Source organism: Plesiomonas shigelloides (assembly GCF_900087055.1).
In the GTDB taxonomy this organism is placed as follows: Bacteria; Pseudomonadota; Gammaproteobacteria; order Enterobacterales; family CAMTGL01; genus Plesiomonas; species Plesiomonas shigelloides.
The window spans coordinates 2,130,095-2,187,765 of record NZ_LT575468.1 but is presented as its reverse complement, the minus strand read 5'-3'; the positions used below and the strand labels follow the sequence as shown (position 1 = coordinate 2,187,765).

Genomic DNA, 57,671 nt, shown 5'->3' with positions numbered 1-57,671 from the left:
CCCAATAATCCAACCGGTACGTTTTTAAGCGCTGAAGCGTTAGATGCCTTCTTACAGCAAGTGCCAGCGCATGTCATGGTGGTGCTGGATGAAGCCTATACCGAGTATGTTGAGCCGAGCCTGCGCTCGCCCTCATTTGCGTGGGTGAACCGTTTCCCGAATCTGGTCGTTTGCCGCACCTTCTCTAAAGCGTATGGTTTGGCTGGGTTGCGCGTTGGGTACTCGGTATCCGATCCGCGGGTGGCTGGTTTAATGAATCGCCTGCGTCAGCCGTTTAACTGCAATACCTTAGCCTTGTTGGCGGCACAAACGGTATTGGATGATGCCGAGTATCTGGTTGCTGCCGTTGAGACTAATCGCCGAGGTATGGCGCAGCTAACGGAGTACTGTCAGGCGCGAGGCTTGGCGTACATTCCGTCTTCCGGTAACTTCCTCACCATTGATATGGGGCGTCCGGCTGGGCTGGTATACCAGCAATTGCTAGCACGCGGCGTGATTGTCCGTCCAATTGCTGGTTACGGTATGCCTGATCACCTGCGGGTCAGCATCGGTCTGGCGCAGGAAAACCAGCGTTTTATGGATGCCTTAGACGAAGTCTTATTTCGCTAATTTTTATGTATTCGGCCCATTATATATTCGGCCTACTATGTATTAGGCCTATGTAGCCAGAAAAATAACCGCAGGAGAGCAGAGTAATTGCTATGGAATCGCTGACGTTACAACCGATTCAACGCGTAAGCGGCACGGTCAATTTGCCCGGTTCAAAAAGTGTATCTAATCGCGCTTTATTACTGGCCGCACTGGCTCGCGGCACCACCCGATTGACCAATTTGCTCGACAGCGATGATGTGCGGCATATGCTCAATGCCCTCAGCGCGCTGGGTGTTTCTTATCGTCTTTCTGCTGATCGCACAGTGTGTGAGGTGGACGGATTAGGGCAGGTGTTTACTGTTCCAACATCGCCAGACAACAGCCCACTGACACTGTTTTTGGGTAACGCAGGCACCGCCATGCGCCCGTTGACCGCAGCCCTGTGCGCTGGGCGCGGTGAAGTGATCCTAACCGGTGAGCCGCGCATGAAAGAGCGCCCTATTGGCCATCTGGTGGATGCGCTGCGCCAAGCTGGCGCTAACATCACTTATCTGGAGCAAGAGCACTATCCACCGCTACTGATCCAAGGCAATACCTTGCAAGGTGGACGCGTAGAGATTGATGGCTCGGTCTCTAGTCAGTTCCTGACCGCTTTTTTAATGGCTGCGCCACTTTTTAGCGGCGATACCGAACTGCATATTCGCGGTGAGCTGGTGTCTAAGCCGTATATCGATATCACGCTGCATATCATGGCGGTTTTCGGTGTGCAGGTGCACCACGAAAATTATCAAGTGTTCCATATCCGTGGACAGCAGCAGTATGAATCGCCAGGGGATTATCTGGTCGAAGGCGATGCCTCGTCGGCCTCCTATTTTCTGGCGGCGGCAGCCATTCGCGGCGGCACTGTGCGGGTGACCGGTATTGGCCGACGCAGCGTGCAAGGTGATGTGCGTTTTGCCGATGTGCTGGAAAAAATGGGCGCACATATTCGCTGGGCCGATGATTATGTCGAGTGTGAGCGTGGCAGCTTAAACGGCGTGGATCTGGATTTGAACCATATTCCGGATGCGGCGATGACTATTGCTACCGCGGCGCTGTTTGCCGATGGGGAAACCTGTATCCGTAATGTTTACAACTGGCGGGTAAAAGAAACCGATCGACTGGCTGCAATGGCCGCAGAGCTGCGTAAAGTGGGGGCCGAAGTGGAAGAGGGGCACGATTACATTCGTATTGTTCCTCCGGCGCATTTGCAACATGCCGAGATTGCAACTTATAACGATCACCGCATGGCGATGTGTTTTTCGCTGGTGGCGTTGTCGGATACACCGGTCACGATTTTAGACCCAGGTTGTACCTCGAAAACCTTCCCTGACTACTTCACTCGGCTACAAACGTTGGTGCAAGCGGATTAATTGCATTTCGCCAGTGGCTTATTCAGCGCTGTAACATCACGAGCCTACCACTGACCGCGCTGGTGCTTGCCTGCTGACTTAGGCAGCGCACCGACGCGGTTTTCTTTTTTCTGTGGTCGTTAGTATGGTGTGATGTTTTGTTGCCATAGGGGCAACCGCGTCCTGTAATGTGGCATGGCGTGTTATTTACATTCGGTACAGAGAAAGCATTCGGTTGACGGCGCTTTTCCCGTATAATTGAGCGCAGAGTCAGACAGGGCAGAACTTCCTGCTCTGTGCTACCCCACTTATACTTAACGGAGGATGCTATGTCAGACACAACCCCGGTGATCACAGTCGACGGGCCAAGCGGTGCAGGTAAAGGCACGCTGTGTAAGGCACTGGCTGAGCAACTGGGCTGGCATCTGCTCGATTCCGGTGCAATTTATCGCGTGTTGGCGATGGCCGCGCTGCATCATCATGTGGATATCGAGTCTGAAGAGGCGCTAGTTCCATTGGCGGCGCACTTAGATGTGCAGTTCAAATCGGTTGATGGCCAGATCCGCGTGATCTTAGAAGGTGAGGATGTCTCGAACGATATCCGCACTGAAACTGTGGGTAATACCGCCTCCCGTGCCGCGGCCTTTCCACGTGTGCGCGAAGCGTTACTGCGCCGCCAGCGTGCGTTTCGCGCCGCACCAGGCCTGATTGCCGATGGTCGTGACATGGGAACCGTGGTCTTCCCAGATGCGCCGGTGAAAATATTTCTTGACGCCAGTGCTGAAGAGCGTGCCAACCGCCGTATGTTGCAGTTGCAGGGCAAAGGGTTTGATGTTAACTTTGAACACCTTTTGGCCGAGATCCGCGAACGTGACTATCGCGATCGCAACCGCGCTGTCGCACCGCTGAAAGCGGCACCAGACGCACTGGTACTGGATTCGACTGAAATGCCAATTGAGCAAGTGATTGCCGCCGCGATGCACCATATCAAAGAAACCTTGCACTTTTAAGGCAGAATCTTTGGCATCGCGCCGCATTTTTTTGTTATTATTGGCTAGATACAGAAGCAAACTGCATGGATGCGGCGAGCTATTTTGAAGCAACCCCATTTAGCCGGATGCTAGATGGTAGTTATCTTTCATTAGTGAAGATTAATAAACATGACTGAATCTTTTGCTCAACTCTTTGAAGAGTCCCTGAAAGAACTGGAAACTCGTCCAGGTTCTATCGTTCGTGGTACTGTTATCGCTATTCAGAACGGCATCGTTCTGGTTGATGCTGGCCTGAAGTCAGAATCTGCTATTCCAGCAGAACAGTTCAAGAACGCCCAGGGTGAGCTGGAAATCAACGTCGGTGACGAAGTTGACGTAGCACTGGACGCAGTAGAAGACGGCTTCGGTGAAACTCAGCTGTCTCGTGAGAAAGCTAAGCGCCACGAAGCTTGGCTGATGCTGGAAAAAGCATACGAAGAAGCTGCTACCGTTATCGGTGTGATCAACGGCAAGGTGAAAGGTGGTTTCACTGTAGAACTGAACGGTATCCGTGCGTTCCTGCCAGGTTCTCTGGTAGACGTTCGTCCAGTTCGTGACACTACTCACCTGGAATACAAAGAGCTTGAGTTCAAAGTAATCAAGCTGGACCAGAAGCGTAACAACGTTGTTGTTTCTCGCCGTGCCGTTATCGAATCTGAAAACAGCCAAGAGCGCGATCAGCTGCTGGAAAACCTGCAAGAAGGCATGGAAGTTAAGGGTATCGTTAAGAACCTGACTGACTACGGTGCATTCGTTGATCTGGGCGGTGTTGACGGCCTGCTGCACATCACTGATATGGCGTGGAAGCGCGTTAAGCATCCAAGCGAAATCGTGAACGTTGGCGACGAAATCACTGTTAAAGTGCTGAAGTTCGACCGCGAGCGTACTCGTGTTTCTCTGGGCCTGAAGCAGCTGGGTGAAGATCCATGGGTAGCTATTGCTAAGCGTTACCCAGAAGGTACTCGCCTGACTGGTCGTGTGACCAACCTGACTGATTACGGCTGCTTCGTAGAAATCGAAGAAGGCGTTGAAGGTCTGGTACACGTATCCGAAATGGATTGGACCAACAAGAACATCCACCCATCTAAAGTTGTTAACGTGGGTGATGTTGTTGAAGTTATGGTTCTGGACATCGACGAAGAGCGTCGTCGTATCTCCCTGGGTCTGAAGCAGTGCAAATCTAACCCATGGCAGCTGTTCGCAGAAACCCACGCTAAGGGCGATCGCGTAGAAGGTAAGATCAAGTCAATCACTGACTTCGGTATCTTCATCGGTCTGGAAGGCGGCATCGACGGCCTGGTTCACCTGTCTGACATCTCCTGGAACGTAGCAGGCGAAGAAGCAGTTCGTGAATTCAAGAAAGGCGACGAAATCGCAGCCGTAGTTCTGCAAGTTGATGCAGAGCGCGAGCGTATCTCTCTGGGCGTTAAGCAACTGGAAGAAGATCCGTTCAACAACTTCATGTCTGTTTACAAGAAAGGTGCTATCGTTACTGGTAAAGTAACTGCAGTTGATGCAAAAGGCGCTACTGTTGAACTGACTGACGGCGTTGAAGGCTACCTGCGTGCTTCTGAAGCATCTCGTGACCGCGTAGAAGACGCTACTCTGGTTCTGAGCGTTGGCGACGAAGTTGAAGCGAAGTTCACCGGTGTTGACCGTAAGAACCGCGTTGTAAACCTGTCTGTTCGCGCTAAAGACCAGGCTGAAGAAAGCGAAGCAATGGCTACTCTGAACAAGCAAGATGATGCTGCGTTCGGTAACGCTATGGCTGAAGCATTCAAAGCAGCTAAAGGCGAATAATTAACCGTACTCAGGCGGTCAGCTGACCGCCTGATGGTAAAGCGAATAAGCCACCCTCGGAGGGCCTATGACGAAGTCTGAATTAATTGAAAGACTTACTACTCAGCAATCTCATCTTTCTGCCAAAGTGGTTGAGGATGCGATCAAAGAGATGTTGGATCATATGGGTGATACACTCGCTAACGGCGAACGTATCGAAATCCGTGGCTTTGGCAGTTTCTCGCTGCACTATCGCGCGCCGCGTGTCGGGCGTAACCCGAAAACCGGAGAGAAAGTTGAACTCGAAGGTAAACAGGTTCCGCACTTTAAACCCGGCAAAGAATTACGTGAGCGGGTTAATATTTACGCTCAGTAAGGCGCAATACGGATAAATAATAAACGGCATCCTTCGGGATGCCGTTTTCTTTTGTGCGAAAGGTGTATTTTTGAGATCATGCGCGATATCGCGCAGTGGCTGTGATACCCTATTTTTTGGCATAATTCACATGAATTTGTGACCGCACAGAGGATACTGATGTGAAATATCTCTTAGGTTTTTTAGCTGCGCTGGTTGTCTTCATCATAGGGGTCACACTGGGTGCCCAAAATGAAGAACTGGTGACTTTTAACTATTTATTGGCTGAAGGACAGTTCCGCCTTTCTTCCTTATTGGCTATGCTATTTGGCACCGGTTTTGTTCTGGGCTGGATCATTTGCGGCCTGTTTTATATCCGTGTACGTTTTAACCTCAGCCGTGCTCATCGTCAGATTAAACGTCAGCAACAACAGTTGGATCAGCAAGCTGCTTCCACCACTGTGGCGACGACCGAGCCAGAACATAAGGACAAGTAATGCTTGAGCTGTTGTTTCTGTTGCTGCCAATAGCCGCTGCCTATGGCTGGTATATGGGGCGCAGAAGTGCTCGGCAAGATGAACAACAGGAAGTTAACCGTCTTTCGCGCGAGTATGTTGCCGGCGTTAACTTCCTGCTTTCCAATCAGCAGGATAAAGCCGTTGATCTGTTTCTTGATATGCTCAAGGAAGACAGTGGTACGGTAGAAGCACACCTCACACTCGGTAATCTGTTTCGCTCGCGCGGTGAAGTTGACCGAGCTATTCGTATTCACCAAGCCTTGGTGGAAAATGCCACGTTGACTTTCGACCAACGTTTGCTGGCGATGCAGCAGTTGGGTAAGGACTATCTGGCGGCTGGCTTATATGACCGCGCTGAAGATATGTTCAGTCAGTTGGTGGACGAACCGGATTTTCGTGAGTCAGCGCTGCAGCAGCTGCTGACTATCTATCAGGCTACCCGTGAATGGGCGAAAGCCATTACCGTAGCCGAAAAACTGATTAAGCTGGGTAAAACGCGCCTTAATACCGATATTGCCCATTTTTATTGTGAGCTGACGCTGCAGGCGATGGCCGACAATGATTGCGATAAAGCCTTTGCGCTGCTGAAAAAAGCCGGCCAAGCCGATCGTAATTGTGCCCGCGTCTCTTTGATGCTGGGGCGGTTGTGGATGTCGAGCGAGCAATGGCAAAAAGCAGCCAATGAGCTAGAGCGCATTTTGGAGCAGGATATCGATTTTATCCCCGAAGCGCTGCCCATGCTGAAAGAGTGTTATCAGGCCATTGACCGACCAGATCTGCTGCAAAGTTTCTTAATGCGCTGTACTGATGCCAATGCCGGTGCGATGGCCGAGTTGATGTTGGCCGACATGCTAGAGCAAAAAGAAGGCCTTGAGGTTGCTCAAACCTATATCAACCGTGAGTTGATGCGCCATCCAACGATGCGTTTATTCCATCGTCTGATGCAGTATCACTTGGCTGAGGCTGAAGATGGCCGAGCTAAAGAGAGCTTGTCGTCGTTGCAGCGGATGGTGGCCGAACAAATTAGCACTAAACCGCGCTACCGTTGCCGTAAGTGTGGTTTTACCTCGCATGCACTGTATTGGCACTGTCCATCTTGTCGCAGTTGGGCGACTGTGAAACCAATCCGAGGGTTGGATGGTGAGTAAGTGCGTTCACGCTTATCGCATGTCCGGTCATATGCTGGCCGGTCGTTATTTTTATTTACAGCAGCCTGTATGGGCTGCTGTTTTTTTATCTGCGTCTACTGAGCACGGTATACGCAGGGCTTGCTAGTGTGATTGATGGGAAAAAGGATAAGACATGCTCTCCGATGTGACTGAAAAAAACATTATTGTGGCTCTGGATTATGCGGATCAAAATGCAGCGTTGGCATTTGTCGACCGTATCGATCCGAACGATTGCCGCCTGAAAGTCGGTAAAGAGATGTTTACCTTGTTTGGTCCGGACTTCGTGCGTGCGCTGCAGCAGCGTGGCTTTGATGTGTTCTTGGACCTGAAGTTTCATGACATTCCGAACACCTGTGCACATGCCGTTGCCGCGGCAGCAGAGCTGGGGGTGTGGATGGTCAATGTGCACGCCAGTGGTGGCGAGCGCATGATGGTGGCGGCGCGCGAAGCGTTGCAGCCTTATGGCAAAGATGCGCCACTGCTGATTGCTGTCACGGTATTGACGAGCATGGAAGCCTCGGATCTGGCGGGTATTGGGATTTCAGTGTCGCCTGCAGAGCACGTGCAGCGTTTGGCACAATTGACGGCGCGCGCCGGTCTTGATGGGGTGGTGTGCTCGGCACATGAAGCCAGTCTGCTTAAAGCCACATGTGGCCAAGAGTTTAAACTGATCACCCCAGGGATCCGCCCGGAAGGCAGTGACGTTGGCGATCAGCGCCGGATCATGACTCCGAAACAGGCGGTGGCTGCTGGCGTAGATTATATGGTGATTGGTCGTCCGGTTACTCAATCTGCAGATCCGGCACAGACATTGCGGAATATCCGTCTGTCTCTGGCATAATAGCGCTTTGTTTTTGCTATCCGGACAGGAGCAACTGAAGTATGAATGATAATTCTCGTCTGGTGTATTCGACCGAAACGGGGCGAATTAAAGAAGAGGCTCCCGTGGTTAGCCGCCCGAAAGGGGATGGGGTGGTACGTATTCAGCGCCAAACCAGTGGCCGTAAAGGTAAAGGCGTATGCGTGATTACGGGAGTTGATTTGCCGGATGCCGAGCTGTCCAAACTGGTTGCTGAGTTAAAGAAAAAGTGCGGCTGTGGCGGTACGTTGAAAGACGGAGTGATTGAAATCCAAGGCGATAAGCGGGATCTGATCAAACAGCTGCTGGAAGCCAAAGGCATGAAGGTGAAATTGGCCGGTGGCTGATGCTTAACCGCATGCCATTGTGATGCAGCGATAAGAGGCTGAAACGCGATTTCAGTGTGTATTGCAGTAATAAGAGTAAAGCCCGCCAATCGGCGGGCTTTGTTTTAGGTTTTTAGCGTATGTCGACTGGTATTGTGCGCAGAGTGTATTGCAGCCCTCCGCCATTTCCCTACCTTATGATTTCTTTTTCGGCATCATGAGCAGTAAGGCATTATCTTTGATGATGTAATGATGATAGAGCGCAGCCGTAGCATGCAGCGCGATGAGTGCATAGCCAATATTGGCCAATGTTTCATGCCATTCCTTGAGCAATGATTTTGTGGCCGGATCAGGCGTGACCCACGGCGTAATCGGAAAGCCGAGGAAAGACCAGCTCTTATCCCCATAGGCCATCAGCAATACACCAAGGACCGGCAGGGCGATAAACCATAGGTAAAGGGCCAGATACATCAACTTCGCAGCCAGATGTTGCCAGCGTGGTGGGGTGGGGATGATAGCAGGATCGGGCAGTAAATGGCGCAATACGACGCGTACTAGCATTAGCGCCCAGACTAGCACGCCGCAGTTATAGTGGATTTCGCGCATCAGTAAATAGGCCGGTGAGTTTTTTACAAACACCCCACGAAACTCAATTGAGAGATAAGCAAGTAAGATCAGCAGTAAGGTCAGCCAGTGCAGCGCAATTTGAGATTTACTAAAACGAGTCATAATGGCAGTTCGGTGTTATCCAAGATATTTTTGAGATTAACATATCGTAACCTAGCGGCTGATATGAATTAAGACTATGAATGCTGCTGTTTATACTCTGCGCATTTTCTGCTGCATGCTTGGTGCGAAAAAAAGACCAGCCCAAAGGCTGGCGGAGTAAAGGAAGAGTAAATACAACAGAAATGTCGATAGCTCTAAGACTATAGCGGAAGAGCAGGGCGTTACTCACTAAGCAATGTAATGATTTACCCCGCTAGATTGTAAATAAATGTGATGCTCCGTGATGGTGAGATGAGCTGAAATTATCCCAACATCAACTTATTTAGGCTGACTCAATAATAAATCAGCATAATAATAAATACGGCATGGAATTCGGCGCTGAGCAGTAATTGTTGGCTATGACGTTAAGTCTGATGTCGTTGTCTTTAGTATGTTAGCTAAAGTGAGTTATTTGCTTTGGGCAATGACTGCGGTTTAATCATGGCATGCAGTCAATGAAAGTATAAAATTCAACAAGGGCGTACATGAAGCGTATTGCATTGTTAATGGCATTTTCTCAGGGATGTTGGGCTAGTCAGTGCATCTCTTATGCGAACCCAGAGTTTAGCGGTACTCTATATAGTCAAACATTTGCGCTGGAAGATGCTGAGTCGAGTGAGACGGTATTGCTGCTTAAATTACCGCAGGCGGTGTGTGTCTCTGGCGGGGATGAAGAGATGGAATACCAACCGGATGCTGACGGTATCCAACGTATTCAGTTGAGCTTGGCTGAATTTTCCGATGATGAAAAGCTAAGACAGCAATCGATGGGCAAAACACTGACCTGTGTGGGCGAACTTACCTCAGCTTACAATAGCCATCATCATGTAGAAATGGTGTTAGGGAACGCAACGTGCCGCTAGCATCAGTTTATAATCAAAATTTGATAATGGTAGTGTTCAGAGTAAATCAACGCCGCAAGGCTTATGTCGCTGAAATTATTGAGAGCGGTGAGCGTCATGAAAATACGTATGTATACGCCAAGTGATGCGGAGAGTTTGTGGCAACTGAAGTATGACACTATTAATGCGGTAAATAGCGCCGACTATACACAAGCTCAACTGTGTGCGTGGGCTCCGGCCAGTTTGGATCGGGAGGTTTGGCAAACACGTATTGATGCAATGCACCCTTTTATCGTGGAGCTAGAGGGAAAAGCAGTCGGTTTTGCTGATCTACAGGACGATGGGTACATTGATCATTTCTTTTGCCATTCTCAGCACCAACGGCAAGGTGTTGGCCGGGCATTGATGGCACATATTTTGGCAGTTGGCCATCAGCGAGGTATTACTCGCTTTTACTCGCATGTCAGCATTACAGCCAAGCTATTTTTTGAGCGTTTTGGATTTCGCGTCGTCAAAGAGCAGCAGGTCGCCATTAACGGACAAGTGCTTACCAACTTTCTGATGGAAAAGCGCACTGTTGAGTAATTGCGTGCTCAACGCCATGTCATTACGACTTGCCGAATATGGCAGCAATAGACGCTGCCATATTGAGCCTATTAATGTGCTGCCGTTTTCCAAATAGCAATGGATCCGTTGGAGGACTGTGTTGGAATATCAAAATGCATGAGGTCTTCACCAATTACAAATGGGCCTGAATAGCGCTGCTCAACAATATTGGCGATATCCTTTTCTGAGACATTGCCGTTGAGCCCAATATGACTAAAGACGGCCAATTTGGGCTTTGACTCCGCAAATACGCGCGCAGCATCTTGTGGTGATGACAGATGGCCTGCAACCGCTTTATAGGCGGGATGCTCACGCAGTGCTTCTGCGGATGTGAGCGACACACAATGGACAAGCAGGTCAGCATGCTGCGCTTGTTTGACGACTTCAGGGCTATACCGAGTATCGCCAGAAAGGACCACCGTATGGCCTTTATAGATGATCTTATAGCCAAAAGACGGCTTGATATTCACACCATGGTCATTATTAAACGCGATCACCTGAACGCCATCTTTATCGTATACCTTACCCGGTTGAATGGTTATGGCATCGATTTTCACTCCGTCTAAAGATGTGCCTTCATCTTTATGACGAATACCGATGTCTGTGGCATAAGCCTGCTGTAGCCCACTGGCGAGAGTCGCTATCCCCTTTGGACCATACAGCGCCATGGGTTGTGTCCGTCTACCATAAGGGGGCTGTAGCCAGCCGGTTAACCACAAGTCGGCAAGGCCAACGGTGTGATCAGAATGAAAATGAGTCAGAAAAAATGCATTCACCTGACCAAGTGGGATATGCATTTGCCACAGTCGTGTCGCCGCATCGCGTCCAAAATCGAAAACGAGCTTTTGCTGTCCGGCTTCAACCAGTGTGCTATATCCGCCTCGGTAAGCCTGTGGTTGCGGCGTTCCTGTACCGAGTAGGGTAACACGGAAAGTTGAGTCTGCCGATGGCTGTGGTTGCTCTGCCCAAGCCATCGTCGCTATACAGGATAAGGCGGTTCCGACGACGATTTTGCACCAATATTTCTTCATGACGTGTTCCTGCTATTTCTCTCTCCGCAATAGAAAGCTGAAGTGTCACTCAAAAATATAATGTGATAAATGTGTCTTTGGTTTGTATATTAAAACCTTATGGTTTCGAATTGGATTGAGCGGAGAGATGGATAAATTACGGAGTATGGAAGTTTTTCTTTTGGCCATGGATGAAGGCTCTTATGCGGCAGCGGCGGACAGACTCGGTATGAGTGCGCAGATGGTTGGTCGCCATATTCGTATGCTAGAGGCGTGGATTGGGGCGCGTTTAGTGAGCAAGACGACGCGCCAGCAGAGTATGACCGAAGCGGGACTGATTTTTTATGAGCGATGCAAGGTGCTATTAGCGGAAGTGGAAGGCACTAAAAATCTGACTCAGGCATTGATGGCAACCCCGAGAGGAAAATTGCGCTTGGCCGCGCCGTTGAGTTTTGGTCAGCACCAGTTAATGCCTTTGCTTACCGCATTTTTAGAGCAATATCGCGATATCAGTGTAGAGCTATATTTGTCTAATCGTCAGATTGATGCGGTGGAAGAAGGTTTTGACGTTGTTATTCGTGTTCCGACTGAATCAGACTCGCACCTGATTTCTCTTCCTCTTGTGGAGCAGCAGTTTTGCTTGTGTGCTGCACCGTCTTATCTTGACCACTATGGCACGCCGCTTCATCCTGATAATCTTAAAGCCCATGCGTGTTTGCATGGCAATTGGTCTGGTATTGAGTGCTGGCATTTTCAAAAAGGGACTGCACAGTTTCAGCATTATCCGCGTAGCCGTCTGACGGTAAATAGCTGGCCTGCATTAAAAGAAGCTACACTACATGGGGCGGGGATCAGTTTGCAGCCACTATCATCGGTAAAGCAAGATTTGGCGAGAGGAACGCTGCGTTGTTTGCTGTCAGAGTTTGTTATTCCGTCGAAGACATTGTGCTTTCTTTATCCTGTCGAGCGACGTGGTGTGCCTAAAGTTCGCGCACTTGGTGAATATCTACAAACGTGTTTTTTATAGCCTAAAAGAGAGAGTTGCCGGCTGGATGGTTAGGCTACAGAGCCCTCGCGCAGTATGAGCGAACTATCCTGCAGCCAAACGACTGCAGGATGAGAATGTGCTACCACTTAGGGGATGATTCCTCAAGTTAGGAATTCACCACCGCCGGCATGGATCATCAAGTATGGTCTTTTACGTCATCCATCGCTAAGCGAGGAGAGATCACTGAATGTTTCAGCAATAACGAGTAAAACTGACTTTTCACCTTCTTGTTGTAGTTGCTGTGGCGGCGATAATTCATTTTAGCCTAACCAATAGGCTTTAGGTTTGACTTCGTTCTTTTAATTTATATTCGGATATAACTTTGTACGTGCATACCAATAACGCAATAGTAAGATATATGTAAGCTTCTGTTTTTCCAGATTTAACAGCCATGATATAGTGAATTGATGTCAATATGGTGGCGATATAAATGAGTTTATGAAGATAGCTCCAGTACTTGCCAAGTATACACTGCGCTTTTTTCGATGACGTTAAAGCCATCAGTAATAGAATTAACCAGCAGATACCACCGATGGCTAAGTACAGTCTAGCGGTTAACTCATTAAAGAACAGCGCAAGGTCGAACCCAAGGTCAAGAATAATATATATAGATAGGTGGAGTGTCGCCCATGTAAAGCAATAGAGCCCTAGTGCTTTTAATTGAGTGAATAAATTATGACAATGGATTACTTTCGATATGATTGGGATAAGTACAATGATGAAAATATAGTTAATGGCTGTTTTCCCGGTGAAGTGCTCCAATTCTTTTATCGGATCGGAGCCAAACCCACCAAGAGTGAGTAAATAAAATAGATGGCAAAACACGAGCACCGATATGCCGTGCGTGATAATAGAGAGCGTTTTTTTCTGCAGTTTCATCAAAACAGTCTCATCAAAAATGTTCCCGTAGATCCATGCCCTGATACAGATGAGCAACCTGCTCGGCATAGCCATTAAACAATAATGTCTTTTTTCGTTGGCTGCTGAATAGGCCACCTTTACCAATGAAGCGCTCACTGGCTTGGCTCCAGCGTGGATGGTCTACATTCGGATTTACATTGGCATAAAATCCGTATTCATGTGGAGCTAATTTATTCCATGATGTGGTGGGTTGCTTATCAGTTAATGTGATTTTTACCACGGATTTGATGCTCTTAAACCCATACTTCCAGGGGACGATAAGGCGAATTGGCGCTCCATTTTGTGGTGATAGCGTTTTTCCATACAACCCGACAGACATAATGGTCAGCGGATTCAGGGCTTCGTCAAGACGTAATCCTTCGGTGTAGGGGTAGTCTATGCCGCCACCGAGGTAGCCATTACGTTGCCCAGGCATTTGTTCGGGTGCATAGAGCGTTTGAAATGCGACATACTTGGCGGTTGATTTTGGTTGTGCAAGTTTAAGCAGCTTAGATAACGGAAAACCGAGCCAAGGGATATTCATTGACCACGCTTCTACACAGCGTAGCCGGTAAATTCTTTCTTCAATATCGAATTTGCTCAAGATGTCTTCATGATAAAGCTTTATGGGGTTATCAACTAATCCATCGATTTGTAGCTCCCAAGGCGATGTTTTGAAGTTAGTCGCCAATTCCGCTGGATCTGTTTTGGATGTTCCAAATTCATAAAAGTTATTGTAAGTCAGAATCTTATCTTCTGGCGTGAGCATATCTTTTAATAATGTGTCTTTAGCTCGAGTATATTCTAGTGGTGAGCGGTTATCTGAATTCGCTTTCTCCTTACCCGAAAGGAGATCTAAAACGCTGGCTTGTGCGTTTGTGGCTAGCGGAGCGGTGAGCGCGGTGATCCCAAGTTTAATTAGGATATCTCGGCGTTGCTTAAAAATGTGCTCAGGCGTGACATCGTTTTCTTTTACGCCCCAAAATTTACGTTTCGGCATCCTGACATTCCTTCATGTTTTGGTGATGACTCAAAGTGATGAGCTTGTACGTTTCACGTCGCAGAATCGAGTGACATATCCAGTGCCACTGTAGCAAACCCGCCACTCTTCACGTCACGGCTTACACGTTAAGCGAGGTGTAAAACGCTGTATAGCCACGTTCGCAATAGTATGATCAGCTGATAGTGTTTTGTAAGTAATCTATCTCAGCTAAATTTTTGATGGTGCACTGTTCGTCTCAAAAATAATACCATGCGTATCAATGTTGAGTGAGTTCGTAAATGTCAGATGCTAGACGTCATTACGGGGAAAGTATGGCGAAGAACCTGGTTTATTGGTGTGAGCACATGTGTTGATGCTGTTAATGGCGATAGTGATGGATTACCTATATTTTTATATAATTAATTTAAGCTCGAGGTAACGAGTGCGATATGATAGGTATTACGGATGATGACTAAGTGATAATGCGAATGAAAGAAACTGAGGAAGTAATTCCGAGTGATTTAGGTGTCAATGAGTCTCATGTCGGCGGCTATGCTAATAATGAATATTTCACTCTACAAAAGGAACCGGTTATCCATGCTTGGATTGCAGAGATACCAAGACCGCATCGAGGTGTGCTTGCATTGAGTCTTGCTCTTTTATTAATGATTTTGGGTGCTATCTTTGATTGGCTAGGCGCAGGTCTTATTACTATTCTCGTTTTGTACGGAAACGGTATCCTTTTAGGTTGCCTTTGCTACTTTCTCGATGATACTGAACTAATACATTACTCAATGACAAATAAAGGGATTTATTTCATTAGAAAAGATTTAATGCAAAAATCGCTTGGCTATGTTGTCATTGCATTATCAATAGCGCTTCCGTTTATGGGTTATTCACTTTACGGTTTATATGGACCTCTTCCTGCTATTTTGGCTTTGGCATGTTGGGGTGGTCTACGATTTGTCGATGTACGAGAAAAACATCGGCATATTGGCATGCTATTTACCGAGGGTAGTGGGAAACTAATGGTGGATAGGACGAATTTCTCAATAGGGATTTTCGGCCGCGATAGTGATATCTGTAATCACATGCTGGTTTATTGCGCATATTATAATTTTAAGCAGATTTATAAAGATGTGAGAGTACGCACGCCAGGCTACCAGATTCATGAGGTGTCAGAAAAAATTAAGGTTAACAGATAATGGATGATGTTTGTGGAGTAATTGCTGGTGGCTATAAATCCGCAGTGATCCGCCTTTTTAAGGCAGCATGTGGTTTTAGTGCAGTCTTAAAGTATAAGTCTGATGGAACATGGTCATGAAAAAGAGAATGTGGATAGCAATTATTTTTGTTGTGTTGCTCTTATGTGCCGAGTTCATGCTCAAGGGTAATGGGATGGGCGCATTTAATAAACAAGTATGGTCAGCCAGTGATTTTGCTAGCCTCATGAAAGATGAAACCATGGTTGAGGTATATAAGCCATCGCCAAAAGAGGTTATAGGTAACGTCGGAATTGAGATAGTTCTACCTGAACCCAACCTGAGAACGGCTACCGTGCAGCTGTCCTCTTACCGATTATATGATAAAGCTCAAAGCAATATATACATTGGGCCATACAAAGAGATTATCGTTTTGGATGCCGACAAAGCTATGTTGGGCGATGGCGGCTCTAAGGATGATGGATACGACGTGCTTGAAATTACATTCATTGATAAAGTGAATTTAGTTACATACACCTGTACGCAAGAACGACCTTTTCATATGTGGAAACTCAATAAGATTGTAACCATTAACTTTCTTTCTCAAAGGAAGTTAGATAAAAATGGTGAGCCATATTGCTATGAGGCTTATGTCAATTAGAGAGCTAAGAATTAGTGAAAAAACTTGCTAAATGTTTAGGGTGATGTATCCAATTAATTAGTAGAATATGTATTTTCGATAAAAGCTCCAATGGCTTTTTCATGAAGTTTAGCAGAGCGGGAGATGCAGATGCTTCTACTAGCTAGACGCTTGATTCAAGTTCTTAGAGTTAGATTGTTGCGCTCAATACGCTGAGTAAAGATCTTGCCGGTCAAGTGCTTCTCTTTAGGAAACACTCTAGGATAGCAGCCCCATTCATCTGTAGTTAGCATATCGATGTTAAAATGGGTGAGCAGAGCCAGTAATTCACGGCTGGTTGAATCGATTCGTGGATCAAAAGTTGTAGGTCAGTACACCACTTGTTTTTGTGCTGTGCGTGTACCAGAGCCAGTGCAGTCGTACCTTACTACCGATAAAGCTCCATTGTTCGTCAAGCTCATAGATAAGCGCCACATCAGCATGAGCCATCGGAGACGATGTTATTCATCGTGGCGAGAGTTTTTAATGTTCGTACAACAACATTGAGACTAATGGTTAGTACATGCGCAGTATCTCGTATCCCTGCATTATTCATTGCAAGCTCAATAAGCTGTGCTTTTATGCCTGCTGGCAGGCTCGGTATTCATACTCGAGTTAAAAGCTACGGCAACAAGCTTGACTGCGGTAAAGTTGATGTCCGGTGGTTCCCAACCCATGCTTTTCACGGGTTCTATTTGCTGACAAAGTGGACACTTAAGTAAAACGCAATTTAGCTCCATGTTCTTTCTCTCCAAGATCCCGTGGTTTTGCAGCCTTCGCGCTTCTCCCGGCTTGAGGGCCTTTTTTTGTTTTTAGCACTCAACATTCAGTCTTGGATACTTGCCGGTAAAAGCAGGGGGCTCATTGGTATGAGTCATTCCAGTCACCTCAACCACTCTGAGCAATAACTTGCTCAGAACTCAGTGTATTTATCCTTTTGAGCAATAACTGCAACATATTTGATCTGTTTTAAGCCGGTTCTTGCTTGATTTCACTCAGCATAAGAGGGAGTTTGATTAACGTATTGTTTATAAAAGAGTTTTAATATGGCGTAAGTTTTGCATAAGGTGTTCACAATGCTATGAATTTAGGCATGTCGCGAGAGTAGTTATAGCCACTATAGCTACAGCGAAGCTCGTGCAGAAAAAGTGAAGGCTACGGGAGGCAAAGCAGATAGATGAAGAAAACTATTTATATAACAATGTGCCTGCCATTTATTTCTCATGCGGCAAACCTGTTTGATAGCTATGAATCATGCTATCAGGCCTTATCAAATAGGCTATTTCACAGCGACGGTCACGAACTCGAGCCTTTCAGTATGGAAGAAAGTGAAGGTGTTTTTTATGGTTGGAGTGGTTTCGATTCTGGTCGACAGCGTAGTGTTGAATTGCAAGATGGCCAACTGACCATAGACAGTAAACGGTTACCAACCAATTTTGTAAAACCTTTCCCAAGAGAAACAATTGATATTGGTGATCTTGGGTTAGGTGCAAAAGTGTATTTTAAAGATAACTGGGTATGTGTAGAAGGATCTCCTCCTTCAGCATCAGGTACAGCGGTTCGCCATCAGTCGGTATATTTAATCCGAACGGGAAATAATCCTATGGGCTGGAAGCTACCGTCTCTTTTTGCATCTTGCATAGCTGTCCGTGTGAATGGTGGATTGCCCGATTTTGATAGTATTCGATACTTTTACCAGAAAGGTAAAGATCAACCATCAGGAGTGGACTTTACTGAATACAAGATCAAGAATGGATCTTTTTTAGAAGTAGGAAATAAACGTAGGGCAGTGTTTATTGATTGCGGAAATGTGTATAAATTTAGGTTTGAGTGATGTCTATAAAAAGTGGCATTAGGTTTTGAAATGCTAATGTTATTAGCGGTATTTTTATTTGGCTTTCAACCATATGTGAGCAGGGACGTTGCTGTGGATTTTTTTCCGGTTAACAATAGTGATTTTCGTAACTGGCAAGATAAACATAATGCGGGAGGCGATTTTATTGTATTCTCAGATGTCCTCTGGTTAAATCCACTTCCTAATCAACGGATAATTTACTTGTGAAAATTTTATCTGTAATTGTATTTTTTCTGTGTGCAATGTATTGGTTCGCGCTTGCTCATGTGTCTTTGAATTTTTTAGACTCTCCTCCTGAAATAGTTAGGTTTTCAGAAGACAGGCAGTATAGAGTCACTATAAATGATATGTATCCAGTTAACCCTATAGGTTGGTACTGCTTTTTAACTACAGAATCACCAATATATTTCTCCTTGTATGATGCCGAAAATAATTACATAGGGCAATCATCACCTTTTTCATGTTATGGCCACTGGACTGCTGGCTATTTGCTATTTCCTAATGAATCGAAAGCGTATGGGGATGACGGGTTTGTTGTTCTTGATGATAGTAATAATGGCGAGCTAAATATCGGAATTAGGCATAAACGATGGTGGAGTTGGTGGTTTGGTTTGTTTCATTGATACATGAACTGTTGGCGAGGTTGTTCCAGACTACAGTAGTGACTTTCTTGATTGGGCAAGATAAACGTGATGCGGGGTTTTATCGTGTTCTTCAATGTACTTTAGTTAAGTCCACTTCCGCATCAGCGAGTTATTTATGAAGGGTGTTATTAAGTTATTAGCAGTCCTATGTGTTATTTATTGGTTGCTGCTTGCCCATGTCTCATTGGGTTTTCTAGATGACGCACCACCTATTAGCAAGTTTTCAAAAGATGGAAGGTATAAGATTGTTTTTGAACCAGTGCATCCAGTTAATCCAATTGGTTTATACTGTCTTTTATCTGAAGATTGGGCGCCTATATATTTCGTGCTATACGATTCGAAGGTTGGGTATATAGGTCAGTCTTCACCTTTTTCATGTTATGGGGCATGGCGAGATATTACTTATAGATTCCCCAGGGAAGAATTTACATTGGATGAAAATAGCTTTGTTGTGTTTGATGATGAGTATGATGGTGAGCTTAATATCAGCACTATAAATAAGAGATGGTGGAGTTGGTGGTTCGGTGTATTTCACTGAATTCCTCCATCAGCTGACTAATGACTGCGTTACGCAGGCTTTCAAGTCCAAGGACTACAATCAGCCGATTGATCAAGCGTACGACGGTGTTAGTGAATCAGATAAGTCGAAGTCGCTGAACAGGAATAACTCTATATCTGTAAAGTTATAAATCCTTAGAGCTCACTAAAAAATACACTTTTTCATGATGGTGTTTTTATTGCTCTTTGTGTCCACTATGAAATCAGGCTGTGTATTCCACACATACTCTTTCTTCTTCATATCAAAAAAACCAAACCAATTAACGACAAGAACTCCATCGTTCACAGTCAATTTAGCAATCGGTTTATCTAGGGAAATAGATGGCCAATCTATCTTTTCATTTCTTGACTCCAATATATCGATAAAAAACAGCTCAGAAGAGTTTTTTGTTAACTCACTTAGTTTCGCAGAAATTAATAGGTTGTTATCATTAACATTTACTCTGGCCTCACTCATATCAGACACGATTACATAGCCACCAAACCCACCGCAATTGACAGACCAATAACCCATGTATGGGCTGAACTTAGCATTAGCCACGCAAGAGAAAAAAGTTAGCAATATAACTAAAACTCTACCTATCATTATTTAACAACTCCAAATAAAGACTTTATAACCAGTTGCAGTAGCTTCCTTGGTATTGACTTTAAATTAGTGGCAATGATTGACCGTCAGATACCCATCGATGATATTACCTTGTGTTTCTTCTGATTTTGAGAGGAAAATTGCTCTACTCACTTTGGAATCCATAACCAAGCTAAACGTATTGCACCAGCTGTTTCGGTCCCATTTTTTAGATGGGGTGGGCGGTATTAAGACTGGTGCCAAGGGCTCGGGCGGTGTCACGGCATCCGGAGCCGTTCATTGCCACTTCTTATCCAAAAAACAAATAATACAAGACTAATTTAGAGTTACCACCTTTATTTCTGATATATCCAGGCTGCTATGTTTAAGCTGTTTGCTCACAAATGCATTACTTGTGAGTTATGGCATAACGCTCATTTCGTGGATTATCTCACGTTACAAATTGAACATTACAAAGTGTAGTATTCATGGGTAGTATGATGGATGAGCTTATCAGGTTGGATGTAGTTAGGAGATATTTGCATGGGACGCAGAAAATCGACTATTGATAATGCCTTGGATGCCATTCTTGATGTTACTGAGGTGTTCTGGCAGGTCGGAGCGATAGTATCTATATTGCTGGCTATCGTGACTTATGGAACCGCGCGGTATGTGCATAGGTTGAATTCATATACAGCGACAGAGATGATGGCCATCTTTGATGGATTTCTGTGGTGTGCGTACATACTACCTATTGCGACTGGCGTGTTTAGCTTGGTTTTTGGTGTGAAGGCGTTTAACACCTATGTGCGTGAAAACTGGATGTAGTTCCGAATAAGTGAAAATTTAGCTAAGTGAAATTAAGCAGTCCAGCAGCGGTATAACTGTAGGATTAGAAAAGGTCGTAGTTTAGGAAATTACACCGCAAATTAGGCGCTCACCATTACTACCTAATGGCTTTGGATGGTCTGAGTGATCATCGCCACCAGTATGAGTCATCAAGGCATGATCTTTCACATCATCGCTTTTTAAGCGATACGAGAGGGCAGGGGAAGACCCATTGTTGCGGTGATCGATGTAGAGTGCCAGCAAATCACCGAGGTGATTATCATTGCTCATAGATACTCATGCTTGTCTGTGTTTTTAGAAGCGTAGTGTCCACCTGCTGTATCACCAAGAACGGTTTTATCGCCTTTAGTTGAGCTATCGTAGGATGGGGACGTACGTACGTGGAAGCCGTACAGTCCAGAAGGAACTCCTTTCAGATCAGGAGTGAATACAGTGTCGTATTTACTCTCAGAAATCGTTGCGGCCTCACGCTGTTACCTGACTGAGCTCTTCCACGTCAACGGAGATGCCGTTGGCATGTGCCGCGAGCGAAAACATACCTAATGCAGCTAGCAGTAATGTACTTTTCAGTGGTTAATTTTGTAGTGACTTCAACTTAGTGGAGATGGTTCATTGTCAGATACCAGCCACTTAACTTCACGTGCATTTCTTCTGATTTGGAGAAGCAGATTGTCCTTCGGGTAAGCCGCTTAAGGTGTGTAATGCCATGGCACTTATTTAGAGTTACTCCCCACACTTTATGGCACGATGAAAGTGCTGATTGGATATAGAGATCAGTAACTATCTAGAGTTATGCTGGAGATGGTACGTGTTGATGAGTTATGTAAATATGCCGTGAGTTACACCGACATGTCTGCAGCAAATACCGCTGCAATTCAAGAGTTGGTCGCAATGATGGAAACATTGCAAGATAAGGTTGAGTCACTAATGTCAGAGAGGAAAGACCGTTTAATTGTAACCTAATGATTTTAAACTAATTTTTAATTTCAGATTTTGAGGTCGTTACGGACAAAAATTTTGGCTGTTTTTATGCAAAATCACGTCTTAAAGTGAATTGAAATTCATTGATGTGAAAAATTTTTTCTCCAAAACTAATTTTTTATCTTTATTAATCAAAAGCTTAAAATCACTCGAAATTCTTACTGCATAAGAAAATTCGTCAGATTTCCCTTTAAAATCATATAGATAAAAAAAGAGGCCTGACACGATCCCTGTATCTGGCCCAGGGGAATGGCTCTTTGCAGAGCCGTGCGCTAACTGATTAAAACAGGAGAACCGTTGCGGTATCCATGCTTCTAAGCGTAGTGGAGATGCGTAATAAATCCAGCTATGCATCCGATTTCGCATAAAATTGTCAAAATGCCATATCTGATGCATAGCTAAGCGTTAGCGCGGCATATCCTATTCCTCTGTGTTCCCCCAGTGTGAGCGCTTCTCTAACACTCTGTATTCATCGCTCATAACCCGCGCAGTAGCCTCGTGGCTATTCAACCGGGATGGCGGTTTGCCAGCTATCGGCTTGCTCCGGCATCTTTTGGTTAAGCAAGAAATGCGAACGGGCTTTGGCCATCGGTTTTAGTGGCGCGCTCGGTGGCGTTGCCACAGAAATACCTCCACGCAGCAGCTGATTCAGGGTTCCGGAGCTGGCGACACCCGAGAACAAACCAAAATCAACGTTATAACCGGAGCTGAGCCAGAATACGCTATTTTGACGAATCAGGTTCTGATAGCGGCGGTTAATACGTACCTGCACATGTACGCGATCAGCCAGTTTGCCCAGATTAAAGCCGGTCACGATGCCAATCTCCATACCGCGATACAGGATAGGTGTGCCGACAATCAACGAACCAACATTCGGCGCATCCAGCGTGAGCGTCAAGCCATCCAGATAACGCGATGACACAATGCTGGGCGGTAACAACTCAAACTCGCGGCTCGGATTACCATTGCCCGGCTCTGCGCTGATGTACGGCGTCAGAATGCTCTCGATATTGTAAATCCCAGTGGTATTGATCTCCGGTGTAACTAGCGTAAAACGGCTGGCATTCCGAGCAAACTGCGCATCATATTTAGGATACAAAATCGCCTGCACGGCGACGTGGTTGTTATCACGGGTGAGCTCGGTATTAATCACTTGTCCGACGGTGATCCCCAGATAGCGAATCGGCATATTTTTGCTGATCTTAGAAGCATCATCGGTCAGAAGGGTGATCTGGCGACCAATGGCTTTGGCCGCCTGTTCTGATGGATACAAGCGGCGTAGCTCACCTTTACCGGCACTGGCTTCCGATACGTTATCCATGCTGATTGCACCTTTAAGTGCGCGCGACAGCGGGGTGGCTTGTACCGATACGCCTCCGGCCCCAATCTCAACCTTGGCGCCGCCCTCGGCCCAGAAAATGCTCTGTGGTGTCAGCAGATAGCGGTACTGTGGGTCGATAAATACCGCAACATTAAATTCGCCTTTGGCGGTTGGCTTGATAGAAAGCAACTGACCAATTGGGAATTTACGATATAAAACCACCGAGCCTTGCTGGATATCGGGCAGCTCACTGGCTTGCAATGTCAGGGTCGGTTTTAGATCAGCGTAATCAATACCGGCGCGCGCACTTTTCAGATCGCCATACAGGGTGTAGCGGGTCTTCGGCGTGCCTTTACCGCCGGCTATCACATTGATGCCGCCTTGTAAAAACTCCTGCGCTGAGGCGCCTTTGACTTCCACACCATCCAAACCCACTTGAACATCAACTCGGCTGGCTGCGGCAAAGCGGCTATCTGCGTGGATCAAATGCCGATAACGCGGCTCTATCGCCACGGAAAACAGCACGCCTTCTGGCGTTAGCTCACGCGTAATAATCTGACCGATATTGATCCCGTTCAGCCACACAGGTTGATTAACATCCACGCCAAATGACTGCGGAGCCAGCAGCGTAAATTGCAGCGAATTTTCGGTTTGTTGCAGCAGCTGGCTATCATCCACGACCGTGAAACGCCGTTGCGGTGCACCTTCCCCTGGCATCAGCTGTAGGGTTGGACCGGTGAGCAAGGTGCTCACGCCAGCGGGATTACTGAGGGAAAAACTTGGGCGCTGCAATTTGATATGCGTGCCAGAGCGCAGTAAATCTTTGATGGAGGGGTCTACCACCAAGGTTCCCGCCACGCTGTTGACATCTTGTAGGTCCAGGTTAGTCAGTAGGCCGACTTTCAAGCCCTGATACATCAATGGCGTGCTACCGGCTTTTAATCCTCCAGCATTTGGGAAGGATAGGTGCACACTGATCCCGCGCTGGCTAGCCGCTAAATCGGGATACAGTGGATAGGACGCATCATCGGAGGCCTGCGGTGCATCGGCTGGCGAGTCAAACGCAATGGCTCCGTTGATCAGTGCATTGAGGCTTTCTAACTTGATGCTGGCGCCGGACAAACTGACATCGGCTTGTACGCCACTGGTGTTCCAGAAGCGGGAGGTGGTTTTGACCAAATTGGCGAACCGCTGCTCAATCAAAATATCGATCAACACGCCTTCGTTATCCGGCGCGATGCGATAATCATTCACTGTCCCCACCGGTATTTTGCGGTAGTAGACTTGCGAGCCGGTTGAGAGAGACCCTAAATCATCACTGCGCAAGTGCACCAGCAAATCACCGGTTGATTCACGATAACGCGGTGGCGCACTTAAAGCCGAGAAATGACTGACACTCGCGCCTTCGCCCGGCAGCATATTGATGTAGTTACCCGATACCAACGCATCCAGCCCAGAAATCCCGGCCAGTGAGGCTTTCGGAGTGACTAACCAAAACTGTGTTCCTTGGCGCAGCGTATCCACCGCTTGGCTGTAAATATCGGCTGTAACCGTTACGCCTTGCAGGTTAGGGCCCAACGAGACTTTACGCACCATCCCCACTTCTAACCCTTGGAAGCGAATGGGGGTACGGTTTGGCACGATACCGGTGGCCGAGTTAAAGTGAATTGAAATCTGTTCACCTTGCTCGCGTAGCGTGTAGTACACCAGACTCAGGGCGATTGCCACCGCAATCACAGGTAATATCCAAAACGGTGAAATCCGGCGTTTGGTTTTGATTTTTGCCGCGATCGGCGGCTGTTCAGGTGCGTGAGGTTGTTGGTTTGGCATGGACATCCCAGATTAAACGCGTATCAAACCATTCTGCAGCCAGCATGGTCAGATAAACGGCGGCGCAGAAAAAGAACGCCGCCGGCCCCAGAGTAAATGACAGGATCTGATCCCTATCGACCAGTGACATCATCAACGCCAGAACAAACAGATCCAGCATTGACCAGCGGCCGATGATTGAAACAAAACGAAAGAGATTCAATTGCCAGCGTCGCTGCCAGCCAATGCGAAATTGCACTGAAATCAGTAGCGCCAGCATCACTACAATTTTTACTAGCGGTACCAAAATACTGGCGACAAACACAATAATGGCAATCGGCACATTGTTGTTTTGTACCAGCGATAAAATCCCAGACATGATGGTGTCTTCTGCACGCACGCCACGCACATACAAAATAGAGATAGGCAGCAAGTTTGCTGGTAACAGCATCACAATGGCTGCCAGCACTGCCGCCCAAGTTTTTTGTAGGCTCTGCTGATAACGCGAACGCATTTTCATCAAACAGCGCGGGCAACGCCCTGCCACGTTCGGCTGCCCAGAATAATGGCAGTGTGGGCAGTGCAAAATTTGCTCTGGCGGAGTGTTGGAGGAGGGAACCGGTAGTGGATAGTAACGCTGCCAAAGCTGCGCTGGATTAAAGTGGATCATCAGCAGCGTCATCAGCAGGGTGAGCAAAAACAGCGGAATTAAGCCAAATCCACCATTGAGTAGCGCGTAATCACGAATTTTGAATGCGGTTACCCCGAGCGCCAGCAGATAGACATCCAGCATCACCCACTCTTTGAGCTTTTCTAAGATCAGCAGGCAAGGGCGTAAAGACCAGCGAAAACGCCGCGCAATCCAGAGATAGAAAATTCCTCCGGCGAATAGCGCGGGCGCGGCAACTGCGCATAGCAGCACCAAGGTGGCGGTGACCGGAAAACCTTGCCAGGCCATTTGCCATAAGCCTTCCCATAAGGAGGCATTGATGTTGACCCCGAACAAATTGATTTTGAGTAACGGTTCGGTATAGGCCAGCGGCATCAGAATCAACGCCGCCAGTGCAATCGCTGCTAACCGGTTCAATGACCAATCCCGCCCGTATGCGGTGACCGACATACAGCGTGGACATTCTGCATTTTGATTGCGCATCAACGGCGGAATCTGCAGCAGGCAATCGCAATAGCCACAGCGGGCCACGCGTAGCTGAGATAAATGATGTTTTGGCATGGCTGACTAGTTTAACCGAGTCAACCGCCCGCTGGCGATGATTTGTCAAAGAATATTGCGTAGGTCATTCGGCAGCGTACAGATACATAAAAAGGCGATTACGGATTGATTAACAGATAAATTTTCGTATAACGTAGCATTATACGTTACGTGTTGTTAACAAAGGTCTACAATGTCAGAAAAGAGCGCGTTTTACGCTGAATTACAGCGGGATATGAGTGCATTACTGCACGGGGAAACTAACCTGATCGCGATTTTGGCGAATGCCGGCGCATTGCTAAACAGTCGGCTGGATGACATCAACTGGGTTGGCTTCTATCTATTGGACGGCGAACAGCTGGTCTTAGGGCCGTTTCAAGGGGAAATCGCCTGTACCCGTATTCCAGTAGGGAAAGGCGTATGCGGAACGGCTCTGGCCGAGCAAAAAACGTTGCGGGTAGACGATGTGCATACCTTTGACGGACACATTGCGTGTGATAGCCGCAGTCGTTCCGAAATTGTGATCCCATTAAAAGTTAACGGGCAGTATTGTGGGGTTTTGGATATTGACAGCCCCTCATTAGGACGGTTCAGTGCAGAGGATCAACAGGGCTTAGAAAAAATAGTGATTGATTTAGGCCTACTCTTAGACGCTGATGCGTAGCTTTTATGGAGCAGGTCACTATAATACAGCCTGTTCATGCCTGCGCCTGTCGGCGTAAAAGTAGTAATTCAGGACTTTTCATGGAAAATCAACAGAAGCTGACCAGCAGCAAAGAAGTTATTGCATATCTGGCAGAGTGTTTCCCTCAATGCTTTACCCTCGAAGGTGAAGCGCGCCCTCTGAAAATTGGTATCTTCCAAGACGTAGTAGAACGTTTAGGTGAAGATGCTCGAGTAAGCAAAACTCAGCTGCGTTCAGCTCTGCGTCAATATACCTCCAGTTGGCGCTATCTGCATGGTGTCAAAGCGGGCGCAAGCCGCATTGACTTAGACGGCAATGCTTGCGGTGAGCTGGATCAACAGCATATCGACCATGCCCGCCAGCAACTGGAAGAAGCGAAAGCACGGGTGAAAGCCAAGCGTGCAGCTGCAAAGAAAGAAGAGGGTGATAAAGCGCCTCGCCGTCCACGTCAGGAGAAGCGCACCGAAGCGCGTACCCCGGCGCGTGCAGCTACCGCGCGTAAAGCCAAATCTTCACGTACTGTCTCTGCGGCAGAGCCGAAGAAGCAAATCAGCGAAACACCAGTACAAAGCGTCGAAATTGCCCAACTCAGCGTGGGTCAGGCGATTAAAGTGCGTGCCGGTAAAGGTCTGATGGATGCCACTGTTTTGGAAGTAGCCAAAGACGGTGCTCGTGTCCAGCTGGCCTCCGGTTTGGCAATGATTGTTCGGGCTGAGCATTTGCTCGCCTGAGGCGGAGACAGAAGCAAGGCATGAAAAATTTGTTTCGAGTAACATTAGCGGCCAGCTTTATGCTGGCCTGCTGGGCGCACGCTGCTGAGCCTAAGTATCCGCTGAGCAGCATTCCCCAGCTTGGCCCTGAAATGCAGCATCCCACCGCGGAAAAGCGCATTACAGCCCGTTTCACCCGTTCCCACTATCGTCAGTTCGATCTCAATAGCGAATTTTCAGAAAAGATCTTCGATCGTTACCTGAAAATGCTGGATTACAACCACAACGTATTCCTTAAATCAGACATCGACCAATTCTCCAAACAGCGCGATAACCTCGATAAAGAACTTAAAGAGGGAAAGCTAGATACCGCGTATGCGCTGTTTAATTTGTCGCAAAAACGCCGCTATGAGCGCTACGCCTATGCGCTGTCTTTGCTCGACAAACCAATGACCTTTACCAGCAACGAGACCTATGATCTCGACCGCTCCAAAGCGCCGTGGCCAACCACCACAGCCGAGCTGGATAAGCTGTGGTACGAAAAGGTCAAATTTGATGCACTAAGTCTGAAGCTGGCCGGTAAAGATTGGCCTGCCATTCAGGAAACGCTGACCAAGCGTTATAACTTTGCCATCCGCCGTTTGGCGCAAACCAACAGTGAAGATGTGTTCTCACTGTTCATGAATGCGTTCTCACGCGAAATCGATCCGCATACCAGCTATCTGTCCCCACGTAATGCCGAGCAGTTTAACAACGAGATGAACTTGTCGTTGGAAGGCATTGGTGCGGTGCTGCAAGCCGATGATGACTACACCGTGATCCGTTCGCTGGTGGCCGGAGGCCCTGCCTCGTCCAGCAAGAATATTGCGGTGGGCGATCGCATTATTGGGGTCGGTCAAGAAGGCAAAGAGATGGTGGATGTGATTGGCTGGCGTTTGGATGACGTAGTCGATCTCATTAAAGGCCCGAAAGGCAGCAAAGTCCGTCTGCAGATTTTGCCTGCGGGTAAAGACAGCAAAGCCCGAGAAGTGGTGCTGGTACGCGATAAAATTCGCCTAGAAGACCGCGCTGCGAAAGCGTCCGTCAAAGAAGTTAACGGACAGAAAATCGGTGTTCTGGAGATCCCAAGCTTCTACGTAGGCTTGAGTGAAGATGTGAAAGCGCGCTTGCAAGAGCTGCGCGATCAGAAAGTATCCGGCATCGTCATTGACCTGCGTGGTAACGGCGGTGGCGCACTGACCGAAGCGACTGCGCTCAGTGGTTTGTTTATCCCACAAGGCCCAGTGGTGCAGGTCCGTGACAGCTATGGCCGTATCAAGGTCAATGCGGACACTGATGACGTTTCTTACTATGACGGCCCACTCACCGTATTGGTTGACCGTTTTAGTGCATCGGCATCTGAAATCTTTGCTGCTGCGATGCAAGATTATGGCCGTGCATTGATCGTTGGTGAACAGACCTTTGGTAAAGGGACTGTGCAGCAGCACCGTTCACTGAACCATATCTACGATCTGTTTGATAAACCGCTTGGTCACGTGCAGTACACCATCCAGAAGTTCTACCGAATTAATGGTGGCAGTACTCAGCACAAAGGGGTGATCCCAGATATCGTGATGCCTACCGGTGTTGATCCGGCGGACACTGGCGAAGCGTTTGAAGATAACGCCTTGCCGTGGGATAGCATTGAGCCAGCCCCGTACGATAAATCGGGTACGCCAACGCAGTTTGTCCCTGAGTTGACCAAGCAGCATCAGTCGCGTATCACCAAAGATCCAGAATTTGGCTATATTCAGGCTGATATTGCCCAATATAAGGCGCTGAAAGCCAAAGAGAATAAGATCTCGCTGAATCTGGCTGAGCGGCAGAAAGAAAATCAGGAAGAAGATGCCCTGCGACTCAAGCGTGTAAATGAGCGTTTGGCACGTGCGGGTAAACCGGCGGTCAAGACCTTGGATGCGATCCCGAAAGATTATGAAGATCCGGATCCGTACATGGATGAAACCGTGAAGATCACGCTGGATCTGGCTAAAGATCAAGCCAAAGCGCAACCGGCAAAATCCTAAGTCGTCAGACAAACGAGATAAGCCGACAGACACATCAGCCAGTAGAGAGACAAGTCTCTAATCTGGCCAGAAATGAGAGTTGTGCGGTAAACCCAAAAACGCCGGTGCTAACCGGCGTTTTTCTTTTCTGTTCTTTTTCCCATTCCCCCCAGCCTTATCTTTGCTTGCGGCCTGATTCGCCGTTGTTCGCCCTATGAGTGTGATTTGCTGCGTGATGACGTGATGAGGGCGGAAAAAGACATGAGCGCGGCTCGGTGAAACCGTCTTCGCAAAAAATATCTTTAATATGCACGGTGAAAAAAGTTATCTGTGACTAACGTCAATATATCAGGGTCTCTATTATGCAGCCATGCGCTTACCGGAGGGCTTATGCTCCGATCACTGATGATGTTGATGCTGTGTGCCAGTATGAGTTTTTCTGTACCGGCTCGGGCCGAGCTGGATCAATCTCTCAACTCATTTGACGAGCCGTACATCGTCGGTGACTGGATCTGGCGTGCGCCAGACAATCAAGCCATCCCACTGGGCGAATTTAGCTATCGTATGATGTCGATTCGCTTTGATTCGAAAAACCATTTTATCTTTGTGCTGCAACGTGATGACGGTAATCATGATGTCTGGCAAGGGCGGTATGACATTACCAGTGAATACCTGACGCTGTATCCGCAAGGGGATCAGCCGCAGATGCTGCAATTCCAGCTGAGCCAAAATCAGTTTGTGATGGGCAATGTGATGTTCTCAAAACTGCCGCCAGCTGAATTGCTCGGTGCTTGGCGTAGTGCAGAAATCACTGGCAGTGATGTGACCTCCCACTTGCATAGCTTTGAAGTGAACTTCCTGCCGGACTTTCAGTTTGAAGCGCAGAGTGTGGGAAAAGATGGAAAATTACAGACAAACCGTGGTTTGTATATTTATGAAAATCACGAAGTCGTGCTGTTTTACCCGAATGGCCGTCAGTCATTGAACATCTCACAGCAAAATAATGAACTGATTTTGAACGATAACTTGTTCGATAGTCACATAGAACTTGTTAAACGCTAACCTGCAAGAAAGTGCTTATTCTTTTTCTCTAAGTGGTCAGATACCGGCGCAGAAGATGTAACTGCCGAGTATTTGCCCACTTTTTTGTTGCTTTTCCCCCATTTCGTTGTGAATTTAATCAGTAACTTCTGATTCGACCTGTTATTAGTAGATCCCTTCGGATAATTTCAGTAGTTTATTTTCTAAATTTTGAATGACGTTGCGTTGTGGTTACAGCTTTTGCGCAATAATCTTTCGGAAATTTTATTTGTCATTGCTTACGTTATTGTTGTTATGGGTTAAGGAGGACACATCTATGCAGGGGAGCTGTGGGTAACTGCAGCAACGCAGGCAATCCCTTTCGGGGATGTGATAGCGTACAACACCAGTGACAGGACTCAGGCACTGGTGCGGATTATTTTTTTCGCTAACTGATGCCAATTGAAGGAATAACTATGCAGATTGGTGTACCAAAGGAACGACTTGCGAATGAATCGCGGGTAGCTGCCACACCGAAAACGGTGGAACAACTGCTGAAATTGGGGTTCAGTGTTGTCATTGAACAGGGAGCCGGTCACCTTGCTAGCTTTGATGATGCAGCCTATGTTGCTGCCGGCGCGCAAGTTGTCCCGACTTCGGATGTCTGGAACGCTGACATTATTTTAAAAGTGAATGCGCCTGAGGATGCGGAAATTCCTCTGCTGAAAGAAGGTGCATCGTTAATCAGCTTTATCTGGCCAGCCCAGAATGCGGAGCTGATGGCCAAGCTGGCTGAGCGTAAAATCAATGTGATGGCGATGGATGCGGTACCACGTATCTCCCGCGCCCAATCACTGGATGCGTTAAGCTCTATGGCTAACATTGCCGGTTATCGTGCCGTGGTTGAAGCCGCGCATGAGTTCGGTTCATTCTTCACCGGTCAGATCACCGCCGCGGGTAAAGTACCGCCAGCCAAGGTGATGGTCATTGGTGCTGGTGTGGCCGGTTTGGCTGCCATCGGTGCTGCGGGCAGTCTGGGCGCGATTGTGCGTGCGTTTGACACCCGTCCGGAAGTAAAAGAACAAGTTCAGAGTATGGGGGCTGAGTTCCTCGAGCTGGATTTTGAAGAAGAAGCGGGCAGTGGCGATGGTTACGCCAAAGTGATGTCAGAAGCTTTCATTAAAGCTGAGATGGCGCTGTTTGCGGCGCAAGCCAAAGAAGTGGACATCATTATTACCACGGCGCTGATCCCTGGCCGCCCGGCACCCAAACTGATCACGACCGAAATGGTAGCCAGCATGAAGCCAGGCAGCGTGATTGTGGATCTGGCCGCGGCAACCGGTGGTAACTGTGAACTGACCAAAGCAGACAAAGTGGTTGTCACTGACAATCAGGTCAAGATTATCGGTTATACCGATTTACCAAGCCGTCTGCCGACACAGTCTTCTCAGCTGTACGGTACCAACTTGGTAAACCTGCTTAAGCTGCTGTGTAAAGAAAAAGATGGCACCATCAATATCGATTTCGAGGATGTGGTGCTGCGCGGCGTGACCGTGATTAAAGAGGGGGATGTCACTTGGCCACCTCCGGCGATCAAAGTCTCGGCTCAGCCACAACAGCAAGCGGCTGCCAAACCGCAAGCGGCGAAAGTGGAAGAGAAACCGGCGTCTCCGGCCAAGAAATACGGTCTGATGGCTGCGGGTATTGTGCTGTTTGGTTGGATCGCTAACGCGGCGCCAGCGGCCTTCTTGTCTCACTTCACTGTATTTGTTCTGGCTTGCGTCGTAGGCTACTACGTGGTGTGGAACGTCAGTCATGCTCTGCATACCCCGCTGATGTCTGTTACCAACGCCATTTCCGGCATCATTGTGGTCGGTGCGCTGCTGCAAATTGGGCAAGGGCACGGCTTTGTGTCGTTCTTGGCCTTTATCGCGGTATTGATCGCCAGTATTAATATTTTCGGTGGCTTCACCGTCACCCAGCGTATGCTGAAGATGTTCAGAAGGGACTGAGGGGTAGCACATGTCTGAAGGATTGGTACAAGCAGCTTATATTGTGGCTGCGGTGCTGTTTATTATGAGTCTGGCCGGTCTGTCCAAGCATGAAACGGCTAAAGCCGGTAACTGGTATGGTATTACCGGTATGGCAATCGCGCTGGTGGCGACCATTTTAGGTCCGCACTCAGCCGGTGTTGCTTGGATTTTGCTGGCGATGATTATCGGTGGTGCGATCGGGATCCGTCTGGCTCAGCGCGTTGAAATGACCGAGATGCCTGAGCTGGTTGCGGTACTGCACAGCTTCGTGGGTCTGGCGGCGGTTCTGGTAGGCTTTAACAGCTACTTTGACCACGGCGCGACCGAAGGCGTGCTGCTGAATATCCACCTGACCGAAGTGTTCTTGGGGATCTTCATTGGTGCCGTGACCTTCACCGGTTCGATCGTGGCGTTTGGTAAACTACGTGGCAAAATCAGCTCTAAACCGCTGATGCTGCCGCATCGCCATAAATTGAATCTGGCGGCGCTGGTGGTGTCGTTCCTGCTGCTGTTGGTGTTCTTGAACGCGGGTGGTGGTACGTTCGTTCTGGTGCTGATGACCCTGATTGCGCTGGCGTTTGGTTGGCATCTGGTGGCTTCTATCGGTGGTGCTGACATGCCGGTGGTGGTTTCCATGCTGAACTCCTACTCCGGTTGGGCAGCTGCCGCAGCGGGCTTCATGCTGGCGAACGATCTGCTGATCGTAACCGGTGCGCTGGTTGGCTCTTCGGGTGCGATTCTGTCTTATATCATGTGTAAGGCGATGAACCGCTCTTTCATCAGCGTAATTGCCGGTGGTTTTGGTACCGATGGTGCGGTTTCCAGTGGTGATGAAGAGATGGGCGAGTACCGTGAAACGACCGCTGAAGAAGTGGCTGAGCTGATCAAGAGTGCTGGTTCAGTCATCATTACACCGGGATACGGTATGGCGGTTGCTCAAGCGCAGTATCCCGTCGCGGAAATCACGCAGAAATTGCGTGAAAAAGGCGTACAGGTGCGTTTTGGTATTCACCCAGTTGCCGGCCGTTTGCCAGGACACATGAACGTTCTGCTGGCCGAAGCGAAAGTGCCGTACGACATCGTGCTGGAAATGGATGAGATCAATGAAGACTTCCCTGATACCGATGTGGTGTTGGTGATCGGTGCCAATGACACCGTGAACCCTGCTGCGCTGGAAGATCCGAACAGTCCGATTGCGGGCATGCCGGTTCTGGAAGTGTGGAAAGCACAGAACGTGGTGGCGTTTAAGCGCTCCATGAACACCGGTTATGCCGGCGTGCAAAACCCACTGTTCTTCAAAGAAAACACCCAGATGCTGTTTGGCGATGCCAAAGATAGCGTGGATGCTATTTTGCGCGCGCTGTAAGCGCTTGCCGATAGCAATCATCGCGTAGCTCGCCGCGAATAAAAAGCCCCGCCAATTTGGCGGGGCTTTTCTGTATGTTTTTTTATCATCGCGCGGTAGCCGTTGTACCGTATTCCCGCGGGAAGTGAGGTCAGTAAAGCAAAAGGCTTACTCTTCTGGTAGATCCGGATCGGCGCGCTCAACAATCAACTGTTTTGGCTTACGCTTCATCATCGTCATGCCCGCATCTGCGCCGGCGGTGAATTTACGCACCGCACGTGGTTTGGCTTTCACCGGTTTATTGTCTGACGCTTTCGTTGGCTTAGCCGTTTTCTTCATCTGCGGCTTAGCAACTTTCTTACGTAAACCTTGGAACTTACCGGTCAGGCCTTCAATGATGGAGAAGTCCAGCGGTTGGTTGACCGCCGCTTTCACGCGCTCATAGCTTTCCCAGTCTTTCGGACCGACCAGCGATACCGCATTGCCTTTGCTGCCTGCACGACCGGTACGACCAATACGGTGGATGTACTCTTCCGGCTGTTTTGGCATATCAAAGTTGATCACCAAAGAGACATTCAGCAGATCCAGACCTCGGGAGGCCACATCGGTGGTTACCAGCACTTTGTAACAGCCACGGCTGAAGTCATCCATGATTTTGTTACGGGCACTTTGGCTGTGCTCACCGCTCAGGCCAATGGCTTTGAGACCTTGCTGATTGAGCATGTCGGCCAGACGCTCGGTATCAGAGCGGGTGGCGGTGAAAATGATCACCTGCTGATACTCTTCGTGGCTCAGCAAGTGTGAGAGCAGGGCTTGCTTGTGATCCAGATGATCGGCCAGATAGAAACGCTGCGTGATGTCAGCGTGCTGCGCCATCGCATCACCCACTGCAATACGGCGTGGATTTTTCAGCGCGGCAAATGCCAACGCTTCCACGTCAGGCGTAATGGTTGCGGAGAACATCAACGTCTGACGATGGCGATGATCGGCCGATTGGTTAATGGCTTTCAGCTCTTCAGCAAAACCCAAATCCAGCATCCGGTCGGCTTCATCCATAATCAGCATTTCTACCCCGTTCAGGTAGATGCTGCGCTCTTTCAGATGGTTCGCCAAACGACCCGGTGTCGCGATGATGATATGTGGATTTTTACGCAGCGCACGAATTTGGTCGTTAAAGTTTTCGCCGCCCAGCAGCAGTGCGGCATCGAGATTTTTACCGGCCAGCAAAAAACGCAGTTGAGCATAAACCTGACGTGCCAGTTCGCGGGTTGGCGCGAGGATCACCGCGCGTGGATCGCGCTTTTGACGGGCACGCTCACGCAGCAGGCGTTGCATCATAGGCAGCAAAAACGCCATGGTCTTACCTGAGCCGGTTTGCGATGACGCGATGATGTCGCGCCCCGTAATGGCGGCTGGAATACACATTTGCTGGATCTCGGTTGGTTGTTCATAACCGAGGTTATTAATGGTGTTGATCAGACGTGAGTCGAGAGAAAGCTCGTCAAAACGCAAGGTTGTTACTCCGAAAAGATGTTCTATACACAAGACGGAGCAGAGGCTCCGTCCATGTTAATTCGATAATGCTGAATATGGCAGCTGTAGCCTTGATCGCAATAGGGATATTCCCTGTTGTGATAGGCGATTACTGTCAGTTTAGCCGTTGCAGGCCAGTGGTAGGGAGAAGGCCTTGCATAAATCGGCAACAAATTGTGGATCCTGACAGATGGTTTTCCCCGGGCTGTCAGACAGCTTGGCCACGGGCTTACCGTTGCATTCAGTCAATTTGATCACAATGTTCAGTGGCTCAACCCCAGGAATATCGCAAGTCAGGCGAGTACCAATGCCGAATGTGATGTTAATCCGATGGTGGAAGTGGCGATACAAGCCCAAGGCTTTATCCAAATCCAGATTGTCGGAAAAGACCAGCGTTTTGCTCTGCGGATCGATACCAAGTGCTTGATAGTGCGCAATGGCTTTTTCACCCCACGCGATGGCATCACCAGAGTCGTGGCGCAAACCTTGGTAGCGGGTGGCAAAACGCAAATCGAAATCGCGCAAGAACGCATCCATGGTGATGCAGTCTGTCAGCGCAATGCCGAGTGAGTCTGGATACACCTTAAGCCATGCATCCAGTGCGGCGCGCTGACTTTGTGCCAGCGCTGGACTCAGTTGCTGGTGCGCTTGGAACCATTCATGGGCTTGGGTACCGACCGGGGTCAGGTTCAACTGCCGCGCCAAGTGGTAGTTACTGGTGCCACAAAAGCCCGGGAACTCTTGCTGCAATGTACTGATAACGGCGTGTTGCACATCGGCAGAGAAACGGCGACGAGTACCGAAGTCAACCAAACGGAACTGATCCATATTCAGATCTGCTGAGTTGGCTTCAAAAATCGCCAGCTTGTTGCGCAGATGACTGACCGCTTGCTCAGTTGTGATATGCGGATAGCGGTGACGCTGGCTGATCTCACTGATCAATGCCAACAGCGGAACCTCCCACATGATCACTTCGTGCCATGGGCCTTCAATATGCAGCGCCAGTTGCCCTTGCACCACATTCACGGTGACTTGCTCAGGCTTATAGCGATAATTCTTGAGCCAGTTTAGGTAGTCGGCACGGAAAAACGGCAGGCCGGATAAGTACCGGTATTCTTCGTCGCTCAGCGACAGATCGGCCATCAGCTCAATCTGGGCTGCAATTTCATGCGCATAGCGGCTCAGCGCGTGCGCGCCACGGCAGCGGAACTCCGCTACCACCGGAGTATCCGGGTAGAGCAGGTAAACCGCTTGCTGCATATGCAGCTTATAAGCATCAGTGTCGAGCAGTGACGACAAAATCGGCGTGATTACGGATTGAGTCATAATTACCGTACAATATCCTTTATAAACACTGGCTGTTAACCACTGCGGCAAGTATACCTCAGAACAGTATGACATCCGTCAAGTTTATTTACTGCAAAGCAGACAAACATACCGTATGTAATGTTTTGTCTCTGTATTTATTCTTTATTTTTGCGCCATCCTCTGCCAGCTTGCATACAATAGACCTCGTGTTCAGTCGGAACGAATTAAGACAGGCGGCAAGATATGTCCTCTTGGCAAACCCTTGAAAGCAAAACTGTTTATGAAAACCCGTGGATGCGGGTGCGGGAAGATCAGGTCATTAATCCGGCCGGCAATCCGGCACTGTACGGGGTTGTGGAGTTCAAAAACCGTGGCGTAGGTATCGTGCCTTTGCATGCGGATGGCTCTATCACCTTGGTGCGGCAAACCCGCTATGCAACCGGCTGCAATAGCTCGTTGGAGCTGCCGGAAGGCGGTTGTCCGCACGGTGAGAACTGGTTTGATACCGCGCGCCGCGAACTGCAAGAAGAGACTGGCCTACTGGCCGAGGCCATTGAGCCTTTGCTGTTGGGCTTCCATGTTTCGAATTCCATCACCAATGAGACCGGTGCGCTGTTTGTGGCTACCGGCTTAAGCCAAGCGGAACAGCTTTTGGAAGAGTCGGAAGATATTACGGTCGAGCGCCATCCGTTTGATGATGTTTTGCAGATGGTGAAAAGCGGCATAATTACCGATGGTTATACTATTATGGGTATTTTATGTATGGCTGCGGAACGAAGCCGTTTTGGCTTATAAACGGTGTTTGACCACAACCTTATTTTTATGACAGGCTGCAAGTAATTCATCGCACAATATGTTTATCGCACCATGAGTCTCGTGCTTTCAATTTCAATGCGCTTTCAATTTCAATGAGAGCGCGAGTCACAACATGAGTTACTGCGCGTGTTGAAGATGAAAATAGCCTAAATACTGCAGAGGGAAGAAGAATAATGACGCAACAAATGCAGACCGAGCCGCAAGCTAAATATCGCAAGGATTACCGCGCGCCAGATTACACCATTACTGATGTGGCGCTGGATTTTGATTTATCCGCCGATGATACCGTGGTGACTGCCATTAGCCATGTGGTTCGTCAGAGTGAGCATGCCCAGCCGTTGGTACTCAACGGTGAGGGGCTGACGCTGGTTTCCGTGGCCGTGAATGGCCAGCCAGTGACGGATTATCAGCAAGATAGCCATAGTCTAACCATTAACGGTTTGCCGGCGGAGTGTGAGTTAACCATCATCACGCGTTTTAGCCCAGCGAAAAATACGGCGCTGTCGGGTTTGTACCAATCCGGTGAGGCGCTGTGCACCCAGTGTGAAGCGGAAGGGTTCCGTCGCATCACCTATTTCCTTGACCGCCCAGATGTATTGGCGCGTTATCAGACCAAAATCACCGCCGATAAAGCGCGTTATCCGTACCTGCTGTCTAACGGGAACCGTGTAGCGAGCGGAGAGCTGGCGGATGGGCGCCACTGGATGCAGTGGTCTGATCCATTCCCGAAACCATCGTATCTGTTCGCGCTGGTGGCGGGCGATTTTGATGTGCTGCGTGATACTTTCACCACGCGCTCCGGTCGTGATGTCGCGCTGGAGCTGTATGTCGATCGCGGCAATCTGGATCGCGCCGATTGGGCGATGGAATCCTTGAAGCAATCGATGCGCTGGGATGAAAACCGTTTTGGTCTGGAATACGATCTGGATATCTACATGATCGTGGCGGTGGACTTCTTCAATATGGGCGCGATGGAGAACAAAGGGCTGAACGTCTTTAACTCCAAGTTTGTGCTGGCAAAAGCTGAAACCGCCACTGATACCGATTATCTGGATATCGAACGGGTGATCGGGCATGAATATTTCCACAACTGGACCGGTAACCGCGTGACCTGCCGCGACTGGTTCCAGCTCAGTCTAAAAGAAGGGCTGACCGTGTTCCGCGATCAAGAGTTCAGCTCCGATCTGGGTTCACGAGCGGTTAACCGCATCAATAATGTGCGGGTGATGCGGGGTGCGCAGTTCGCTGAAGATGCGAGCCCTATGGCCCACCCGATCCGTCCGGATAAAGTTATCGAGATGAATAACTTCTATACCGTGACCGTGTACGAGAAAGGCTCTGAAGTCATTCGTATGATGCACACCTTGCTGGGTGAAGAGGCGTTTCAAGCGGGGATGCGCTTGTATTTCGAGCGTCATGACGGCAGTGCGGCAACCTGTGAAGATTTTGTCAAAGCGATGGAAGATGCCTCGGGTATCGATTTGACCCAATTCCGCCGTTGGTACAGCCAAGCCGGTACACCGCAGTTGCAGGTGCGTGACGAATATGATGCTAAGCAGCAGGTTTATCGTCTGCATGTGCGCCAAAGCACGCCACCAACGCCAGAGCAAACTGAAAAACAGGCTCTGCATATCCCACTAGATATTGAGCTTTATGCCGAAGATGGCGCGGTGATCCCGCTGCAAAGTGGTGGTCAGGCGGTGAATTCGGTGCTGAATGTCACTGAGCCGGAGCAAACGTTCGTCTTTGAACAGGTGCCGCAAGCGCCGGTTATCTCACTGCTACGTGAGTTTTCTGCGCCAGTGAAACTGGATTACCCGTACACCGATAAGCAGCTGACTTTCCTGATGGCGCATGCTCGCAATGACTTTGCACGTTGGGATGCGGCGCAAATGCTGATTGGTAAATATATGCGTTTGAATGTCGCTAACTGGCAGGCCGGTAATGCGCTGGAGTTGCCGATTGAGGTAGTGGATGCATTCCGTGCAGTATTGCTGGATGAGCAGCTCGATCCGGCCTTGGCAGCCTTGATCCTGACATTGCCGAAAGAGACCGAGCTGGCGGAATTGTTTGATCTGATTGATCCGGATGCGATCCGTGCGGTGCGTGAATTTATCCGTGATGAGTTGGTGTTGGAATTAAACGATGAACTGCGCGCCGTGTATCAAGCGCATGTTTTGCCAGAATATCGTGTTGAGCATGCTGATATTGCTCGTCGTGCGCTGCGTAATACTTGCCTCGGTTATTTGGCCTTTGCTGAAGGGGCTGACGCACTAGTGCGTCGTCAATACGAGCAGGCCGATAACATGACCGATACGCTAGCCGCGCTGTCTGCTGCTGTCAGTGCCGAGTTGCCATGCCGTGACAACCTGATGCAGCACTTTGCGGATAAATGGCAGCACGATGGTTTGGTGATGGATAAGTGGTTCATGTTGCAGGCAACCAGTCCGGCGGCCAATGTGCTGGAAAACGTGAAAGCGTTGATGCAGCATCCGTCATTCAGCTTGGCGAACCCGAACCGTACGCGCTCCCTGATAGGTGCTTTTGCATCGGGTAATCCATCGGCCTTCCATGCTAAAGATGGCTCAGGTTATCGCTTCCTGACCGATGTGCTGGTGGAGCTGAATAGCCGTAATCCTCAGGTGGCGTCACGGTTGATTGAGCCGTTGATCCGCTTAGGGCGTTATGACGCCGAACGTCAGCAATTGATGCGCGAGCAGCTGTTACGTTTACAAAAACTGGACAATTTGGCACGTGATTTGTTTGAAAAAATCACCAAGTCTTTAAGCTAAGCCAGCTGAAGGGATAAAATCCTACTTTTCAGCATATTTGTCTGTTTAACCGGATACGGCAGGGCAACCTGCCGTATTGTTTGCGATGATCTTCCATTTTTCCCTTTCAATTGATTATCAAACCTTTTTACACCACTACCATGGTCAAGCTCGGCAAATTTTGGTCTGGTCTGAAGAGGGAAAGCGGCTGAGTTTACCGGCGGCCCGTTTTCGTACATTTTTGCTACATAACGGTGTTAATGGTCGCTTTCGACTGGAAATAAATGCGCAAAACAGCATTGTTAGTCTGCAACGCTGCTGAAAGTGACAAAAATTGACGAAACACAATGACAAAGCCGATCAACTTGACCATAATGCGACTCCGGTTTCTGACCGGGGCATTCAGCTCGTTTATGCTTGATGATTGCGCAGTTCCGGGTGAGGAAACACACAGACCGGTACTGCTTTTTTCTCCCTCTGCTGTGTAGCCCTCCCGTTGATGCGCAGGATTCGTGACCGCGCGTTTATCAGGAGAGGTATCATGCTTTACCGTTTAGCCCGACAAGCCATTTTTCAATTTGAGCCAGAACGCGCTCATGATTTAACCATTCATAATCTTAAGCTGATCACCGGCACTCCCCTCGAATACGTCATCCGTCAAAATATCCCCAATAAGTCTGTCAGCTGCATGGGTTTGAGCTTTAAAAATCCAGTGGGTTTAGCCGCGGGTCTGGATAAAAACGCTGATTGCCTCGATGCATTGGGTGCGATGGGATTTGGATTTATCGAAGTCGGTACCGTAACGCCACGTCCGCAACCGGGTAATGACAAGCCACGTCTATTCCGCATTTTGGAAGCCGAAGGGATCATCAACCGGATGGGCTTTAATAATATGGGTGTCGATTATCTGGTCGAGAATGTAAAACAGGCGAAATACGATGGCATCATCGGTATCAATATTGGTAAAAACAAAGATACGCCGGTAGAGAAGGGTAAAGATGATTACCTGATTTGTATGGATAAAGTGTACGAGCATGCCGGTTATATTGCGATCAATATTTCCTCTCCAAATACGCCGGGCCTGCGTACATTACAATATGGCGAAGCGTTGGATGATTTGCTGCAAAGCGTAAAATTGCGCCAAGAAGAGCTGCATAAAAAGCATGGCCGTTATGTACCGGTTGCGGTGAAAATTGCACCAGATTTAACCGATGAAGAGTTAATCCAAATTGCCGATAGCTTGGTGCGTTATAAAATTGATGGTGTCATTGCCACTAACACCACATTAGACCGCAGTTTGGTACAAGGATATAAGCATGCCGAAGAAGCGGGGGGATTAAGTGGCCGACCGTTACAGCATCGCAGTACTGAAGTGATCCGTAAATTATCCGCTGAGCTGAAAGGACAGTTACCGATAATCGGTGTCGGCGGGATTGATTCAGCCATTGCCGCGCGTGAGAAAATGGCTGCGGGAGCATCACTGGTGCAGATTTATTCTGGCTTTATTTATCATGGTCCGCGTTTAATTAAAGATATTGTGTCCCATCTCTGATTATTTCTGCATAAAAGGCCAGACAGGGGTTTGCAATAACGCCTGTCTGGTTTACATTTATCCTGTACCTTGCCGTTTTATAAAACACACTGTCTACACTGATAAAATACATTAGGTCTGATAATGAAAATCAAGCCGGACGATCGCTGGAAATGGTATTTTGACGCCGAGTTTGACCGTTTAATGCTCGATCTTGCCAATGGAATGGTATTTCGCTCCCGGCTCGCGGGTCGTTTTTTGATTGCGGATATTTTTTCTGGCTGTGCATTTACGGTCGAAGATACAGCGCAATATTATGATTATATGGATGGCTTACACGCTAGCCCACTGACATCGGCACAGAAAGCGGAATTAGTTTTAAACGCCGTTGCCGCGCAACGCTTTTTAAAACCAGTAATGCCAAAGAGCTGGTATTTTGCCCAAATCAATCATGGCTATTCACCGGAAATGGGTGAATTGGTTCAAGTACAATTGGTTGATAGCGAAGAAAAAGTATTGCTGTTTGTGGTGGAAAATAGCGGTAACGCCAGTTTGTGCTTAGTTGCCCAGCCTCAGATGATCCTCAATGATCGTCCTCTGGCTCTTGGCGAGCCGATTAAGGTGATGAATGATCGCCTGTCTCCTGCCTCTACGCTGGCCTACGGGGCGTATGCGTGTGCGGGTTAATCGCGTTTCATCAGCATGGCTGAGTATGTGAAATACATAAATTGTGTGATGTAAGTCACTTTACGGTGATTTTCACGCTGAGTATTTGCATAAAAGTTTGATGCACCTCTTTATCTGACAATAGTCAGATCCTTATACTTCGCTCCTTCTATACTACGGAGCGCAAAAGTATGAGCATTCTTATGGCAATCGCACTGACTACCGGTCTTCTATCTGGTCTTTGGGCTTGGGTTGCGGTTAGTCTCGGTTTGCTCAGTTGGGCGGGTTTCCTCGGCTGCACCACCTATTTTGCGTCTCCAGTCGATGGGTTACGTGGCTTGCTGCTTAGCGTGCTGACTAATCTGAGCGGTGTTTTCTGGGCGATGGTTATCCTGCATGGCAGCGCATTAACTCCGCATCTGGAAATTGCCGGTTATATGCTGACCGCCGTCGTCTCTTTCTTTATGTGTATCCAAGCCAAGCAAAACTGGCTGAAATTCATTCCAGGGACATTCATTGGCTGCTGTGCGACTTTTGCAGCTAACGGCCAATGGCAGGTGGTTGTGCCATCGCTGGTGTTAGGTGCGGTATTTGGTTACAGCATGAAAGCCAGCGGTGTTTGGCTGCATGGCAAATTAGCGCAGAAGAAAAATATGCAGTCAGAACAGCACGTGACGATACAAGAAGGTGTCGAAGAAAAAAGTGCAGAGAAATCGGTACAGTCTGCGTGATGCCCATGGCAGTAGTCTGCTAGGGGCACATAGCCTTCCCTGAATAGCACATCGTTTATCTTAAATAACGCTTATTAGACTAAGTAGCATGATGTTTTGCATGCTACTTATCGTTTTCTTTATAGCTGCCTGTTTAGTGCTATACATCGCTTAGATAACGATGCTTTCAACCACTCGGCTTACTACATCTCGCTCAGGTGTGGCCCTGCGCAGCATGACTGGCTTAGATTCGCTTGAAGAGGGTGCCTCAAGCGCCATGCGCCGAGGGATCCCTAAACATGGTGCTTTCTCGCCATTGACCAGCTGGCCGTGGTAATGCTGCAAATGTTGCCGGAATTCCGTCAGAGTGGGGCGCTTTTCTGGCTGGTGCAGGCCTTCAATAAAGCAGCGCTCAAACAGTTGCTGCAATGTATCAGGGATCATTTGCCACAATAAGTACCATTCACCCAGAGGGATATGGTGCTGGCCATCGGCACTAATGTTACAACGCGCATAAGGGAAAAAGCCCTTCGTCATATTATCCGCTAAGCTTTCCCCTCCTTGATGATCAAACGGGTGTCGCCCCATCATTAACGTCATAAAGGTGATCATCGCCACGGCGTAACAATCGGAGGCAGCATTACGTCGCGTCTCTTTCAGTGATTTCCCCCGAAATTCGGGCGGTAGCAGGCTTGGGTGACCAACGGTACAGGCAAAAACTTGCTCATCAGAATGTGGGATTTGAAAACTGTCGCAATCGAGCAATGTGACTGTGCCGGTATGTGGGTCGCACAACAAATTGTGCGGATTAAGATCCCCGACAAAAATATTTTGCTGATGCAAAGCATCCAGCGTGGCCAGTAGATTGAGCAGATAGCCCACTAACTCGATGCGATTGAGTGCCGGCGCATGCTGATGATACAAATTAGGATGAATCAGCTTGGCCAGCGGAAATCCACGGGCATGGTACATGGCATAGCCCAGCCAGTTTTGCATCTCATCAAAAATCAGTACCCGCGGCCAGGCTAACGGCAACGTACGCAGCGCAGCAGACATGCTGATCTGTTGGGTGATTTTCGCTCGTTGCTCTTTACTGTAAGCGGGCAGCGCTCTACGCCCAGCGTGGTAACATTTGATGAGAATGTCAGGTTGGTGCTGCAGGGCAAATACCGTGCCTTCACCGCCGCGGCCAATGTATGCCCCTAAACGGCGAAAATGACCGTGAATATCCAGAATTTTATCGCCCGGATTCACAGCGCTTCCCAACCTAAGGTATCAACTTCTTCGGTATCTGGCATATCCGGATGGGATTGGCTCAGGCGCTCCATGCTGGCGGACAGCCATTGGAAAAACTCGCGAAAACGCAGTCCACGTAGGCGCATCGGTTTACGCTCACCAAAGTGCGTTAACACATTTAAATCCGCATCTGGGCCCATGGCAATCGAATACACCGAGAGTTTTTTCTGATCGGCCAGAGTCTGACAACGTACAGCTGCTGAGCGCCATTCATCAGTAGGCACTCCATCTGTCATCAAAATCAGCCACGGCTGGTGGTAAGCCACTCCCGCTTTTTGATAGGCACGTTTACGCGCTTCCAAGATATCCAAACCGGCATGTACTGCGGCGCCCATCGGGCTATCACCACTGGCAACAAAGTTATCTACGTTCTCAATTTGTCGAACGGGTGTCAGCGGCAGTTGCGGGATCACTCGATGACCAAACGTCACCACGCCCACTTCCACTGATTGCCCCGCATAATCATCATGCTTCACCGCTTGAATGAATTGCTGCAACCCCTGATTTAGCTCGCGGATAGCAATGTCGTACATACTGTAGGACGTATCCAGCACCAAGATGCAGGGGCAGCGGTGCGAAGGGTTATCAATCAGATCGTAATAAGACTGTAGCGGCTTGGTCATTGATGGTGTGTTCTTTCAACGGGCCTGAGAGCGCATGCAGCGCGGCAGGCGAAATGATCGGTAATTGCTGGATATAAGCGTCATGATTACGCCATTTATTAAACGTATCCTGAAGGATTTTGCGATAAACCAGTCATTTATTACAAACCCCCGTTGTTGAGTGATGCATCCGAGTCTAAGCACTCATTTTTGCGTTCGAAAATGAATGATAAGGAAAGGCGGTAAAAGTTCAGTTATGCATCTACACTCATTAACGCTGCGTAGGGGGAGCTTTATCCGTGAGCTTTATGTATGTGTAGAGATGAAAAACGAGAACAAGTGCGGGAAATCGTCCTTCTCGAGCGAAATGAGACTCCAGAGGTATGAGGTATTGGCTATAAATCGGTGGTTAAATACACAAAAAACGTGATTTAGTTCAATGTTTGCGCGCTTGAAGTGTTTTTCGATAAAAAGGGTGAATTAGCCCTTGCGTCTTTTCGGCGCCGCCCTATAATGCGCTCCCTGTCGGCACGGAACGAAACGCGAAAGCAAATCGGACGTGAAGCGACATTGCTCTTTAAAAAGTTAATCAGACAATCTGTGTGGGCACTCGTTTGAGAATGCTGATATCCAAAAGATATTAAGTTAAACGAGTGACTGAACAATTTATTTGCCAGTTTATTCGAGCGACAAACTTTAAATTGAAGAGTTTGATCATGGCTCAGATTGAACGCTGGCGGCAGGCCTAACACATGCAAGTCGAGCGGTAACACAGAGGAGCTTGCTTCTTGGGTGACGAGCGGCGGACGGGTGAGTAATGCCTGGGGATCTGCCCGATAGAGGGGGATAACTACGGGAAACTGTAGCTAATACCGCATAACGTCTACGGACCAAAGTGGGGGCTCTTCGGACCTCATGCTATCGGATGAACCCAGGTGGGATTAGCTAGTTGGTGAGGTAATGGCTCACCAAGGCGACGATCTCTAACTGGTTTGAGAGAATGACCAGTCACACTGGAACTGAGACACGGTCCAGACTCCTACGGGAGGCAGCAGTGGGGAATATTGCACAATGGGCGCAAGCCTGATGCAGCCATGCCGCGTGTGTGAAGAAGGCCTTCGGGTTGTAAAGCACTTTCAGCGGGGAGGAAGGGTCACTAGCTAATACCTAGTGGCATTGACGTTACTCGCAGAAGAAGCACCGGCTAACTCCGTGCCAGCAGCCGCGGTAATACGGAGGGTGCAAGCGTTAATCGGAATTACTGGGCGTAAAGCGCACGCAGGCGGTTTGTTAAGTCAGATGTGAAATCCCCGAGCTCAACTTGGGAACTGCATTTGAAACTGGCAAGCTAGAGTCTTGTAGAGGGGGGTAGAATTCCAGGTGTAGCGGTGAAATGCGTAGAGATCTGGAGGAATACCGGTGGCGAAGGCGGCCCCCTGGACAAAGACTGACGCTCAGGTGCGAAAGCGTGGGGAGCAAACAGGATTAGATACCCTGGTAGTCCACGCTGTAAACGATGTCGATTTGGAGGTTGTGCCCTTGAGGTGTGGCTTCCGGAGCTAACGCGTTAAATCGACCGCCTGGGGAGTACGGCCGCAAGGTTAAAACTCAAATGAATTGACGGGGGCCCGCACAAGCGGTGGAGCATGTGGTTTAATTCGATGCAACGCGAAGAACCTTACCTACTCTTGACATCCAGAGAACTTTCCAGAGATGGATTGGTGCCTTCGGGAACTCTGAGACAGGTGCTGCATGGCTGTCGTCAGCTCGTGTTGTGAAATGTTGGGTTAAGTCCCGCAACGAGCGCAACCCTTATCCTTTGTTGCCAGCGATTCGGTCGGGAACTCAAAGGAGACTGCCGGTGATAAACCGGAGGAAGGTGGGGATGACGTCAAGTCATCATGGCCCTTACGAGTAGGGCTACACACGTGCTACAATGGCATATACAAAGGGCGGCAAGCTAGCGATAGTGAGCGAATCCCATAAAGTATGTCGTAGTCCGGATTGGAGTCTGCAACTCGACTCCATGAAGTCGGAATCGCTAGTAATCGCGGATCAGAATGCCGCGGTGAATACGTTCCCGGGCCTTGTACACACCGCCCGTCACACCATGGGAGTGGGTTGCAAAAGAAGTAGGTAGCTTAACCTTCGGGAGGGCGCTTACCACTTTGTGATTCATGACTGGGGTGAAGTCGTAACAAGGTAACCGTAGGGGAACCTGCGGTTGGATCACCTCCTTACCTGAGATATTTGGCGCTTAAGCTGAGTGTTCACACAGATTGTTTGATGTGTCTTCGGATGCACAACTGCTCTTTAAAAATTTGAAAACAAGCTGAAAAATAACTGAAGTTCTTGAGAACAAGCGACTTGAGAAACTGGCAACGACCAGTTTAGTGACTAGCATTCAGCCCGACATTATTTTGGGTTGTATGGTTAAGTGACTAAGCGTACACGGTGGATGCCTTGGCAGTCAGAGGCGATGAAGGACGTGCTACCCTGCGAAAAGGGTTGGTGAGCTGGGATGGAGCGCTATAGCCAACCATGTCCGAATGGGGAAACCCACCTAAGATAACTTAGGTATCGTTAAGTGAATACATAGCTTAACGAGGCGAACCGGGAGAACTGAAACATCTAAGTACCCCGAGGAAAAGAAATCAACCGAGATTCCGTTAGTAGCGGCGAGCGAACGCGGAGCAGCCCAGAGTCTGAATCAGTGGATGCGTTAGTGGAACGGATTGGAAAGTCCGGCGATACAGGGTGATAGCCCCGTACACGAAGACGCATTGCTGTGAGCTCGATGAGTAGGACGGGACACGTGGTATCCTGTTTGAAGATGGGGGGACCATCCTCCAAGGCTAAATACTCCTGACTGACCGATAGCGAACCAGTACCGTGAGGGAAAGGCGAAAAGAACCCCTGTGAGGGGAGTGAAATAGAACCTGAAACCGTGTACGTACAAGCAGTGGGAGCACCTTCGTGGTGTGACTGCGTACCTTTTGTATAATGGGTCAGCGACTTACATTTTGTAGCAAGGTTAACCGAATAGGGGAGCCGTAGGGAAACCGAGTCTTAATAGGGCGAATTAGTTGCAAGGTGTAGACCCGAAACCCGGTGATCTAGCCATGGGCAGGTTGAAGGTTGGGTAACACTAACTGGAGGACCGAACCGACTAATGTTGAAAAATTAGCGGATGACTTGTGGCTGGGGGTGAAAGGCCAATCAAACCGGGAGATAGCTGGTTCTCCCCGAAAGCTATTTAGGTAGCGCCTCGGACGAACACCTACGGGGGTAGAGCACTGTTAAGGCTAGGGGGTCATCCCGACTTACCAACCCTTTGCAAACTCCGAATACCGTAGAGTGCTATCCGGGAGACACACGGCGGGTGCTAACGTCCGTCGTGAAGAGGGAAACAACCCAGACCGCCAGCTAAGGTCCCAAAGTCATGGTTAAGTGGGAAACGATGTGGGAAGGCTTAGACAGCTAGGATGTTGGCTTAGAAGCAGCCATCATTTAAAGAAAGCGTAATAGCTCACTAGTCGAGTCGGCCTGCGCGGAAGATGTAACGGGGCTAAACCATGCACCGAAGCTGCGGCAATGACGCTTAGGCGTTATTGGGTAGGGGAGCGTTCTGTAAGCGGTTGAAGGTGTACTGTGAGGTATGCTGGACGTATCAGAAGTGCGAATGCTGACATAAGTAACGATAAAGCGGGTGAAAAGCCCGCTCGCCGGAAGACCAAGGGTTCCTGTTCAACGTTAATCGGAGCAGGGTGAGTCGACCCCTAAGGCGAGGCTGAAAAGCGTAGTCGATGGGAAACGGGTTAATATTCCCGTACTTGTGGTAACTGCGAAGGGGGGACGGAGAAAGTTAGGCTATCCGGGCGACGGTTGTCCCGGTTTAAGCGTGAAGGTGGAGAGACTAGGCAAATCCGGTCTTTCATTAACACTGAGGCGTGATGACGAAGCACTACGGTGCTGAAGTAGCTGATACTACGCTTCCAGGAAAAGCCTCTAAGCATCAGGTTACCAGAAATCGTACCCCAAACCGACACAGGTGGTCAGGTAGAGAATACTCAGGCGCTTGAGAGAACTCGGGTGAAGGAACTAGGCAAAATGGTGCCGTAACTTCGGGAGAAGGCACGCTGATGGTAGGTGAAGTCCCTCGCGGATGGAGCTGAAATCAGTCGAAGATACCAGCTGGCTGCAACTGTTTATTAAAAACACAGCACTGTGCAAACACGAAAGTGGACGTATACGGTGTGACGCCTGCCCGGTGCCGGAAGGTTAATTGATGGGGTTAGCGAAAGCGAAGCTCTTGATCGAAGCCCCGGTAAACGGCGGCCGTAACTATAACGGTCCTAAGGTAGCGAAATTCCTTGTCGGGTAAGTTCCGACCTGCACGAATGGCGTAATGATGGCCAGGCTGTCTCCACCCGAGACTCAGTGAAATTGAAATCGCTGTGAAGATGCAGTGTACCCGCGGCAAGACGGAAAGACCCCGTGAACCTTTACTATAGCTTGACACTGAACATTGAGCCTTGATGTGTAGGATAGGTGGGAGGCATTGAAACGTGAACGCCAGTTTGCGTGGAGCCGACCTTGAAATACCACCCTTTAATGTTTGATGTTCTAACGTTGTCCCGTAATCCGGGATACGGACAGTGTCTGGTGGGTAGTTTGACTGGGGCGGTCTCCTCCTAAAGAGTAACGGAGGAGCACGAAGGTTAGCTAAGCATGGTCGGACATCATGCGGTTAGTGCAAAGGCAGAAGCTAGCTTAACTGCGAGACGGACAGGTCGAGCAGATACGAAAGTAGGTCTTAGTGATCCGGTGGTTCTGAATGGAAGGGCCATCGCTCAACGGATAAAAGGTACTCCGGGGATAACAGGCTGATACCGCCCAAGAGTTCATATCGACGGCGGTGTTTGGCACCTCGATGTCGGCTCATCACATCCTGGGGCTGAAGTTGGTCCCAAGGGTATGGCTGTTCGCCATTTAAAGTGGTACGCGAGCTGGGTTTAGAACGTCGTGAGACAGTTCGGTCCCTATCTGTCGTGGGCGTTGGATGATTGAGGGGGGCTGCTCCTAGTACGAGAGGACCGGAGTGGACGCATCTCTGGTGTTCCGGTTGTCACGCCAGTGGCATTGCCGGGTAGCTAAATGCGGAAGAGATAAGCGCTGAAAGCATCTAAGCGCGAAACTTGCCCCGAGATGAGTCATCCCTGAGGCTTAAAGCCTCCTAAAGGGTTGTTGGAGACTACGACGTAGATAGGCAGGGTGTGTAAGCGTAGCGATACGTTGAGCTAACCTGTACTAATTGCCCGTGAGGCTTAACCATACAACGCCAAAGTGATGTTGGATGAATGAAGTCACGAGTTACTTGTTCAAAGAACAATACATCAGTTATTTAGCTTGTTTTTAGATTTTAACTCTGGCGCGAGACACAAGTAGTGTACGCGATAGAGAAACAGAATTTGCCTGGCGGCGATAGCGCGGTGGTCCCACCTGACCCCATGCCGAACTCAGAAGTGAAACGCCGTAGCGCCGATGGTAGTGTGGGGTCTCCCCATGCGAGAGTAGGGAACTGCTAGGCATCAAATAAGTGAAGAGCCCATCCGTTAGGATGGGCTTTTTGCGTTTGGGGTTACCCAGATTTCGTTTGTTATCTTTAGGGTGCTTTGATTTGGATTTAGCTAGTTGTTCGTATGCCTGAGAGTGTTCTCTTTTCTGCGCTGCTTGAGCGTTGCTTCAGCGAACTATCTCATGCACATATATAAACGCTGTATTTAGCCCTTTTCCCGACTCGTTCAGTTCAACTCGCGTTTGTTAGCGCGACAGTATCCTATCAATCACGATCGTTATTATCTGAGTGGATAAGCTGTTAGGTTTACATAGCAATAAAAAACCAGCTCGAAAGCTGGTCTTTGGGGTCTTGATATTACTCGTGTATTAAAAGCCTGAGGTGTCTTTAAACAAACCGACTTTCAGATCTGTCGCGGTATAGATGACGCGGCCATCGACTTCAACTTCACCATCCGCCATACCCATAATCAACTTACGATTAATCAGGCGCTTGATATGGATGCGGTAAACTACTTTCTTGGCTGTAGGTAGGATCTGACCAGTGAATTTCACTTCACCTACACCTAATGCGCGGCCTTTGCCTTCACCACCAGTCCAGCCTAGGAAGAAGCCAACCAGCTGCCACATGGCATCCAGTCCTAAGCAGCCAGGCATTACTGGATCGCCAGGGAAGTGGCACGCAAAGAACCAAAGATCTGGATTGATATCCAGTTCGGCTTCGATATAGCCTTTACCAAAGTTACCTTCGGTTTCAGACATTTTGACGATGCGATCCATCATCAGCATATTAGGTGCTGGTAATTGTGGACCGGTTTCACCGAATAACTCACCGCGGCTGGAGGCCAGCAGATCTTCCTTGGAATATGAAAAACGTTTCATCAACATAGCGTACAACGTCTGGTAGTGAATTCTGCCACTAACTTAGCGAACACTTGTACGCTGAACAACTCCGATCAGCTGTGGTTGAACCAGTTAGTCCATCGTAACCACCATGGAGTCGTTTGCTGTTCGGTCTGATTAAGTTGCTCGATTCGCTGCTCAATCAATCCTAACAGGGATGGTTGTTTCTCATCATCACTGTCAAATGGTAGACCTGTTAACAACGATAGCGCCTCTGAGGCATGCTCAACAGCATAAACGTGGAAGGTTCCATCTTTTACTGCTTCAACGACATCGTCAGATAAACACAGATGACGAAGATTGCTGGCGGGTAAAATGATGCCTTGTTCGCCAGTTAATCCGCGGTTTTCACATACGGCAAAGAAGCCTTCAATTTTTTCATTGATGCCACCAACCGGTTGGACACGGCCAAATTGGTCAACGGCGCCCGTGATAGCGATTGATTGCGAGACAGGCTGTAATGACAGAGCGCTAACTAAGGCGCATAATTCAGCCAGAGACGCGCTATCACCGTCAACCTCACCGTAGGACTGCTCAAAGACTAGCGATGCGGAGAAAGGTAGCTGTTGCTCCAAGGCTAGCTCTGATGCTAAGTAGGCTTGCATGATCATCATGCCTTTGGCGTGAATATTACCGCCGAGCTCAACTTTACGCTCCACGTCAGAAATGTCACCATCACCCAGATGCACAACACAACTGATGCGAGAAGGCTCGCCAAAAGCAAAAGGATGACCAGGATATTCGAGGACTGATAAGCCATTGACTTGGCCAATCTGAGCGCCTTCGGTGTCAATAAAGACCTGTCCGCGGTGAATATCATCCATTGCTCTCTCTGGCAAATATCCAGCGCGGTCACGACGAGCATGAATAGCATTTGATAATGCCTCGGCGCTAATCGGCTCATCATCCGATTCAAGACTGGCTTCGGCCAGCAGCGCCTCTAGCCAGAGCGGGCACAGTGGCAAGCGTTGTTGGTCGTTCGTTTCTCTCGCGCCAGCATGTAACAAAATTGGCCATGCGTCTTGCTTTAATGATGGAAGTTCCAGTTCATTGGCAAGGCTGTTGACATAACCTAGCCAAGCAGAGAGTGTTTCATCTGAGTCGATTTCCAGATCATCTTCAATTTCCGTGTACATTGAAAGAGTATCCAGATCCGGCTCAAGCTCGCCGAATTCAGCCATGCTGAAACGATCGCCGACTAAAATGAGGCGCAGATCAAGTGGCATGGAAGGAATAGGTAGCGGTAATGGTTTGCTGTCGTTTGCATTACACCACTGGAATTGTTTACTCAGCAGGGTTTTTCGCAGTTGTAACCAGATTTCGGGCTGAATGAGCAGTGTGCGAAGAGGAAGAACTAAATAACCACCATTGGCTTTATGGATAAGTCCTGGCTCCATAATAATCTGGTTATTGAACTCTTTAACGCTACCGAATAACTGTTCCCACGAGACCCATTCAGCATAGGCACAGACCGTATTTGCGGCGAAATTATCGGCATCGGATGTCGCAGATGCACCATTAACGCGTAACGTATGGCTATCAAACTGATAATGAAAGCCTATTGTCTCTTCTAGAGGCGGTATACGCTCACGTACCGCTTCGGCGAGCAGAGAAAGGTAGCGTTGGTTTTCTTTGCCTTTCACTAGCAGGAACGATGGATTAGTGCGAAGACGACAAAAACGATCCAGACTGTCGGCAAGTCTTGGCTGAATATCTAGGAATGAGTAAGGTGGTTGTTCATCCGCGCTGGAAAATAGCGGCATGTACTGTTCAGTATTCGGCAAAAGTTGCTGCCATTCGAGTTCTTGTTTAGTCAAGTTCGTACACTGCATAATGAATTGAGAGTGAGATTATAACAAATTTACCCTATGATACGGCGCTTGTATGTAAGCGCACTGTGTCTGCATTTGTTATCATGATTTTCGTTTAGAATATACCGCCCGCTGAGATTTTAACAATGAAATATCAACAACTTGACAATTTAGAAAGTGGTTGGAAATGGAAATACTTGGTCAAAAAAGCGCAGGCAGGTGAAAATATCACGCACTACACAGAAAGCAGTGCGGTGGAAGATGCCGTTTTGCGTTTACAAGAGTGTGCGAATAATCCAGAAGAAATCTCTGCATGGATTGCTGCCAATCTAAATCCGGCGCTGGATATCAAACTTAAGCAAGTAGTCAGAGCGACCCGTAAGCGCTATTTCGATGCTGAAAAAACGGCAACGAGAAAAAAATCAATCGATTTGGAATATGCGGTGTGGAAGAAACTTTCAGAGCGTGCAAATGAACTTGGAATGACATTGTCAGCGACCATCACGCATCTTTTGGACGAGTCGAGCACGAAAAAGCGTTATCAGAGTCAAGTTGACGAAGTAAGAAAAGATTTGGTTGAGTTACTCAAAAAATAAACCCCGCAATGCGGGGTTTATTTTATTCAGAGTTCAAGCATTACTGCTGAGCTTCAACAACTTGCTCTTTAACACCTTGAACTTCGATTTCTACACGGCGGTCTGGAGCCAGGCAAGAAATCAGAGCGTTACGGTTCTTGATACCGTCACACTTGTTACCAGTTACTGGGTCAGCTTTACCGCGACCTTCTACAGTCAGCATGTTAGCTGGAGCACCCAGGCTTTCCAGGTAGCTAGCAACAGATTGAGCACGCTCTTGAGACAGCTTCATGTTGAAAGCATCGGAACCGATACGGTCAGTGTAACCAATGATAACAGCAGTCTTGTCTTTCAGACCCATGTTCTGGATTTCAGCGTACATCTTCTGCAGAGCTTGCTGACCTTCTGGCTTCAGAGTTGCTTTACCGAAGTTGAACAGAACGTCAGAAGTCAGAGTGAAACGCTTGGTTTCGATTTCTGGAGCTGGAGCTGGAACTGGAGCAGGGGCTGCCTCTACAGTTTGACCGAAACGGTAAGATACACCGAAGGTCAGCAGGCCGTTGTCAGCTGAAGCGCCAACTTGGTTGCTGTTACCCAGTTTGTTGGTGTATTGGTATTCCAGACGGCCAGCCCAGTTGTCGTTGAATGCGTATTCTGCACCAACAGCAGCCAGTGCGCGAACACCAGTTTCGTGACGGTTGAATTCAGATGCTTCAGCATTACCTTTCATGTCAGCACGGTAACCCATAGCACCCAGACGGGTGTACAGATCCAGATCTTGCATTACTGGGTAGCTGAACTTACCGCTCAGTTGGATACCTTGAGTACGCAGGTCGCCATTGTCGTTTTTCAGCTTGTTCAGGTAGTCGTAGCCCATTTCAACTGCGAACCATGGGTTTACTTGGTAACCACCAAATACACCGCCACCCAGAGAGTTCTTGCTGAAGTGAGTAGAACGGCTCAGTACGTTGTCAGAACCGAAGAAATCTTGGTTCTTCTCAGTGCTGAAGTAGTTGGACCAACCCAGCTTAGCACCAGTGTACCAAGTACCTTCTTGTGGAGCTGCTTGAGTAGATGCAGCGAATGCCATACCGGCCAGAGCCAGAGCGATTGCAGTTTTTTTCATCTTGCGCCTCGTTATCATCAATGAAAGGCATAAATTTTGCGCGAAAAACTCACAGGTCTTTCGTCATTCTTGAATGAACATTCCTTTGTTAGCAAGTATTAAAATACCTGCCCAAATGTTCCATTCTTAGTAATAAGTCTACCGAGAGTTTTAAAAGATACAAGACTAACGTGATTAAGTTCGCAAACAGTTACACATGTAAACGAACGGGTAAAGAAAATGAATAACATATCGTGTTGATTTTTAATCACAAAAACATTTAGTTATTGTTTTTTAATATAAATAAATAGACTAGATTTGTGTGTTTGTACAAAAAAAGATCGATAAACCTATCTAGAGTTGCTTAATTGGTTGCATAATTATTTTGTTTTTTGTCACAAAAAAAGAGTTTTTCCGGTATCTGCGCAGGTTATTAACGCGAAAATGAAATATCTCGTGTGGATAAAAAGTAGGCGAATGAGATTTCTGATGTATATAATTGCGTCAATAATGTGACGGCTGGTGTTGCTTAATGTGTCAAAAATCGCGAAGATAGCCTCGATTTCATAGTGATGAGATCCGCTTCTGAAACTTATTGCGATTTTACAAATTATTGCGTGTTACAAATTAAAGGGAGAGCTTGTTATCACTCTTGTTTAAGAGCTCGAAGCAAGCAGTTATGGAGGGGAGCCATGAACACTGTAGATAAGAATCTGATCAAGAAAGCGTGTGAAGTATTCTCTGGTTGTTTTGGTGAAGTTAAATCACGCTCTATGTTTGGCGGCTTCGGCTTATATCAAGGGGATGTGATGTTTGCCGTAGTTTCAGAGGATCATCTTTATCTGCGTGCATGTACGGGGTTGGAAGCCCGCTTTATTGCACGAGGAATGACGCCTTTTGTTTATACCAAACGTGGTCGTCCAGTTATGTTGCGTTATTACAAAGTCGAACAAGCAACATGGGATAACGTAGAGCAATTGATCGCAATGGCAACACATGCTTTGAATGGTGCGCGAGCCGATAAAGAAGAAAAACGCGGTGGTTTAGCAAAGCGGTTAAAAGACCTGCCAAATATGGGGCTATCAACTGAGCGTTTACTTAGAAAAGCAGGCATTAGTACAATCAGTGAATTGCAAGCCTTGGGGGCTGTTGCTGCTTATATCCAAGTTAAATCTCAGTGCAGTGATGTGACAGAAAAATTGTTGTGGGCGCTGGCTGGTGCCTTGGAAGGATGTCATGCTGCAGCGTTACCTCCGTTAGTGAAAGAACAACTGGCCAACACACTACGTGAAAATTACGGCTTCACTGTAGTTACTCGCTGAAATCAGATATTTACCATAACAGCTTCATTATAAAGGTTTTAATGCATAAAACCTTATCTTGTTAGTCTGGGAGTTAAAAAAGAGAGCAGTGCTTAGGCATAGCTCTCTTTTTTGTTGCGTATCGATAACGAATCCCAATCAAATTAAGTTACAGCTGTATCATCATTTTCAGTGTGCATCTAATTTACATCATTGAAATTGATAGGTTTTATCTCATTGTGTTCGTGGCTGATGAAGTTGCTTCTACCGATTGTCCTCATTGACTTTATGTTACCTTTTGGTGTAAAAAATATGTGAATAATGTTTTTAATCATGATGGGATGTTGGAGTGATTAAAAACTACATATCTATTCACCGGTATTACCCGTGAATACTCTCCTATCTGAATGCTATTGAGGGTAAGAGGATGACATCGGAAGTCCTTGCTCATCATTGGTCTTTTGCAATCTTCGTACTGGCGATTATTGCTCTGTGCTTATTTATGGTTGGAACTGCCTCATTGCTGGGGGGGAAGGCATGGGGACGTTCTAAGAATCAGCCGTTTGAGTCCGGAGTCGATTCTGTTGGTAGTGCTCGCCTGCGTTTCTCAGCCAAATTCTATTTGGTGGCCATGATTTTCGTGATCTTTGATGTCGAGGCCTTATACCTGTTTGCCTGGTCTGTTTCCGTCAGGGAGAGCGGTTGGTTGGGATTAATTGAGGCATCCGTCTTTATTGTCGTGCTGCTCATAGGTTTGTTTTACCTGTGGCGGATTGGGGCACTGGATTGGACCCCTGAAAAGTCAAAGCGCGGTGTAAGTCAGAGCGCTTCACATAAGCAGTAATTACAAGGATTGTTGTATGAAGTACACATTAACCCGCATAGATCCGGATGCTTTACCTGCCCGCTATCCGATGGAGAAAAAAGAAACTGTCGAAGATCCTTTATCGGAGCAGATTAACCGCAGTGTTTTTATGGGCAAGCTGGAGGATGTTTTGCATTCAACGGTGAATTGGGGGCGTAAGAACTCCTTATGGCCTTACAACTTCGGCTTGTCATGCTGTTATGTGGAAATGACGACGGCGTTTACTTCTCCGCATGATGTGGCTCGTTTTGGTGCCGAAGTGATCAGGGCATCTCCGCGTCAAGCTGATTTCATGGTCGTGGCGGGAACCTGTTTTATTAAAATGGCCCCTGTTATTCAACGCCTGTATGAGCAAATGCTTGAGCCGAAGTGGGTGATATCCATGGGGGCATGTGCTAATTCCGGTGGCATGTATGACATCTACTCGGTAGTGCAAGGTGTCGATAAGTTTTTGCCGGTGGATGTGTATATCCCGGGTTGCCCTCCGCGTCCGGAAGCGTTTTTACAAGCCTTGATGTTATTACAAGAATCGATTGGCAAGGAAAGACGCCCGTTGTCATGGGTTGTCGGTGACCAAGGTATTTACCGAGCACAAATGACACCGGAAAAAGATCTTAA

At 48.2% G+C, this 57,671-nt stretch carries 51 protein-coding genes, 3 rRNA genes and 2 pseudogenes (2 of these 56 running past the window's edge); 38 read left to right on the top strand and 18 right to left on the bottom strand.

The window, feature by feature from the left end; all coding sequences use genetic code 11:
- The 9 genes from hisC to yciH form a co-directional block, all read left to right on the top strand.
- Positions 1-609, top strand: the 3' portion of a protein-coding gene (gene hisC, locus NCTC9997_RS09730; RefSeq protein ID WP_064977972.1) for a histidinol-phosphate transaminase. The gene continues 495 nt to the left of window position 1, outside the view; the window shows 609 of its 1,104 coding nt (coding positions 496-1,104); the start codon falls outside the window, past its left edge; the stop codon is at positions 607-609.
- Positions 610-701: 92 nt separating this feature from the next.
- Positions 702-2,003: a 3-phosphoshikimate 1-carboxyvinyltransferase gene (gene aroA, locus NCTC9997_RS09725; RefSeq protein ID WP_064977971.1), complete on the top strand. Its 1,302-nt coding sequence runs from the start codon at positions 702-704 to the stop codon at positions 2,001-2,003.
- A gap of 308 nt (positions 2,004-2,311) precedes the next feature.
- Positions 2,312-2,992, top strand: coding sequence for a (d)CMP kinase (gene cmk / locus NCTC9997_RS09720; RefSeq protein ID WP_039045667.1), 681 nt, complete (start codon positions 2,312-2,314; stop codon positions 2,990-2,992).
- A 150-nt stretch (positions 2,993-3,142) separates the two neighbouring features.
- Positions 3,143-4,813: a 30S ribosomal protein S1 gene (rpsA, locus tag NCTC9997_RS09715; protein WP_010864031.1), complete on the top strand. Its 1,671-nt coding sequence runs from the start codon at positions 3,143-3,145 to the stop codon at positions 4,811-4,813.
- Between the two features lie 67 nt (positions 4,814-4,880).
- Positions 4,881-5,168 carry an integration host factor subunit beta gene (ihfB, locus tag NCTC9997_RS09710; RefSeq protein ID WP_010864030.1) on the top strand — a complete coding sequence of 96 codons (288 nt, stop codon included), beginning with the start codon at positions 4,881-4,883 and terminating at the stop codon, positions 5,166-5,168.
- A 161-nt stretch (positions 5,169-5,329) separates the two neighbouring features.
- A complete protein-coding gene (locus NCTC9997_RS09705; RefSeq protein WP_010864029.1) occupies positions 5,330-5,644 on the top strand; it encodes a LapA family protein in 315 nt (104 codons plus the stop codon).
- A complete protein-coding gene (gene lapB, locus NCTC9997_RS09700; protein WP_039045668.1) occupies positions 5,644-6,813 on the top strand; it encodes a lipopolysaccharide assembly protein LapB in 1,170 nt (389 codons plus the stop codon). The genes NCTC9997_RS09705 and lapB overlap by 1 nt, the downstream gene beginning before the upstream one ends.
- Positions 6,814-6,967: 154 nt before the next feature.
- The gene (gene pyrF, locus NCTC9997_RS09695) at positions 6,968-7,675 is read left to right on the top strand and encodes an orotidine-5'-phosphate decarboxylase (RefSeq protein WP_039045669.1); all 708 of its coding nucleotides are present in this window, start codon (positions 6,968-6,970) and stop codon (positions 7,673-7,675) included.
- Positions 7,676-7,716: 41 nt separating this feature from the next.
- Positions 7,717-8,040, top strand: coding sequence for a stress response translation initiation inhibitor YciH (gene yciH, locus NCTC9997_RS09690; protein ID WP_010864026.1), 324 nt, complete (start codon positions 7,717-7,719; stop codon positions 8,038-8,040).
- Between the two features lie 174 nt (positions 8,041-8,214).
- On the opposite strand, the gene NCTC9997_RS09685 is transcribed toward yciH, so the two are convergent.
- On the bottom strand, positions 8,215-8,748 hold the full coding sequence (locus tag NCTC9997_RS09685; RefSeq protein WP_039045670.1) for a cytochrome b: 534 nt from the start codon (positions 8,746-8,748) through the stop codon (positions 8,215-8,217).
- A 524-nt stretch (positions 8,749-9,272) separates the two neighbouring features.
- Here NCTC9997_RS09685 and NCTC9997_RS09680 point away from each other — a divergent pair.
- Positions 9,273-9,650, top strand: a complete 378-nt coding sequence (locus NCTC9997_RS09680; protein ID WP_064977970.1) for a hypothetical protein — start codon at positions 9,273-9,275, stop codon at positions 9,648-9,650.
- Positions 9,651-9,746: 96 nt separating this feature from the next.
- A complete protein-coding gene (locus tag NCTC9997_RS09675) occupies positions 9,747-10,214 on the top strand; it encodes a GNAT family N-acetyltransferase (RefSeq protein ID WP_197665194.1) in 468 nt (155 codons plus the stop codon).
- A gap of 71 nt (positions 10,215-10,285) precedes the next feature.
- Here NCTC9997_RS09675 and NCTC9997_RS09670 read toward each other — a convergent pair whose 3' ends face one another.
- The gene (locus tag NCTC9997_RS09670; protein WP_064977968.1) at positions 10,286-11,266 is read right to left on the bottom strand and encodes an MBL fold metallo-hydrolase; all 981 of its coding nucleotides are present in this window, start codon (positions 11,264-11,266) and stop codon (positions 10,286-10,288) included.
- Positions 11,267-11,393: 127 nt separating this feature from the next.
- Between NCTC9997_RS09670 and NCTC9997_RS09665 the strand changes: the two genes are divergently transcribed.
- Entirely contained in the window at positions 11,394-12,272 is an 879-nt protein-coding gene (locus NCTC9997_RS09665; RefSeq protein ID WP_064977967.1) for a LysR family transcriptional regulator, read from the top strand.
- 300 nt (positions 12,273-12,572) lie between these two features.
- Here the strand turns inward: NCTC9997_RS09665 and NCTC9997_RS09660 are convergent, their stop codons facing one another.
- Together NCTC9997_RS09660 and msrP are read right to left on the bottom strand one after the other, a co-directional pair.
- Positions 12,573-13,172, bottom strand: a complete 600-nt coding sequence (locus tag NCTC9997_RS09660) for a protein-methionine-sulfoxide reductase heme-binding subunit MsrQ (protein ID WP_064977966.1) — start codon at positions 13,170-13,172, stop codon at positions 12,573-12,575.
- Positions 13,173-13,185: 13 nt separating this feature from the next.
- Positions 13,186-14,193, bottom strand: a complete 1,008-nt coding sequence (gene msrP, locus NCTC9997_RS09655; protein WP_064977965.1) for a protein-methionine-sulfoxide reductase catalytic subunit MsrP — start codon at positions 14,191-14,193, stop codon at positions 13,186-13,188.
- A gap of 470 nt (positions 14,194-14,663) precedes the next feature.
- Between msrP and NCTC9997_RS09650 the strand changes: the two genes are divergently transcribed.
- A complete protein-coding gene (locus NCTC9997_RS09650) occupies positions 14,664-15,380 on the top strand; it encodes a hypothetical protein (RefSeq protein WP_152136338.1) in 717 nt (238 codons plus the stop codon).
- A 115-nt stretch (positions 15,381-15,495) separates the two neighbouring features.
- Positions 15,496-16,038: a hypothetical protein gene (locus NCTC9997_RS09645; protein WP_064977963.1), complete on the top strand. Its 543-nt coding sequence runs from the start codon at positions 15,496-15,498 to the stop codon at positions 16,036-16,038.
- A gap of 53 nt (positions 16,039-16,091) precedes the next feature.
- On the opposite strand, the pseudogene NCTC9997_RS09640 reads toward NCTC9997_RS09645, so the two are convergent.
- Positions 16,092-16,796: pseudogene (locus NCTC9997_RS09640) on the bottom strand (IS1 family transposase).
- A 437-nt stretch (positions 16,797-17,233) separates the two neighbouring features.
- Here NCTC9997_RS09640 and NCTC9997_RS09635 point away from each other — a divergent pair.
- The 4 genes from NCTC9997_RS09635 (at position 17,234) to NCTC9997_RS09625 (ending at position 19,093) form a co-directional block, all read left to right on the top strand.
- Entirely contained in the window at positions 17,234-17,890 is a 657-nt protein-coding gene (locus NCTC9997_RS09635; protein ID WP_064977962.1) for a hypothetical protein, read from the top strand.
- 30 nt (positions 17,891-17,920) lie between these two features.
- A complete protein-coding gene (locus NCTC9997_RS15330; protein WP_071849697.1) occupies positions 17,921-18,118 on the top strand; it encodes a DUF6402 family protein in 198 nt (65 codons plus the stop codon).
- A complete protein-coding gene (locus NCTC9997_RS09630) occupies positions 18,115-18,534 on the top strand; it encodes a DUF6201 family protein (RefSeq protein ID WP_152136336.1) in 420 nt (139 codons plus the stop codon). Before NCTC9997_RS15330 ends, NCTC9997_RS09630 begins: the two co-directional genes overlap by 4 nt.
- A 136-nt stretch (positions 18,535-18,670) precedes the next feature.
- The gene (locus tag NCTC9997_RS09625; RefSeq protein ID WP_152136335.1) at positions 18,671-19,093 is read left to right on the top strand and encodes a DUF6201 family protein; all 423 of its coding nucleotides are present in this window, start codon (positions 18,671-18,673) and stop codon (positions 19,091-19,093) included.
- Between the two features lie 165 nt (positions 19,094-19,258).
- Here NCTC9997_RS09625 and NCTC9997_RS09620 read toward each other — a convergent pair whose 3' ends face one another.
- On the bottom strand, positions 19,259-19,699 hold the full coding sequence (locus NCTC9997_RS09620; protein ID WP_064977961.1) for a hypothetical protein: 441 nt from the start codon (positions 19,697-19,699) through the stop codon (positions 19,259-19,261).
- 208 nt (positions 19,700-19,907) lie between these two features.
- Positions 19,908-19,979: an IS1-like element transposase gene (locus tag NCTC9997_RS15505; protein ID WP_071849714.1), complete on the bottom strand. Its 72-nt coding sequence runs from the start codon at positions 19,977-19,979 to the stop codon at positions 19,908-19,910.
- 242 nt (positions 19,980-20,221) lie between these two features.
- Here NCTC9997_RS15505 and NCTC9997_RS09610 point away from each other — a divergent pair, with 242 nt between their 5' ends.
- Complete coding sequence (locus NCTC9997_RS09610) at positions 20,222-20,506, top strand: hypothetical protein (protein ID WP_064977960.1); 285 nt, start codon at positions 20,222-20,224, stop codon at positions 20,504-20,506.
- A gap of 81 nt (positions 20,507-20,587) precedes the next feature.
- On the opposite strand, the gene NCTC9997_RS15240 is transcribed toward NCTC9997_RS09610, so the two are convergent.
- The 4 genes and pseudogenes from NCTC9997_RS15240 to yebS all read right to left on the bottom strand — a co-directional run bounded on the left by NCTC9997_RS15240 (position 20,588) and on the right by yebS (position 25,869).
- A complete protein-coding gene (locus tag NCTC9997_RS15240) occupies positions 20,588-20,797 on the bottom strand; it encodes a superoxide dismutase family protein (RefSeq protein WP_197665192.1) in 210 nt (69 codons plus the stop codon).
- 325 nt (positions 20,798-21,122) lie between these two features.
- A pseudogene (locus NCTC9997_RS09600) lies at positions 21,123-21,227 on the bottom strand (IS1 family transposase); the annotation flags it as partial.
- A 783-nt stretch (positions 21,228-22,010) separates the two neighbouring features.
- Positions 22,011-24,659 (bottom strand): PqiB family protein, encoded by a 2,649-nt coding sequence (locus NCTC9997_RS09595; protein WP_064977959.1) that lies wholly within the window; start codon positions 24,657-24,659, stop codon positions 22,011-22,013.
- The gene (gene yebS / locus NCTC9997_RS09590) at positions 24,631-25,869 is read right to left on the bottom strand and encodes a membrane integrity lipid transport subunit YebS (RefSeq protein ID WP_064977958.1); all 1,239 of its coding nucleotides are present in this window, start codon (positions 25,867-25,869) and stop codon (positions 24,631-24,633) included. Before yebS ends, NCTC9997_RS09595 begins: the two co-directional genes overlap by 29 nt.
- Before the next feature lie 172 nt (positions 25,870-26,041).
- On the opposite strand from yebS, the gene NCTC9997_RS09585 reads away from it, so the two are divergent.
- The 6 genes from NCTC9997_RS09585 (at position 26,042) to pntB (ending at position 33,704) form a co-directional block, all read left to right on the top strand.
- Positions 26,042-26,512, top strand: a complete 471-nt coding sequence (locus NCTC9997_RS09585) for a GAF domain-containing protein (RefSeq protein WP_010863995.1) — start codon at positions 26,042-26,044, stop codon at positions 26,510-26,512.
- A gap of 80 nt (positions 26,513-26,592) precedes the next feature.
- Positions 26,593-27,264: an RNA chaperone ProQ gene (gene proQ / locus NCTC9997_RS09580; RefSeq protein WP_010863994.1), complete on the top strand. Its 672-nt coding sequence runs from the start codon at positions 26,593-26,595 to the stop codon at positions 27,262-27,264.
- A gap of 20 nt (positions 27,265-27,284) precedes the next feature.
- The gene (gene prc / locus NCTC9997_RS09575) at positions 27,285-29,306 is read left to right on the top strand and encodes a carboxy terminal-processing peptidase (RefSeq protein ID WP_064977957.1); all 2,022 of its coding nucleotides are present in this window, start codon (positions 27,285-27,287) and stop codon (positions 29,304-29,306) included.
- Positions 29,307-29,675: 369 nt separating this feature from the next.
- A complete protein-coding gene (locus tag NCTC9997_RS09570) occupies positions 29,676-30,347 on the top strand; it encodes a hypothetical protein (RefSeq protein ID WP_010863992.1) in 672 nt (223 codons plus the stop codon).
- 434 nt (positions 30,348-30,781) lie between these two features.
- Positions 30,782-32,317 carry a Re/Si-specific NAD(P)(+) transhydrogenase subunit alpha gene (pntA, locus tag NCTC9997_RS09565; protein WP_039046727.1) on the top strand — a complete coding sequence of 512 codons (1,536 nt, stop codon included), beginning with the start codon at positions 30,782-30,784 and terminating at the stop codon, positions 32,315-32,317.
- 10 nt (positions 32,318-32,327) lie between these two features.
- Positions 32,328-33,704 (top strand): Re/Si-specific NAD(P)(+) transhydrogenase subunit beta, encoded by a 1,377-nt coding sequence (pntB, locus tag NCTC9997_RS09560; protein WP_010863990.1) that lies wholly within the window; start codon positions 32,328-32,330, stop codon positions 33,702-33,704.
- A 147-nt stretch (positions 33,705-33,851) separates the two neighbouring features.
- Here the strand turns inward: pntB and NCTC9997_RS09555 are convergent, their stop codons facing one another.
- Together NCTC9997_RS09555 and pncB are read right to left on the bottom strand one after the other, a co-directional pair.
- Positions 33,852-35,195 carry a DEAD/DEAH box helicase gene (locus NCTC9997_RS09555; RefSeq protein ID WP_064977956.1) on the bottom strand — a complete coding sequence of 448 codons (1,344 nt, stop codon included), beginning with the start codon at positions 35,193-35,195 and terminating at the stop codon, positions 33,852-33,854.
- 141 nt (positions 35,196-35,336) lie between these two features.
- Positions 35,337-36,542: a nicotinate phosphoribosyltransferase gene (gene pncB, locus NCTC9997_RS09550; RefSeq protein ID WP_010863988.1), complete on the bottom strand. Its 1,206-nt coding sequence runs from the start codon at positions 36,540-36,542 to the stop codon at positions 35,337-35,339.
- 225 nt (positions 36,543-36,767) lie between these two features.
- Here pncB and NCTC9997_RS09545 point away from each other — a divergent pair, with 225 nt between their 5' ends.
- The 6 genes from NCTC9997_RS09545 to NCTC9997_RS09520 all read left to right on the top strand — a co-directional run bounded on the left by NCTC9997_RS09545 (position 36,768) and on the right by NCTC9997_RS09520 (position 43,039).
- Positions 36,768-37,319, top strand: coding sequence for an NUDIX domain-containing protein (locus NCTC9997_RS09545; protein ID WP_064977955.1), 552 nt, complete (start codon positions 36,768-36,770; stop codon positions 37,317-37,319).
- A gap of 206 nt (positions 37,320-37,525) precedes the next feature.
- The gene (gene pepN, locus NCTC9997_RS09540; protein WP_413463052.1) at positions 37,526-40,132 is read left to right on the top strand and encodes an aminopeptidase N; all 2,607 of its coding nucleotides are present in this window, start codon (positions 37,526-37,528) and stop codon (positions 40,130-40,132) included.
- An 85-nt stretch (positions 40,133-40,217) separates the two neighbouring features.
- On the top strand, positions 40,218-40,433 hold the full coding sequence (locus tag NCTC9997_RS15500) for a DUF2835 family protein (RefSeq protein WP_010863985.1): 216 nt from the start codon (positions 40,218-40,220) through the stop codon (positions 40,431-40,433).
- Positions 40,434-40,652: 219 nt separating this feature from the next.
- A complete protein-coding gene (pyrD, locus tag NCTC9997_RS09530; protein ID WP_064977953.1) occupies positions 40,653-41,663 on the top strand; it encodes a quinone-dependent dihydroorotate dehydrogenase in 1,011 nt (336 codons plus the stop codon).
- Between the two features lie 123 nt (positions 41,664-41,786).
- Positions 41,787-42,329 carry a cell division protein ZapC gene (locus NCTC9997_RS09525; protein ID WP_010863983.1) on the top strand — a complete coding sequence of 181 codons (543 nt, stop codon included), beginning with the start codon at positions 41,787-41,789 and terminating at the stop codon, positions 42,327-42,329.
- Positions 42,330-42,499: 170 nt separating this feature from the next.
- Positions 42,500-43,039 carry a DUF1097 domain-containing protein gene (locus NCTC9997_RS09520; RefSeq protein WP_010863982.1) on the top strand — a complete coding sequence of 180 codons (540 nt, stop codon included), beginning with the start codon at positions 42,500-42,502 and terminating at the stop codon, positions 43,037-43,039.
- A gap of 150 nt (positions 43,040-43,189) precedes the next feature.
- Here NCTC9997_RS09520 and NCTC9997_RS09515 read toward each other — a convergent pair whose 3' ends face one another.
- Both NCTC9997_RS09515 and NCTC9997_RS09510 read right to left on the bottom strand, forming a co-directional pair.
- Complete coding sequence (locus tag NCTC9997_RS09515) at positions 43,190-44,272, bottom strand: protein kinase domain-containing protein (protein ID WP_064977952.1); 1,083 nt, start codon at positions 44,270-44,272, stop codon at positions 43,190-43,192.
- Complete coding sequence (locus tag NCTC9997_RS09510) at positions 44,269-44,937, bottom strand: vWA domain-containing protein (RefSeq protein WP_010863980.1); 669 nt, start codon at positions 44,935-44,937, stop codon at positions 44,269-44,271. Before NCTC9997_RS09510 ends, NCTC9997_RS09515 begins: the two co-directional genes overlap by 4 nt.
- Positions 44,938-45,614: 677 nt before the next feature.
- On the opposite strand from NCTC9997_RS09510, the gene NCTC9997_RS09505 reads away from it, so the two are divergent.
- The 3 genes from NCTC9997_RS09505 (at position 45,615) to rrf (ending at position 50,506) form a co-directional block, all read left to right on the top strand.
- Positions 45,615-47,156 (top strand): 16S ribosomal RNA (locus NCTC9997_RS09505).
- 191 nt (positions 47,157-47,347) lie between these two features.
- Positions 47,348-50,251: ribosomal RNA gene (locus NCTC9997_RS09500) — 23S ribosomal RNA — on the top strand.
- A 139-nt stretch (positions 50,252-50,390) separates the two neighbouring features.
- A 5S ribosomal RNA gene (rrf, locus tag NCTC9997_RS09495) occupies positions 50,391-50,506 on the top strand.
- Together the 16S, 23S and 5S rRNA genes form the textbook arrangement of a ribosomal RNA operon.
- 356 nt (positions 50,507-50,862) lie before the next feature.
- On the opposite strand, the gene fabA is transcribed toward rrf, so the two are convergent.
- Entirely contained in the window at positions 50,863-51,381 is a 519-nt protein-coding gene (gene fabA, locus NCTC9997_RS09490; protein ID WP_010863979.1) for a bifunctional 3-hydroxydecanoyl-ACP dehydratase/trans-2-decenoyl-ACP isomerase, read from the bottom strand.
- A 68-nt stretch (positions 51,382-51,449) separates the two neighbouring features.
- Positions 51,450-53,213, bottom strand: coding sequence for an AAA family ATPase (locus NCTC9997_RS09485; protein ID WP_064978491.1), 1,764 nt, complete (start codon positions 53,211-53,213; stop codon positions 51,450-51,452).
- A 140-nt stretch (positions 53,214-53,353) separates the two neighbouring features.
- Here NCTC9997_RS09485 and matP point away from each other — a divergent pair, with 140 nt between their 5' ends.
- On the top strand, positions 53,354-53,803 hold the full coding sequence (gene matP / locus NCTC9997_RS09480) for a macrodomain Ter protein MatP (RefSeq protein ID WP_064977951.1): 450 nt from the start codon (positions 53,354-53,356) through the stop codon (positions 53,801-53,803).
- A 40-nt stretch (positions 53,804-53,843) separates the two neighbouring features.
- Here matP and ompA read toward each other — a convergent pair whose 3' ends face one another.
- A complete protein-coding gene (gene ompA, locus NCTC9997_RS09475) occupies positions 53,844-54,908 on the bottom strand; it encodes a porin OmpA (protein ID WP_064977950.1) in 1,065 nt (354 codons plus the stop codon).
- 671 nt (positions 54,909-55,579) lie between these two features.
- Between ompA and NCTC9997_RS09470 the strand changes: the two genes are divergently transcribed.
- The 3 genes from NCTC9997_RS09470 to NCTC9997_RS09460 all read left to right on the top strand — a co-directional run.
- Positions 55,580-56,209 carry a TfoX/Sxy family DNA transformation protein gene (locus tag NCTC9997_RS09470; RefSeq protein WP_010863975.1) on the top strand — a complete coding sequence of 210 codons (630 nt, stop codon included), beginning with the start codon at positions 55,580-55,582 and terminating at the stop codon, positions 56,207-56,209.
- A 406-nt stretch (positions 56,210-56,615) separates the two neighbouring features.
- Positions 56,616-57,032, top strand: coding sequence for an NADH-quinone oxidoreductase subunit A (locus NCTC9997_RS09465; protein WP_064977949.1), 417 nt, complete (start codon positions 56,616-56,618; stop codon positions 57,030-57,032).
- A 16-nt stretch (positions 57,033-57,048) separates the two neighbouring features.
- A protein-coding gene (locus tag NCTC9997_RS09460) for a NuoB/complex I 20 kDa subunit family protein (RefSeq protein ID WP_010863973.1) crosses the window boundary here: on the top strand, positions 57,049-57,671 show its 5' portion. Its footprint extends 52 nt past the window's final position; only the first 623 of its 675 coding nucleotides appear in the window; the start codon lies at positions 57,049-57,051; its stop codon lies off the right edge, out of view.

What these genes read in the sequence shown, in the direction of transcription:
- NCTC9997_RS09670 (WP_064977968.1), bottom strand. Translation starts at nt 11,266, where the DNA reads ATGAAGAAATATTGGTGCAAAATCGTCGTCGGAACCGCCTTATCCTGT.
- ihfB (WP_010864030.1), top strand. Translation starts at nt 4,881, where the DNA reads ATGACGAAGTCTGAATTAATTGAAAGACTTACTACTCAGCAATCTCAT.
- NCTC9997_RS09570 (WP_010863992.1), top strand. Translation starts at nt 29,676, where the DNA reads ATGCTCCGATCACTGATGATGTTGATGCTGTGTGCCAGTATGAGTTTT.
- yciH (WP_010864026.1), top strand. Translation starts at nt 7,717, where the DNA reads ATGAATGATAATTCTCGTCTGGTGTATTCGACCGAAACGGGGCGAATT.
- pyrD (WP_064977953.1), top strand. Translation starts at nt 40,653, where the DNA reads ATGCTTTACCGTTTAGCCCGACAAGCCATTTTTCAATTTGAGCCAGAA.
- NCTC9997_RS15240 (WP_197665192.1), bottom strand. Translation starts at nt 20,797, where the DNA reads ATGAGCAATGATAATCACCTCGGTGATTTGCTGGCACTCTACATCGAT.
- msrP (WP_064977965.1), bottom strand. Translation starts at nt 14,193, where the DNA reads ATGCCGAAACGTAAATTTTGGGGCGTAAAAGAAAACGATGTCACGCCT.
- proQ (WP_010863994.1), top strand. Translation starts at nt 26,593, where the DNA reads ATGGAAAATCAACAGAAGCTGACCAGCAGCAAAGAAGTTATTGCATAT.
- NCTC9997_RS15500 (WP_010863985.1), top strand. Translation starts at nt 40,218, where the DNA reads ATGATCTTCCATTTTTCCCTTTCAATTGATTATCAAACCTTTTTACAC.
- NCTC9997_RS09650 (WP_152136338.1), top strand. Translation starts at nt 14,664, where the DNA reads ATGAAAGAAACTGAGGAAGTAATTCCGAGTGATTTAGGTGTCAATGAG.
- NCTC9997_RS09595 (WP_064977959.1), bottom strand. Translation starts at nt 24,659, where the DNA reads ATGCCAAACCAACAACCTCACGCACCTGAACAGCCGCCGATCGCGGCA.
- NCTC9997_RS09585 (WP_010863995.1), top strand. Translation starts at nt 26,042, where the DNA reads ATGTCAGAAAAGAGCGCGTTTTACGCTGAATTACAGCGGGATATGAGT.
- NCTC9997_RS09645 (WP_064977963.1), top strand. Translation starts at nt 15,496, where the DNA reads ATGAAAAAGAGAATGTGGATAGCAATTATTTTTGTTGTGTTGCTCTTA.
- NCTC9997_RS09520 (WP_010863982.1), top strand. Translation starts at nt 42,500, where the DNA reads ATGAGCATTCTTATGGCAATCGCACTGACTACCGGTCTTCTATCTGGT.
- NCTC9997_RS09665 (WP_064977967.1), top strand. Translation starts at nt 11,394, where the DNA reads ATGGATAAATTACGGAGTATGGAAGTTTTTCTTTTGGCCATGGATGAA.
- NCTC9997_RS15330 (WP_071849697.1), top strand. Translation starts at nt 17,921, where the DNA reads ATGCTAATGTTATTAGCGGTATTTTTATTTGGCTTTCAACCATATGTG.
- NCTC9997_RS09465 (WP_064977949.1), top strand. Translation starts at nt 56,616, where the DNA reads ATGACATCGGAAGTCCTTGCTCATCATTGGTCTTTTGCAATCTTCGTA.
- pntA (WP_039046727.1), top strand. Translation starts at nt 30,782, where the DNA reads ATGCAGATTGGTGTACCAAAGGAACGACTTGCGAATGAATCGCGGGTA.
- pntB (WP_010863990.1), top strand. Translation starts at nt 32,328, where the DNA reads ATGTCTGAAGGATTGGTACAAGCAGCTTATATTGTGGCTGCGGTGCTG.
- rpsA (WP_010864031.1), top strand. Translation starts at nt 3,143, where the DNA reads ATGACTGAATCTTTTGCTCAACTCTTTGAAGAGTCCCTGAAAGAACTG.
- NCTC9997_RS09470 (WP_010863975.1), top strand. Translation starts at nt 55,580, where the DNA reads ATGAACACTGTAGATAAGAATCTGATCAAGAAAGCGTGTGAAGTATTC.
- NCTC9997_RS09635 (WP_064977962.1), top strand. Translation starts at nt 17,234, where the DNA reads ATGAAGAAAACTATTTATATAACAATGTGCCTGCCATTTATTTCTCAT.
- NCTC9997_RS09660 (WP_064977966.1), bottom strand. Translation starts at nt 13,172, where the DNA reads ATGAAACTGCAGAAAAAAACGCTCTCTATTATCACGCACGGCATATCG.
- NCTC9997_RS09545 (WP_064977955.1), top strand. Translation starts at nt 36,768, where the DNA reads ATGTCCTCTTGGCAAACCCTTGAAAGCAAAACTGTTTATGAAAACCCG.
- prc (WP_064977957.1), top strand. Translation starts at nt 27,285, where the DNA reads ATGAAAAATTTGTTTCGAGTAACATTAGCGGCCAGCTTTATGCTGGCC.
- lapB (WP_039045668.1), top strand. Translation starts at nt 5,644, where the DNA reads ATGCTTGAGCTGTTGTTTCTGTTGCTGCCAATAGCCGCTGCCTATGGC.
- pncB (WP_010863988.1), bottom strand. Translation starts at nt 36,542, where the DNA reads ATGACTCAATCCGTAATCACGCCGATTTTGTCGTCACTGCTCGACACT.
- ompA (WP_064977950.1), bottom strand. Translation starts at nt 54,908, where the DNA reads ATGAAAAAAACTGCAATCGCTCTGGCTCTGGCCGGTATGGCATTCGCT.
- pyrF (WP_039045669.1), top strand. Translation starts at nt 6,968, where the DNA reads ATGCTCTCCGATGTGACTGAAAAAAACATTATTGTGGCTCTGGATTAT.
- NCTC9997_RS09510 (WP_010863980.1), bottom strand. Translation starts at nt 44,937, where the DNA reads ATGACCAAGCCGCTACAGTCTTATTACGATCTGATTGATAACCCTTCG.
- matP (WP_064977951.1), top strand. Translation starts at nt 53,354, where the DNA reads ATGAAATATCAACAACTTGACAATTTAGAAAGTGGTTGGAAATGGAAA.
- yebS (WP_064977958.1), bottom strand. Translation starts at nt 25,869, where the DNA reads ATGCCAAAACATCATTTATCTCAGCTACGCGTGGCCCGCTGTGGCTAT.
- aroA (WP_064977971.1), top strand. Translation starts at nt 702, where the DNA reads ATGGAATCGCTGACGTTACAACCGATTCAACGCGTAAGCGGCACGGTC.
- cmk (WP_039045667.1), top strand. Translation starts at nt 2,312, where the DNA reads ATGTCAGACACAACCCCGGTGATCACAGTCGACGGGCCAAGCGGTGCA.
- NCTC9997_RS09620 (WP_064977961.1), bottom strand. Translation starts at nt 19,699, where the DNA reads ATGATAGGTAGAGTTTTAGTTATATTGCTAACTTTTTTCTCTTGCGTG.
- NCTC9997_RS09525 (WP_010863983.1), top strand. Translation starts at nt 41,787, where the DNA reads ATGAAAATCAAGCCGGACGATCGCTGGAAATGGTATTTTGACGCCGAG.
- NCTC9997_RS09680 (WP_064977970.1), top strand. Translation starts at nt 9,273, where the DNA reads ATGAAGCGTATTGCATTGTTAATGGCATTTTCTCAGGGATGTTGGGCT.
- NCTC9997_RS09675 (WP_197665194.1), top strand. Translation starts at nt 9,747, where the DNA reads ATGAAAATACGTATGTATACGCCAAGTGATGCGGAGAGTTTGTGGCAA.
- fabA (WP_010863979.1), bottom strand. Translation starts at nt 51,381, where the DNA reads ATGTTGATGAAACGTTTTTCATATTCCAAGGAAGATCTGCTGGCCTCC.
- NCTC9997_RS09610 (WP_064977960.1), top strand. Translation starts at nt 20,222, where the DNA reads ATGGGACGCAGAAAATCGACTATTGATAATGCCTTGGATGCCATTCTT.
- NCTC9997_RS09625 (WP_152136335.1), top strand. Translation starts at nt 18,671, where the DNA reads ATGAAGGGTGTTATTAAGTTATTAGCAGTCCTATGTGTTATTTATTGG.
- pepN (WP_413463052.1), top strand. Translation starts at nt 37,526, where the DNA reads ATGCAGACCGAGCCGCAAGCTAAATATCGCAAGGATTACCGCGCGCCA.
- NCTC9997_RS09685 (WP_039045670.1), bottom strand. Translation starts at nt 8,748, where the DNA reads ATGACTCGTTTTAGTAAATCTCAAATTGCGCTGCACTGGCTGACCTTA.